Source organism: Ruegeria sp. YKSF070, assembly GCF_059612725.1.
In genome coordinates this window covers 1-55840 of the sequence record NZ_JBXWRD010000021.1, presented here as the reverse complement: position 1 = coordinate 55840, position 55840 = coordinate 1, and the positions used below count along the sequence as shown (strand labels likewise).

Genomic DNA, 55840 nt, shown 5'->3' with positions numbered 1-55840 from the left:
CCGTTGCGCGGGCGAGACATAGGCGGACTTGCGGCGGATGAAATCGGTGGTGACCTCGGCCTCGCCCGGCTCCAGCGGATGCAGGGCCAGACCTGCCTCGCCCCAGACACGGGTAACCAGCCGGCGCGGCATCAGGGTGATGCCGACCCCCGCCGCAACACCTGCGCGGATCGCATCGAGCGTGCCGAATTCCAGCGTCCGCACCCCCACCACACCGCGCCGCGCCAGCACATCCTCCAGCCGCTGACGATAGGAACAGCCCAGCCGCAGCACCAACTGGCGCACCCCCGGCGCGCCCAGAACCTGACCCAGGCTGCGCCCGTCGCAACGGGCCACGATGCACAGATCCTCGCGAAACACCGGCATCGCCTCCAGCTCGGGATGCGCCACCGGCCCGCAGACCAGCGCCCCCTCTACACCATGGGTCAGCACCATCTCGACCAGCTCGCGGCTGGTGCCGGTCTGGATCGAGAGATCCACCGCCGGATGCGCCCCGGCGAACTCGGACAGGACCGGCGCCAGATGCAGCGCCAGCACCGTTTCCAGCGACCCCAGGTTCAGCGGCCCCTCGGGCGCGCCATCCTGGGTCACCGCCTTGCGGGCATCACCCAGCAGGGTCATGACCTGACGCGCATAGGGCAACAGCACCTCTCCCGCCGCCGTCACCGCGACCCCACGGCTGTGGCGATGAAACAGCACCACCCCCAGATCATGTTCCAGATTGCGGATGCGGGCGGTGACATTGGATTGCACCGTGTTCAGCTCGGCCGCGGCGCGGTTCATGTTCCCCACGCGCGCCACGCAGTCGAAGAAGCGGAGATCGGCAATATCCATGCGTTCACTTTTCCAGATTGATCATGGCCCTTGGCATCCAAAGGAAAGATAGCGCGCGCGCGCCGCCCTGCCAATGATATCTCGATCCCCGATAGCTCCGATCGCAGCTCTTCATTGGGTTCCGGCAGCAATCGGGCCTAGTATCAGGGCAACACCAGCAAGGCAGGGTCCGACATGTACCGAAACAGCTTGATGGAGCGTCTGGCGCTCGACCATCCGATCATCCAGGCGCCGATGGCCGGCGGCGGCGACACGCCCGAGATGGTGATGGCGGTGGGCAAGGCCGGCGGGCTGGGCAGCATGGGGGTGTCCTATCTGCAACCCGACCGGATCGGCGCCAATGCCGCCCGCGTGCGCGAGGGCAGCAATGCGGGCTTTGCCGTCAACCTGTTCGCGCCGCTCGATCCGCCACCCTTTCCCGCCGATCCAGGCCCCGCGCTCGACTTCGTGCGGCCGCATTACCAGGCGCTGGGGATCACCCCGCCCGGCACGATCAACGGGACCGAGTTCGATTTCGAGGCGCAGGTGGAGCAGGTGCTGGACAGCGGCGCCTCGGTCTTCAGCTTTGCCTTCGGCATCATGCCCGATTGGGTCATCGACCGCGCCCGGCAACGCGGCATGCTGGTGATGGGCACCGCCACCAGCGTTGCCGAGGCGCAGGCGCTCGAGGCGGCAGGGGTCGACGCGGTGATCGCGCAGGGCTCCGAGGCGGGCGGCCACCGGGCCGGGTTCGGCGCAGATCTGACCCGCGCGATGGTGGGCACCATGGCGCTGGTGCCGCAGGTGGTCTCGGCTGTCGGCGTGCCGGTGGTCGCCTCGGGCGGCATCACCGACGGGCGCGGCATCGCCGCCGCCCTTTCACTGGGCGCCAGCGCGGCACAGATCGGCACCGCCTTTCTGACCACGACCGAAGCCGGCATTCCCGAGGCGCACAAGCAGGCGATCCTGACCGCGAAAGAGACCGACACCACCCTCACCCGCGCCTTTTCCGGGCGCCCCGCACGCGGCATCCGTAACCGCGTCATCGCCGATGGCGAGGCCACGCCCGACCGGTTGCTCGACTTTCCCTATCAGAACGCGCTGACCCGCGCCTTGCGCGCCGAGGCCGCCAAACAACAGAACCCGGAGTTCCTCTCGCTCTGGGCCGGTCAGGGGCTGGGTCTGGCGCGGCGGCTGTCGACCGCAGACCTCATGCAACATCTGGTCGCGGAGATGCAGACCGCACTGGCCAGCGCGGCGCGCTACGGCTGAGGCCGGGCTCAGCCCGCGAAAGCGGCGGCCAGATCGGCGGGCAGGTCGAATTCCTCCAGTACCCGCGCGCGCGCGGGCACAGACATCTTGCGCGCGGTCTTTTCGACGATGTCCTGCACCTTTTCAGGGCTGTGCTTGGCCGCGAAGGGCGCGAAATACCAGCGCAGGAAGACGAAACAGATCACATCCTCCAGCGCCTGCACCAACGGGTCGCGCTTGATGCCTTCCTTGCGCAGCATCCGGCCCGCCGCCTCGATATCCTCGGCGCCATATCCGGCCTCGGACATCAGCCGGCCCACCACCTCGGCATGGTGCACCGCCTGCGCCCGGCGCCAGGCCAGGTATCCGGCGCGGCCCTCGGGATATGTGGCGCGCGCCAGTTTCCAACGCTCCACATGCTGGCCTCGCGCCGCAATCTGCAACACATCCGGCGCATCGGGCACCAGCCGTGCCAGTTCGGCGCTCATTCGCTCGCCGTAAAGCAGCGCCTCGGGCCGCCCCTCGTCCAGGCGCGGGTCGGCACCGTTGGCGCTGTCGATAGCGGCCAGAACCGCCTGCAACCGGGTCGTCATGACTTGCTCCAGCTATCGGCCGGATCGCTTTCGGCATAGTCGCGCAACAGCGCGATATCCTCGATCTCGGCATGGTTGCGCTGAACGGTCACCCCCGCCGACTTGAGCCGCGAGAAGGCGCGGCTCAGGCTTTCGGGTTTCATGCCCAGGCGGCCCGCGATCAGCATCTTGTCATAAGGTAGCGTCACCTCGCAGGGGCCATCCTCACAATCGCACAGTTCCAGCAGGAACTCGGCCACCCGCTGCGCCCCGGTCTGCGCCTTCAGCTGTTCCAGCTGCGCCACCAGCGAATGCAGATGGCCAAACGTGGTGGCCAGGATCGAGATACAGATCTCGGGGTCGCGCCGCATCAGCGAGACAAAGACGGGGCTGGGGATATGCATCACGTCGCAGGGCGTCACCGCCTCGGCCGAGACCGGGTAGGGCGTGTTGCGCAGCGCCACCGCCTCGCCAAAGCTCTCGCCCCGGGTGAACACGCTCACCACCGCCTCGGACCCGGTCGGCGTCATCCGGAACAGCTTGACCCAACCGTCGATCACCACATGGATCGCCTGCGCCTTTTCCTCTTGCAGGAACAGCGTCTCACCCCGGTCATAGCTGCGCCAAACCGCCTGATTCAACAAGGCGTCCACATGCTGTTCCGGCAACGACCGGATCAGCAGCGAATTGCGCGCGATGGCTTTCTGCGCCTCGTGGGCCACGGGTCTCTCCTGTCTCGGGGCGACGTGCGGCCAGACTAGACCGGTTGCGCGCGTGACGCATCTGCCTTTTGCGCCCGCACCCGTCAAGCGGCATTTGCGGCCCGATCAGCGCAGCCGGACCGACTGGTAAAGCCGCACCTTGATACCGCCGTGATCGACCACCGGGCCGGGCGCCTGAAACGGCAACCGCGTCGACCGCGCCAAGCTCATCTCTGAGGTGATCAGCCCAACACGCCAGCCGCTGAAGCGTTCCATCAGCACCTTGCCAAGGCTGCCGTAGAGCGAGCGCAGCCGCGCCTGATCGCCGATCCGGGCGCCATAGGGCGGGTTGACGATGACCAGACCGGGCCGCCCCTCGGGCGGGCGGATATCGCTGACCGGGCGTTGATGAAAGGCGCAGAAATCGCTGACGCCGGCACGTTCGGCATTGGCGCGGCTGGCCTCGATGGCGCCCGCGTTGCGGTCCGAACCGCTGTACAGGCTTTCGGGCCTGCCGCCCGCGCCCGCCGCGTTGCGCAGCGCCTGCCACTGGGCGGCGTCGAATCCTGCCAGCTGCTCAAAGGCAAAGCTGCGCGAGCGCCCCGGCATCAGCCCCGCCGCCCATTCCGCGGCCTCGATCACGAAAGAACCCGAGCCGCACATCGGGTCCAGCACCGGCTCGGCCCCGTCGAACCCGCATTGGCGCAGGAACAGCGCCGCCATGGTCTCGCGCATGGGCGCCTTGCCCACCGCCTCCTTGTGGCCGCGCTTGTGCAGCGCCTCGCCCGAGGTGTCGATTGAAAAGGTGCAGAAATCGCGCTCGATCCGCAGCATCAGACGGATATCGGCCTCATCCGAGATGGGGGCGCCCAGCTCTTCACTGATGGCACGTTCGACGCGCTGCTTGGCGGCACCCGCGTGATAGATCTTGGACTTGCGGCTGACCGCCTCGACCCGGATCGGCACATCCGCGCGCAGGAAATCGCCCCAGCCAAACTTGCGCGCCCGCTTGTCGAGCTGCGCCAGATGCACCGCCGGAAAGCCACCGATCCGCACCAGCACCCGGCCCGCGCCGCGCAGCACCAGATTGGCGCGCATCACTTCGGACCAGGGCCCGCGCGTCTCGACCCCGCCCGGCACCACGCGCGGTTCATCAAAACCGCAGGCGGTGGCCTCGTCAGCCAGCACCTGTTCCAGCCCCGGCGGGGCGATCAGGAAAATGTCATAGCTTTGCGTCTTGTCCATCCCCGGCAATTACAGCGGATCGCGCAGGGGGGCTAGGGCAATCTCTGGACCGGATTCAGAGATGATCGCGGATCGAGCCGGTCTTGGGCGACAGGTCCGGGTCGATGTCGCGCATTTCCAGCGACAGGGCCAGCGAGCGCTGCGCCATCACCGGGGTGACAAAGGCGCGGACCGCTTCGAAAACTTCGGTAGCGGCGGCCCGTTTCACCTCGGGCGCGCGGCCCGCGCGCAGGCGGATCGAGATGTCGATGAACCCATGTTTGGGATTGCCATCGGCAATCGCCCAGTGATCGGCGCGAAAGGCGCGCACCCGGATGCCGGGCATGGGAAAGGTGTCGATCCCCTCGGCGGTGGCGCGGATCACTTCGCAAAGCGCGCCGATATCCAGCGCGTCCTCGAGATTGCCGGAGTATTCGACGATGAAATGCGGCATGGCCTCCTCCTCGCACCACGGTCAGGCGGCGCGGTGGCACAGGATTTCAAGTGAAATCCTGTGAGCAGGGATTTCCTTAAATCCCTGCCCCCTTGACCCGCGCCTGAGCACATAACAGGTTAACCACTCTCCGGCAGCCGGGGGCAAGCCCTATCCGACCAGCCGCGCCGGTTGCCCCGGGCGACCGGCGGTCAGCCCCTCGACCCGTTCGACAATCGCGCCCGCGTCGATGCCGAAATGGCGGTAGAGATCGCCGATGGTGCCGGTCTGGCCGAAATGCTCGACCCCCAGCGGGATCGTCCGGTGCCCGGCCACCGAGCCCAGCCAGCCCAGCGTCGCCGGATGCCCGTCGATCACCGTCACCAGCCGGCAATGCGGCGACAATTCCCCCATCAGCCGTTCGATATGCGACAGCGCCGCCGGGTTGCCGCGCACCCGCGCCCGCTGCGCGGCGCTCCAGCCCGCGTTCAGCCGGTCGGCCGAGGTCACCGCCAGCACGCCGACATCGCGGCGCGCCTCACCCAGCAGGCCGGCGGCGCGGATCGCCTCGGGCGCCACCGCGCCCTGATAGGCGATCACCACCTCGGCATTGGGCCCCGGCTTGCGCAGCCAATAGGCGCCGTCAATGGCCCCCTGGCGGAACGCGTCGTCCACCCGCTTGCCCGGTTGTTCGATCGGATTGGTCGAGAGCCTGAGATAGACGCTGCCCCCGGTCTCGTCGCGCAGCCATGTGCGCTCGTCCGGATCACCCTCGCCATCGCGTTGCAGATAGTCGAAGGCCCATTCCATGATCACTGCCAGCTCGTCGGCAAAGGCGGGTTCGAACGCGGCCAGCCCGTCCTGGCTCATCCCGATCAGCGGCGAACCGATGGATTGATGCGCCCCGCCTTCAGGTGCCAGCGTCACGCCCGAGGGCGTGCCCACCAGCAGGAACCGCGCATCCTGGTAACAGGCATAGTTCAGCGCATCGAGACCGCGCGCCACAAACGGGTCATAGACCGTGCCGACCGGGATCAGCCGCTTGCCGAACAGCGAATGGCTCAGCCCCGCCGCGCCCAACAGCAGCATCAGGTTCATCTCGGCGATGCCCAGCTCGATATGCTGGCCCTTGGGGGTGAACTCCCATTTCGCGGTCGAGGGAATCTTGTGCTCGATAAAGGCGTCCGCCTGATCCTTGCGGGCAAACAGCTTGCGCCGGTTCACCCAGGGACCAAGGTTGGTGGTGCCGGTCACATCGGGCGAGGTGGTGACGATGCGCGCCGCCAGCTCGCTGTCGCCCTTGCTGAGATCGTCCAGCGCCTTGCCAAAGGCCGCCTGGGTCGAGATCTCGCGGTCGCTCGCAATCTCGATCCCCGGCACGGCAAGGCGGGCATCGGAAAACCGCCGCCGCCCCTTGGCGAAAAACGGCACCCCGTCCAGAAACGCGCGCAGCGCGGCGGGGTCGGCAACGGTGGCCAACGGCTCCCATTCCTGCCCCTCGGGCACACCCATATGTGTCTGCCAGGCGGCGAACTGGGTCTTGTTCATCAGCCCACCATGATTGTCCTTGTGCCCCGCGATGGGCGTGCCCCAGCCCTTGACCGTATAGGCCAGGAAACAGGTGGGCCGGTCATGGTCGATAGCGGCGAATGTCTCGGCCATGGTGGCCACGCAATTGCCGCCAAGGTTCTCCATCAACTCGGCCAGCTCGTCGTCGCTGCGTCGGTCGAGCAAGGCGGACACGTCCCCCTGATCGCCCAGATCCTCCATCAGGCGCTTGCGCCAGACCGCACCGCCCATGAAGGTCAGCGCCGAATATTGCTGGTTCGGGCAGGCGTCGATCCAGGCGCGCAGCTTGTCGCCGCCCGGCTCCTGAAACGCGGCCCTTTGCAGGGCGCCATACTTGATCCGCACCACGTCCCAGCCAAAGGCGTCGAAAATCTTCTCGACCCGCTCGAAAAGACCCTCGCGTACGATCCCGTCCAGCGACTGGCGGTTATAGTCGATGATCCACCAGCAATTGCGCAGGTCGTTCTTCCACCCCTCTTGCAGGGTCTCGTAAACATTGCCCTCGTCCAGTTCGGCATCGCCCACCAGCGCCACCATCCGGCCCATGGGCGCGCCCTGCCCCCAATCCTTGGCCGCGATATAGTCCTGCACCAGCGCGGCAAAGGCGGTGACAGCCACGCCCAGCCCGACAGAGCCGGTGGAGAAATCGACGTCATCCACATCCTTGGTGCGGCTGGGATAGGATTGCACCCCGCCATAGCCACGGAAATTCTCCATCCGCGCGCGGTCCAGGTTGCCCATCAGATACTGGATGGCATGGAACACCGGGCTGGCATGGGGTTTCACCGCCACCCGGTCCTCGGGGCGCAGCGCGCTGAAATAGAGCGCCGTCATGATCGACACCATCGAGGCCGAGCTGGCCTGATGCCCGCCGATCTTGATCCCGTCCACCTTGGGGCGGATGTGATTGGCGTGGTGGATCATCCAGTGCGACAGCCACAGGATGCGCTGCTCGATGGTCTTGAGATGGCTAAGGTCCTGCGGCGTGCTCATCGGCGCTCTCCTTGCAATGCGGGATCAGACCCGCCCGGCGAAGTCTATCATCTCCCTGCTCCGGTCGCGCAGATTTTCAACGCCGGGTTTGCCCCGCGCATCGGTCCGGACAGAGGGTATTCGGCGGCCGCGCGCCACTCCCCGAGGCGCGCGGCTGCCACCGCCCTCAGGCGGCAGCCTGAACCTGGGGTGCGTCCAGCGACTGCGCCAAATCGGCAAGGATGTCCTCGACCTCTTCCAGACCGACCGACAGGCGGACCAACCCGTCGCTGATGCCGTGTTCGGCCCGTTCCTCGGGCGTATAGGTGGAATGGGTCATCGAGGCGGGATGCTGGATCAGCGTCTCGGCATCGCCCAGCGATACCGCGCGGGCGATCATCGACAGCCGGTTCATCATCGCCCGGCCCGCATCCATGCCGCCCTTGAGCTCGAACGCGATCATCGCGCCGGGCTGGGCCATCTGCCGGTTCGCCAGCTCGTGCTGCGAGAAAGACGCCAGACCGGGGAAATACACCTCGCCCACCGCCGGATGCGCGGCCAGCCATTCGGCCACCACCTGGGCCGAGGCGCAATGCCGATCCATCCGCAGCGCCAGCGTTTTCAGCCCGCGCAGGATCAGCATCGCGTTGAACGGGGCCATGACGGCGCCGGTCATATCCTTCATGCCATACAGGCGGATCTCGGCGATCTGCTCGGCACCGCCCACCACAAGGCCCGCCACCACATCGCCATGACCGCCCAGATATTTGGTGGCCGAATGCAGCACGATATCGGCGCCCATCTCGATGGGCCGGGTCAGGTAAGGGGTGGCATAGGTATTGTCGACCACGACCGAGGCACCAGCGCCGTGCGCGATCTCGCTCACCGCCGCGATATCGACCAGCCGCATGTTCGGGTTGGCCGGCGTCTCGAAATAGACCACGCGGGTCTTGTCGCTGATCGCGGTTTTCAGGTTCTCGGGGTCGGTCAGGTCCATATGGGTGATGGTCACCCCCCATTTCGCCAGCCCGTGCCGCATATAGGAAAAGGTGCAGCCATAAAGCGTCTTGTCCACGATCACCTCGTCGCCGGGCGACAACAGTGTCCACAGAACGGCGGTGATCGCGCCCATGCCCGAGGACAGCGCCAGCCCGGCCTCGGCCCCTTCGAGCGTGGCGATGCGCTGTTCCAGCAGGTCGAGCGTCGGGTTCGAGATACGCGAATAGATATGCCCCTGACGTTCGCCCGCGAACATCTCGCCCCCGGCCTCGGCGGTCTCGAACGCAAAGGTCGAGGTCAGATGGAGCGGCGGCGTTAGCGCGCCCTCGTGATCCAGCGGATCATAGGCGTGGTGAATGGCGCGGCTGGCAAAGCCCTTGGCATGGGTCATGGCGGGTTCTCCTGATCTGATGTTGCGGACAGGATAGCCAAGTCAAACTGCGACTAGATTGCAAATACTGCCAATAGATGCTCTAGTATTAGCAGTTTCTGCCAAAGAAGATGAAAATGGATAGCAAAGATCGTCAGATCATCCGCGCCCTGCAACAGGACGGGCGCATGACCAACCAGGATCTGGCCGAAAAGGTGAGTCTCTCGCCCTCGCCCTGCCTGCGCCGCCTGCGCAATCTTGAAAAGAGCGGCGCCATCCGAGGCTTCTCGGTCGATGTGGATCCGGCCGCCTATGGGCTGCCGATCACCGTCTTTGTGCGCATCCGGCTGGAACGCCACAATCAGGAGGACGTGCAGCGGTTCGAAACCCGCGTGCGCCAGATCGACGAGGTGCTGGAATGTCACATCATGACCGGCGCGATGGATTACCAGCTGCGGGTGGTGGTGTCGGGGCTCGATGCTTACGAACAGTTCATCCGCACCCGCATCCACCCCATCGGCGGCATCGCCTCGATCGACACCAGTTTTGTCTACAGTACGGTCAAGAAAACCGCCGTGTTCCCGCGTTTGGGCTGACACGAAAAAGGGCGCGAGGGTTATCCCCCGCGCCCCTGAACTTTCAAACCATCAGGCTCAGCCGATGATCGCGTTCAGCGTCGCAGACGGCCGCATGATCGCGGCCTTCTTCTCGGCCGAGGGCTTGTAATAGCCGCCGATATCGGCGGATTTGCCCTGGGCTGCGGCCAGTTCGGTCAGGATCGCCTGTTCGCCATCAGCCAGCGCCTTGGCCAGCGGGGCGAATTCGGCGGCCAGATCGGCATCGTCGGATTGCGCCGCCAGCGCCTCGGCCCAGTAGCGGGCGAACCAGTAATGGCTGTCGCGGTTGTCGGGCTGACCCACCTTGCGGCTGGGACTGCGGTTGAAATCCAGAATACCCTGGGTCGCCGCCTCGGCGGCGCGGCCCAGCACCCCGGCCTTGGCATTGCCGCGGCTGTCGGCGAGGAAGTTCAGGCTTTCCCCCAGCGCGCAGAATTCACCCATCGAATCCCAGCGCAGGTGGTTTTCCTCGACCAGCTGCTGCACATGTTTCGGGGCCGAACCACCGGCGCCGGTCTCGAACAGCCCGCCGCCCTGCATCAGCTTGACGATCGACAGCATCTTGGCGCTGGTGCCCAACTCCAGGATCGGGAACAGGTCGGTCAGGTAATCGCGCAGCACGTTGCCGGTGATGGCGATGCTGTCCTTGCCTGCGGTGATGGTCTTCAGCGATTGCGCCGTCGCCTCGCGCGGTGCCAGGATCTGGAACTTGTCGGCCACGCCCGCCGCTTCGAGCACCGGTTTGACATAGGCGATCAGCTGCGCGTCATGGGCGCGGTTGGCATCCAGCCAGAAGATCGCCTCGGACCCGGTCAGGCGCTGACGGTCCATCGCCAGCTGGATCCAGTTCTCGATGGGCGCCTTCTTGACGGTGCAGGCACGCCAGATATCGCCCGCCTCGACCGCATGCGAATGCAGCACGTCGCCATTGGCCAGCACGATACGGATGGTGCCATCGGCGGGTGCCTCGAACGTGGTCGGGTGCGACCCGTATTCCTCGGCCTTCTGCGCCATCAGGCCGACATTGGCGACCGAACCGGCGGTGGTCACGTCCAGCGCGCCGTTGGCCTTGAAGAAGTTGATGGTCTCATCATAGACGGTCGCATAGCAGCGGTCGGGGATAACGCAGTTGGTGTCGCCCTTGGCGCCGGTCTCGTCCCAGCCCTTGCCGCCCGCGCGGATCACGGCGGGCATCGAGGCGTCGATGATCACGTCAGACGGCACGTGCAGGTTGGTGATGCCCTTGTCGCTGTCGACCATGTACATGGCCGGACGATCCGCCTTCACCGCGTCGATGGCGGCCAGGATCTCGGCGTCACCCTTCACCCGCTCCAGCAGGTCGCCCAGACCGGAGTTCGGGTTCACCCCCAGCGCCGCCATGCGGTCGCCGAATTTCTCGAACACCGGCGCCAGCCAGGCCTTGACCGCATGGCCAAAAATGATCGGGTCCGAAACCTTCATCATCGTGGCCTTCATGTGCAGCGAGAACATGGTGCCGTCGGCCTTGGTGTCCTCGATGGCATCGTCCAGGAAGGCACCCAGCGCCTTGACCGACATGAACGTCGCATCGGCAACGGTGCCTTCGTCCAGCTGCCAGTTCTTCTTCAGCTCCGTCACGCTGCCATCGGCGCCGATGAACTCGATCCGGGCCTTGCCCGCCTGCGCGGCGGTGATGGTGGCCGATTTCTCGTTGGCATAGAAATCGTTGCCCGGCATCGAGCTGACCTTGGTTTTCGAGGTCGAGACCCATTCCCCCATCGAATGCGGGTTCTTCTGGGCATAGCTCTTGACCGCCTTGGCCGAACGACGGTCCGAGTTGCCTTCGCGCAGGACCGGATTCACCGCCGAGCCCTTGATCGCGTCATAGCGCGCGCGGATCTCCTTTTCCGCATCCGTGGCGGGCGCCTCGGGATAGGACGGGATGTCGTAACCCTGGTTCTGCAATTCCTCGATCGCGGCCACCAGCTGCGGCACCGAAGCCGAGATGTTGGGCAGCTTGATCACATTGGCGGTGGGCGTCTTCACCAGTTCGCCCAGGGCGGCCAGATCGTCGGACTGGCGCTGATCTGCGGTCAGGTTCTCGGGGAAGGTCGCGATGATGCGGCCCGCCAGCGAGATATCGGGGGTTCCAACGGTGATATCCGCCGCCGAAACGAACTTGCGGATGATCGGCAGGAACGAGGCGCTGGCCAGCTCCGGCGCTTCGTCTACAATGGTATACAATATGTCGGAGTTCATTTTATCAGCCATATTCTCTTACCTTTTTTAGCCTTTCCTGGGGCGTGCGATCCGAGAGTGTGTTGCCACATCCATTGCGGCGCGGGGGAATCGGGCCATGGGTCCGACACCGGTTACTCTGATTTGACAGGCTCCCCTTACATGGGCGCGCGCCGCGTTTCAATCGAGGGAGACTGCGCATTTTGCCCCAGTCTGCGCAAATCCGCGTGCGCGGGCAGCACGGGCGCCAGATCAGCCCGGATTCAAATGCGCAAAATCAGAGCGTTTTGCGCATATGTGAGGCATCAAGTTGCACGATGGCGCGTCGGGTCACATCACGCCGGATTGCGGCTGCGCCGGGTGATACAGCGCTTGAACCAACTTCAACAATGCGAGGCTTTGGCAAGACTCTGCTCTGCTGTATAGCTTGAGCCCAATGTCTAATTCGCACTCCAGATGGGCTAGACCGGCTATGGTGGAAGATTCAGAACGGGACAATCTGCTGGTCGAACTGCATCGCGGACGTCAGCGTGAAGAAGCGACTCGGGGTATTCTCGAGGTCATTCAAAGGTCGCGTGATGACGAAGGGCCTGTATTCGAGGCTATTCTCACCCATGCGGCAGAGCTGTGCGAGGCAAGCCAAGCCTCCCTGCAACTTGCGAATGCATCAAGGACGCACTTTGAGATTGCCTCTTACTGGGGGTTTGAGAAAACGGCCTTCAGCGCAGGCGGTTCAGCGCCCCTGGACAGTGGTCGACCGATTCCAGAGGTCATTCGCACCGGTCACACGATCAATATCGCCGATCTGCGCGATACCGATTTCTATCGTGATCAAGACCCGGTTATCAAACACGTGGTAGACCTCGAAGGTGTGCGCTCTTGGCTGATCGTGCCACTGATGAACGGACCGCTGGCGATTGGCGCGATTGCTCTGAGCCGCAAGGAGGTCAAACCTTTCGTCGAAGCCGAACTGCGTTTGGTCGAAAGCTTCGCCGCGCAGGCGGTGATTGCCATCGAGAATTCACGCCAATTCCGCGAGGTGCAGGACAGGCTGGAGCGAGAGAAGGCCAGCAGTGAGATACTCGGCCTCATTTCCCGAAACCGCGATGATGAAAAGCCGGTTTTCGATGTGATCCTTGCCAATGCAAGTCAGCTTTGCAACGCCTCTGTTGCTGCGCTTGTGCTTCTCGATGAGGCTCGAACCGAACTGACTATTGCTGCTTTGCAGGGAAGTTTCAGGAATTTCGCTGTCGGAACGTCCAAATTCACCCTCGATGGTGATTTCGGCGCCTGCCTCGCCGTCCGTGAAACCCGGATTGTCCATCGGCGTTCGACACGGGACATCCAAAACGTCGAAGCGCGCCGGGACCTGGAGGATGATGGCGTTCGCGCTGTCCTTTGGGTTCCCCTCATGAGAGCAACCGAAGCAATTGGGGTGCTGGGCCTTTTCCGGCCTGTTGAAAGTGCTTTCTCTGAAAGCGAGATCGGTCTTGTGGAAACCTTCGCTGCCCAGGCGGTGATCGCGATCGAGAATGTGCGACAATTCCGTGCGCTCGCCGACCGCACTGCCGAAGTCGAAGCACTCAACGCCTCGCTCGAATCTCGGGTAAGCGAACAGGTGGACGAGATCGAGCGGATGGGCCGCCTCAAGCGCTTCCTGCCAGCGGCAGTGGCCGATACTGTCGTCTCCTCCGGTTCGGAAGAGTTGCTGTCGAGCCACCGAGCGCTTCTGGGCGTGCTCTTCTGTGACATCCGCGGCTTCACCGCCTTCTGCGAAACGGCCGAACCCGAGGAGACCATCGAGGTCCTGCAGACCTATCACGAGGAGATGGGCAAACTGATCAGCGCCCATGGCGCTGGCGTCGATCACAGGATGGGCGACGGGATCATGGTTCTCTTCAACGATCCGCTGCCTTGCGAGGATCCGGCTGGTGATGCCGTGCGGCTTGCCATCGCAATGCAGGCACGCATGACCGAACTCTGCCGCACATGGAAGCGCATGGGGTACCGGCTGGGCTTCGGGGTCGGCGTATCGCTTGGATATGCAACCGTCGGCATGGTCGGCTTCGAGGGACGGTTCGACTACACCGCCTCGGGTACAGCGATCAACCTCGCCTCGCGGCTCTGCGACGAAGCCGAAGACGGCGAAATCCTTCTCAGCCCGAGAGCCGCGATTGCAGTCGAGGACACGTTCCAGGTCGGGTCTCGCGGTGAATTGAGCCTCAAGGGGCTTCGGGAACCGATCGAGGTTTTCAGATTGGCAATCGGCTCTACGACTTGAGCGCAGAAGTCGACCGGGCTTCCAAGGGTCTTCTTCGGGCCGGTTTCCAATAGTCTTGACGTGCGCCGGAACAGGTCAGCTGCTACTCCAGCCAACGACCGTTGACAGCGCCCGGCGCTCACCCCCTTCCCCTCCCCTGCCCCGCTGGCTAGATAGGATCTCCAACCTATCTGGGAGAAGTTTTCTTGGACCGTATCGCCCGCACCATCGCCGCCGAAATCAATGCCCGCCCCGAACAGGTGGATGCCGCGGTCAAGCTGCTGGACGAAGGCGCCACCGTGCCCTTTGTTGCCCGCTACCGCAAAGAGGCGACCGGGGGGCTGGACGACACCCAATTGCGTACACTGGCCGACCGGCTGACCTATCTGCGCGAGCTTGAGGCGCGGCGCGAGACGATCCTGGGCTCGATCCGCGATCAGGGCAAGCTGACCGACGAGTTGTCGCTCTCCATCGCGCGGGCCGAGACCAAGGCGCAGCTCGAAGACATCTACCTGCCCTACAAGCCCAAGCGCCGCACCAAGGCGATGATCGCCCGCGAGAACGGGCTGGAACCGCTGGCCGAGGCCATTCTGGCCGACCGCCGCGCCGAGCCCGAGGCGCTGGCCCAGGCCTATCTCTGCGAGGCGGTGCCCACGACCAAGGACGCGCTGAACGGGGCCCGCGATATCGTGGCCGAACGCCTGACCGAGGATGCCACCCTGCTGGGCGAGCTGCGTGCCTTTCTGCACCGCGAGGCGATGCTGAGCGCCAAGGTGATCGAGGGGCAGGAACAGGCGGGCGCCAAGTTCTCGGACTATTTCGCCCATTCCGAGAAATGGGCCACCACACCGTCACACCGGGCGCTGGCCATGCTGCGCGCCCAGAAAGAGGGCGTTGTGACGCTGGATATCGCCCCCGATGCCGAGGGTGCGGCGCGGGCCGAAACCATGGTGGCCTCGCGGCTGGAAACCCGAGGCTCCGGCCCCGGTGACGAATGGCTGCGCAAGGTCGCGGGCTGGACCTGGCGGGTGAAACTGTCGCTGTCGATGATGGTCGACCTGATGGGCGATCTGCGCGCGCGCGCGCAGGAAGAGGCGATCCAGGTCTTTGCCCGCAATCTCAAGGACTTGCTCTTTGCCGCCCCGGCCGGGGCGCGACCCACTCTGGGGCTTGATCCCGGCATCCGCACCGGGGTCAAGGCGGCGGTGGTCGATGCCACGGGCAAGCTGGTGGCGACCGACACGCTCTATCCGTTCCAACCCAAGAACGACCTGCGCGGCGCGCAGGCCAGCATCGCCCGGATGATCGCCCAGCACGGCATCGAACTGATCGCCATCGGCAACGGAACCGCCAGCCGCGAGACCGAACGGATGGTGGCTGACACGCTGAAGCTGCTGCCGAGTTCGGTGAAGGCCCCCACCAAAGTGGTGGTGAGCGAGGCCGGCGCTTCGGTCTATTCCGCCTCGGAACTTGCGGCGCGCGAATTCCCCGATCTCGACGTTTCGTTGCGCGGCGCGGTGTCCATCGCCCGGCGGCTGCAGGACCCGCTGGCCGAACTGGTCAAGATCGAACCCAAAAGCATTGGCGTCGGCCAGTACCAGCACGATGTCGACCAGCACCGGCTGGGCCAGATGCTCGAGGCGGTGATCGAGGATGTGGTGAACGCGGTCGGTGTCGACCTCAACACCGCCTCGGCGCCGCTGCTGGCGCATGTCTCGGGGCTGGGGCCGGGCCTGGCCGACGCCATCGTAGCCCATCGCGACGTGAACGGCGCCTTTGCCGCGCGGCGAGACCTGCTCAAGGTGGCCCGCCTTGGTCCCCGCGCGTTCGAGCAATGCGCAGGCTTCCTGCGCATCCGCGACGGCAAGGAGCCGCTCGACGCCAGCGCCGTGCACCCCGAGGCCTATGAGGTCGCCCGCCGCATCGTCGGCGCCTGTGGCCGCGATATCCGTCAGATCATGGGGCATGAGGGCGCTTTGAAAGGTCTGCGGGCGGAACAGTTCGTGACCGATGCATTCGGCCTGCCCACCGTGCGCGACATCCTGGCCGAACTGGAAAAGCCCGGCCGCGATCCGCGCCCCAGTTTCGTGACCGCCTCTTTTGCCGACGGGGTCGAGGACATCACCGACCTGCGCCCCGGAATGGTGCTGGAAGGCACCGTAACCAACGTCGCGGCCTTTGGCGCCTTTGTCGATATCGGGGTGCATCAGGACGGGCTGGTGCATGTCAGCCAGCTGGCCGACCGGTTCGTCAAGGACCCGCATGAGGTGGTCAAGACCGGCCAGGTGGTCAAGGTCACGGTCACCGAGATTGATGTACCCCGCAAGCGGATCGGCCTGACCATGCGCAAGGATGGCGGCGCCTCGGCCCGGCAGGAGAAACCGGCACGCTCGGGCGGCCCCAGGGATCGGAACCCGCGCGGACCGATGCAATCAGGGCCCAAGGGCGGTGGTAACACCGGCGCGTTGGGGGCGGCCCTTCAGGACGCGTTCCGCAAACGCTAAGGCCCCTACCCTGCCGCCTCGATCCGGATTGACCGGATCGAGGGGTCGAGGCGTGAATAGACGGCCAGCAGACGCCCGCTCCATTTTGCGGCGATGTAATCGGCCATGAACCGGCTGGGCGCCATCAGCACCGCCCGCCCGTCGCCGCGCTCAACCTCGGTCAGATGCTGGAACCAGCTCGACCATAACTCCGGGTCGCGCCCATGGAGCGCCGCCTGTACCTGCGCCCAAACCGGATCGTCGCTGGCCTCTGCCCGCGGGGGCGGTACATGCAGGGGCACCACATTGCCTGCGGTTTCGGCTTGCGGTGTCTCGTCCAGTCGCGCCTCGAAATCCGGCCCGATCACGGCCCAGCTGTCGCGTGTGTCCAGCAGCATCTGTTTCAGGTCCAGCTCATAGACACTGACCCGGCCCCGCACGCCCGGACGTTTCACCGTGACCCAGCCCAGCGTGCGTAGCCGCGCCATCTCGCGTTTCACGGTACGTTCGTCCACCGACCACAGCCGCGCTATCTCGTCCCGGCCCATGGACAGCTCGTTGCGTTGCCAGTTGTACCGGGTGGTGATCAGCGCCAAAAGCCGCAGGATCAGCCGCTGGCGATGCTTGTCACCGGCCAGCGCATGCACTGCCAGCGCAGACAGGATATCGTATTTGAGGGCCGACGCATTGCGTCCGACCGGTTTTGCGATCTGCATCATCCAACTCTCTGCCCGTCTGCCTCGACGTTGGGATCTGCTGTCCCTTGCTGCCGGTCCGGCGTCTTCTCAACGCTTTTCCCGATCTTGGAGTAATTAGCGTCCAAAGCTTCGATTCTGTCAAGCGGCTTGGACCAAGGCCCCCTCCCCCTCCCCTTTTCAAAGAAAGAAAAAGGGTGAAGTACTGGTGAGGGGGGACACGCTGTCTGTCCCCGTATCTTCCCCATTTGTCCCCCTATCAGGGGTATTCCGGCGCCTAAGTGACCCCATATCTTGCGGAGCGTAACCGGAGACACTCGGTCGAATCGCGGCGCTCTGTCAGCCCTGGTCCCGAATCGGAAGCGTCCTGTTTTCAAGGGCTTTCTTACCCGTGGGTAAGGTCGCATTCTCATGATATTTCCTTTTGCCATAAATGCAAATACAGCGTAAATGGGTAACCACAGATAATTAGCGTCCTGAGAAAAGGAAGCCCGAGGCATGTATACGCACGAAGACCTGAGCCACCTGCGCAACCAGTCGCTCAAGCTACAAGGCTGGATCCGGCAGCAGACCTTCAGCCCCGAGATGGAGAAGACGCTGCGCCGCTTTTCCAGCTGGGAGGTGAGCGAGTTGATCTTCAACGTCAACCAGTCGACCTTTCGCGGCAAGCTGGTCGCCGACCCCACCCTGCCCGGCGGCGAGGTCGAACCCGATGGCCGTCAGCGCTGGTTCAGTCTGGAAGAGGTGAACGAGCTGCGCCGCCGGCTCAAGATCAACCGCAAGTCGCTGATGCCGCCGCGCCCGGCGGGCAAACGTGCGATCCGCGCGGCGGTGGCCAATTTCAAGGGTGGCGCGGGCAAGTCGACCGTTGCCCTGCATCTGGCCCATGCCGCCGCACTGGATGGCTATCGGGTGCTGGTGGTCGATTTCGACCCGCAGGCGACGCTGAGCCATTCCATGGGTCTGACCGACGTGGCCGAGGATTACACCGTCTGGGGCATCATGGCGCGCGACCTGATCCGCGAGACCGAGCGGATGAACAACCGCGCCGCCGCCGCCGAAAGCGGCACCACCCTGCCCCGCCGCCAGTTGCCCGCCTCGATCACCGGTATGGGGCTGGGTGATCTGCGGGTGGGCGATTTCATCAAGCCCAGCTCCTGGTCGACGATCGACGCGATCCCCTCCTGCGCCAACGCCGCCTTTGTCGAATTCGCCAGCGCGCAATACCGGCACCTGAACCCGGAATGGTCCTTCTTCGCCGCCGTGTCGCGCTATCTCGATCAGATCCCCGATGACGCCTATGACCTGATCCTGTTCGATTGCCCGCCCGCCATCGGCTATCAGTCGATGAACGCGGTGTTTGCCGCCGACATGCTTTATATCCCCTCGGGGCCGGGATATTGGGAATACGACTCGACCACCTCTTTCATCGGGCAATTGGCCGAGGCGCTGGAGGATCTGTCGCACGGGTTCGATGGCGTCTTACCCACGGGTAAGATCGGCCTGCCCAAGACCTTTGCCGAGATCCGCTTTATCCTGACCCGCTACGAGCCGGGCAATGCCTTGCACCAGGCGATGTACGAGGCCTTCCGCAAGGTGTTCGGCCATCACGTCACCGACCACCCTGTCGAGATGACGCGCGCGGTGGAACAATCGGGCCGCTTCCTCAATTCGGTCTATGAAATGGATTACCGCGAGATGACGCGGGAAACCTGGCGCCGCGCGCGCGGCACATTTGACAACGCCTATCGCGAGTTCCGCGAGGTGATGTTGTCGGCCTGGTCCAAGCTGGAGGATGACGCATGACCCGCAAGCGCAGAATCTTCGATATCGACATGCCGGCGATGGAGGACATCCCCGTTGGCAAGGTCCCCGACAAGGTGCTGGACAAACACCGGCGCGGCCCGATGGCGACCGCGATCTCGGAAAACGCCGACGCGCTGCGCGACCGGCAAGAGACCGAAGACCGCATTCGCGCCGAAAACGACCAGCTGGCGCATGAGCTGGTGCGGTTGAAGAAAGAGGGTCTGATCACCGATCTGGTGCCGCTTGACGCGGTCCATGCCGAGCGGCTGACCCGCGACCGCGCCGCCGGGCCGGACCCGGAGCTGGACGAGCTGAAAACCTCGATCCGCGAGATCGGGCTGTCGAACCCGATCCGGGTCGAGAAGCGCGCCGAGGGCGGCTACGAACTGGTGCAGGGCATGCGGCGCCTGTCGGCCTATCGTGCGCTGTACGAAGAAACCGGGGATGGACGGTTCGCCCGCATTCCGGCGGGCATCCTGGCCAATGCGCCGACGGATGATCAATACCGGCGTATGGTGGACGAGAACCTGATCCGCAAGGATATCTCGTTTGCCGAAATGGGCGCGCTGGCACGCGCCTATGCCGAGGACCCGACCAATGATTGCGCCGATGTCGACAAGGCGGTGTCGGTCCTGTTCAAATCCGCCAGCTATACCAAGCGCAGCTATATTCGCGCCTTTGCCAGCCTGCTGATGATGCTGGGCAAGTCGCTGGAACACCCCAACGAGATTCCGCGCAATGTGGGTGTCGATCTTAAACGCAAGCTGGATGGCGATCCGGGGTTGGTCCGGGCGGTCAGCTCTGCCTTGATGGCGCAGCCTGGGCGGAGTGCGGCGGACGAGGTGGCGATCCTGCGCGGCTTTACCGAAGGGGCAGGGGCGCCGGAACCGCAGGCGCGCACGCCTGCGCCCAGTGGCGACAAGACCCGCCGGGCCAAGACCACTTTTCAGATCAGCCGCCCGAGCGGGATCGCGAAATGCTCGGCCTCGAACGGGCGGATCGACCTTCGTTACAATCTGGATTTCACCCGCATCGACCGGCAGAAGCTGGAACAGGCGGTGGCGAAACTGATCGACAGTCTGCAAGAGGACTGACGATATGCGGTCTTACCCACGGGTAAGACCGCCTTACCCCAGCAGATCGGTTGCGGGGTTTTCGACAATCTCAACATCGTCGTAATAGCGCTGCGCCTGCGCCACCGAGCGATGCAGGCTAAGCCGCATCGCTGCCTGGATCGGTGCGCCGTCCAGCGCCGCCTGGGTCAGAAAGCCCGAGCGCAACCCGTGCGGCGTGGCGAAATTCTGCGGCAGCCCAGCAAGCTGCAACCGGTGGCGCAGGATCTGATAGACGGCGTCCGGGGTCAGGCGGCGGGTCAGCACGCGGTCGGATTTCGACACCGGGCGGAACAGCGCGCCATCGGTGATGCCGGACACCTCCAGCCAATGCACCAACGCTTGCGCAGCGCGGCCCTTGAGCACCAGCCGGGGCGTTGCACCGCGCCGGGTGGTTTTGGTTTCGATCAGTGACAACCAGATGATGCCCTCGATTGCGAAATCCTTGAGCGAAACATCCTCGACCCGGATCGCGGTAATCTCGGACCGACGGCGGCCGCCGCTTGCCCAGCCCAGCATCAACAGCGCCCGGTCACGGCAATCGCGGCGCGAGCCGCGGCAGGTGGCGAGCAGCTGTTCCAGAACCGGCCGGGTGATCGGGTTGCGCGACTTGGGCGCGGTGGTTCGCGCCGCCGCGCGCCGGGCCTTGGCACGGGCCTGTTTCAGCAGTGGGCTGTCAAACGGGCTGTCGAGGTTCTTCATCCGGTGAAAGGCCTGCCACGAGGCGATGCGCCGGTTCAGGGTTGCGGGGGCCGGGCAGGTCAGCGAGCGGCGCAGGCCACGCGCGATCAGCGCCTCGGCCACTTCTCGGGTGGGGCCGGTCGCGTCGCTCAGGTCGCGGCTGTGATCGAGGATGAAGCGCAGCGCGCATTCATGGTGTTCTGGCCAGACAAGAGGCGCATCAAAGCTGAGCTGTTTCCAGGCGGTGAGATAGAGCAGGTCCCGCTCGTAAGCGCGCAGCGTGTTTTCCGGCGTGCCGCGTACATAGAGATCGTTGAGCGCCTGACGGTCGCTGTCGGCGAGGGAAGGGGGCGTCAAAGGCTGCGGGATAGAGGGTTTCATGGGGGCGAGGGTGGCAGATTCCGGCGCGCCTGCCAAGAGACATGATAATAGAAAGTTATCACGAGTAACGAATCAGATTCGCACTTCTCCAAGTAGTGTGCAAAAAGTAACAATTTTGAGCGCAAGAAGCAGAGGTATCATGTATCGAAAGAAGAAACCGGGTTGCGTCATAACCAACGGTATGGCGATGCGGTCGGGGATACGGCAGGTTTTGCCAATCCGGTGCTGTTGCCGAGAATGGCGCCGATTTGCTGTAATCTTGACGCCGTTTCTTGTGGATTTTGTCAGGGTTTCGTAGGCTGAGGCGGATGTTTTCAAGCCGATTGGACCCTGACCTTGAGCCAGAAATCCCAGCCCTCCGGCCCCGCAAAGCCGACCTCGACCCCCATCGTCTCGTCCGATCACCTGGCGGGGACCGATCAAGGCTGGCAGTTCAGCGAACTCGAATACGCGATGACGATGACCTATAACGCGTTCTCGCGCTGGATGACCCATTGCATGAAGGCGGTGGGCTACAAGGATTTCAACCCGCTCGACATTCTGGTGCTGCACAATGTGAACCACCGCGGCAAGGAGAAGCGGCTGTCCGATATCGCCTTCATGCTGAACGTCGAGGACAATCACACCGTCAATTACGCGCTCAAGAAACTGGCCAAGGCGGATCTGGTGACGGGCCGCAAGGTGGGCAAGGAGATGTTCTATTCCACCACCGATCAGGGGCGGCAGGTCTGCGAGGCTTACCGCGACGTGCGCAAGGCCTGTCTGCTGGACGCGGCCGAGGCGACCGACCGCGACTATGACGAAATCAGCCATGTCGCACGGGTGCTGCGCAGCGTCTCGGGGCTCTATGATCAGGCGTCGCGCTCGGCGGCGTCACTGTGATCTTGTCCCCTGGCGTCGGGCGAGGGGTGGCGTCGCATGACCCTTAAGGCCTATGCTTGGGCATAGGCTCGACGATGGAAATCCGAAGGGGGGACCGATCCATGCGCATGTTCCTAGTCGCTTTGCTGCTTGCCCTGACGGGACTGCCCGCCGCTGCTCAGGAAGCCGTCTATCTGATTAGACATGCGGAAAAGGAATTTTCCGGGGCCGATCCCGCGCTGACACCAGAGGGACGGCAGCGCGCCTCGGATTGGGCTGAGATGCTGCGCCATGTCGGCCTGGACGCGATCATAACCTCGGACGCGCTGCGGACCCGGCAGACTGGCGGGATCGTCGCGGATGCACTCGGGCTTGAGGCGACCGCATTGCCCAGAGAGGATATTGCCGGCCTGCTGGACGTTCTGGAATTCGATCACGACGCAAACACGGTTTTGATCGTCGGCCATGCCGAGACCATTCCACGCATTCTGGCGAAGCTTGGCCTGTCTGACGACGTGAGCATTGATCAGAGCGCGTTTGCCAACCTGTTTGTCGTTCTGAGGCCCGCGTCAGATGATCCGGTGCATCTCCACCTTCAGATGCCGTGACCGCGCGGCCCAGATCGCTTTGGGTGTTCCTGCCGGTGCATCATCGGCCTGAGGGCAACTGACGCTTTCCAACGATGCGCGCTGCGCCTAGGGTCGGGGCCGGATACAGCAGTCAGGACCATCAGATGACGACCCCCCAACCAGACACGGCCGCCCGCACCACCCATGATGCCGAGGCCGACGCACGCAACAGCGATATCCTGATCTATGTGGATGGCGAACTGGTGCATCGAGACGAGGCCAAGGTCTCGGTCTATGACAGCGGCTTCATGCTGGGCGACGGCATGTGGGAGGGGATGCGGCTCTATGACGGGGAATGGGCGTTTTTCGACGCGCATATGGATCGCCTCTTCAACTCGTGCAAGGCGGTGGCGCTGGAGATCGGCAAGACGCCCGAGGAGATCCGCGCCATCCTGGACCGCACGGCGGCGGCAAATGGCATGACCGGTGATGCCCATTGCCGGCTGATGATCACGCGGGGGCGCAAGGCCAAGCCGTTCCAGCATCCGGGCCTGTCGAAATGGGGGCCGACCATCGTGGCGATCGTCGAACATTCGGTGCCCTCCGAGCGGGTGCAGGGAACGGGGGTCCGGCTTGCCTCGGTGCCGCAGGTGCGCGGGCTGCCGCACAGCCAGGACCCAAAGTTCAACAGCCATTCCAAGCTGAACTGCGTGATCGCCTGTTTGCAGGCCGAGCAGGCGGGCGCCGACGAGGCGCTGATGCTGGACCCGCATGGGTTCGTGAACACCACCAATGCCTGCAACTTCTTCATCGTGCGGCGGGGCGAGGTTTGGACCTCGACCGGGGATTACTGCATGAACGGGGTGACGCGGGCAAATGTGATCACTCTGTGCCGCGAGGCGGGGATCCCGGTGTTCGAAAAGAACTTCTCGCTCTACGAGGCCTATGGCGCGGACGAGGCGTTTCTGACCGGCACTTTTGGCGCCCAGACCCCGGTGGCCGAGATCGACGGGCGGTTGATCGGCGCGGGCGGTGGAGCCGGGCCGGTGACCCAGCGGCTGCGCGCGCTTTACAAGGCGATGGTGGCGCAGAACGTGGCCGAGCAGAAGGCCCGGCGCGGATGAGCACCGCTTTGCGGGCGTATCGCGCGGCGCTATAATCTGGGCATGACACGCAAGCCCGATCCATATGACGAGGCCGAGGGGATCCCCGGCCCCTATGACAGCGACCCGGTCGAGGAGGACGACCTGTGGTTCCTGCCCGCGCAAGAGCCGGGCGAGGACGAGGTCGATCCGCTGTTTCCCACGCCGCGCGCGGCGCAGCCTTTGTTGTTCGATCCGCTCGAATGGCGCGCGGCGCAGGATGCGCTGTCGGCTGATCTGGCCGATCTGGCGCTGGCTTTCGGGGCGCTGGACGAACGGCTGCGGGCCGGGCCGGGCCAATGGGTGCAGCGGCTGGCACTTTTGGAGGTGGCCGATCTGGGCTGGTGGGCCGGAGACCGCATCGGGGCCGAGCGGCTGGCGCTGTGGACCGGGCTCCGGCTGGGCGCCACCAGCGAGGATGTGCAGGCGCTGGCCCGGGCCGGTTGGGCGGTGCGCCGGCTGAGCGGTGGTCCGGCGCCCGATACCGGCGGCTGGGCCGAGGGGCTGGCCGGGTTTCTGGACCGCTCCGGTGCCGAGGGCGATACGGTGCCCGAGACGGTGGCCGATCTGGGCGATGTGATGGCGGCGGCGGTGGCTCTGCACCCTGCGACGCGGGCGGCGATGCTGTTTCACTGCTGGACCATGCTGGGGCAGGGGCCCTCGGTCGGGCTCGAGGCGGCGGTGATGGCGGCGCGCCACGGCGCCGCGATGGGTCGCGGCGGTGCGCTGTTCCTGCCGCTGGCGCTGTCGGGGCCGGGCGCGTTGCGCGGTGCGGGCACGGCGGAGCAAAAGCTGACCGCCTGGTTGCGCGGTGCGGCGCAGGCGGTGACGGCGGCGCTGTTGCATCTGGACCGGGTGGCGGCCTGGAGCGTGCGGGCAATCGAGAAGACAGGCGATCTGAGCGGGCGGACGCCGCCCGCGCTGATCGAGGTGCTGACCGCCTGGCCGATGGTGACCGCGCCGCTGGCCGAGGCCCAGACCGGCGCCTCGCGCGCGGCGGTTCAACGCAACCTCGACCTGTTCGCCCGCCGGGGATTGGTGCGCGAGGTCACGGGACAAGGCCGTTACCGGGTCTGGACGGCCGCGGTGTGAGCCGTTTTCCGATCCGGAAAACGGCCCGGAAAACGTGTCGTTTTCCGGCCCCGCCTCAGCCGTTTGCGCGCAAACCTCTGGGGGGTTGGCCGAAGCGGGCGCGAAAGGCGCGGGTCAGGGCGCTGGCATTGTCATAGCCGCAGCGGGTCGCGATCTCGGACACGGGCAGGTCGGTCTCGGTCACCAGCTTGCGCGCCAGGTTCAGGCGCAGCCGTCGATAGACCGTTTGCGGCGTCGCATCGAAGGCCGCCCGCATCCGGGTTTCCAGCGTCTTTTGCGTGCAGCCCGCGCGCCGGGCGATCTCGGCGATGGGCAGGGGCTGTTCCAGCGTGTCCTGCATCACCATCACCGCCCGGTTCACCTGCCGGGTGCCGCCCCCGGCGGGGGCGGCATGGGAACGCGCCGAATCCCGCGTCATGAACAGCTGCGCCACCTCCAGCGCCAGCAATTGTCCGTGGTCGCGCCCGATCAGGTGCAGGATCAGGTCAAAGGCCGCCATCGCCCCGGAACAGGTGATGCGCGCCCCGTCCAGCACGAAACGCTCGCGCAGGGTTTCGACCTGGGGAAAGGTTTCGGCAAAGCGGGTAAGCTCCTCCCAGTGGATGGTGGCCCGATGTCCGTCCAGCAGCCCCGCCCGCGCCAGCAACCAGCTGCCGGTATCGAGCCCGGCCAGCACCGGATAGCGCCGCGCCGCCGCCCGTAATGCGCGTTGGGTGGCCCAGCCCTCGAGGTCGCGAAACCCATAAGAGGGCATCACCAGCAGCATCACGCCCCGGCCCGCATCCAGCCGGTCATGCGGCGCCACCTGCAAGCCCGAGGAGCTGTGCACCGCTGCCCCGTCCGGGGTCAGGAACCGCCAGGCATAGAGCGGCTGGCGCGATAGCATGTTGGCGGCGCGCATCGGTTCGACCGTGTTGGCCAGGCAGTGGTTCGAGAAATTGTCGAACAACAGCACATCGTAAACCTGAGTCTGTACCGAAGTATTTGTCCGATCCTGCATGATGAATGACTAACTCTGCACGATAGTGGCGCGCAAGCCGGGATTTTCTGTTTCAAACCGCAACAGGAGCCCGTGCCATGCATTTCGGATTGAGCGAAGAGCAGGAGATGATCGTCTCTACCGTTCGCAGCTTTGTGGAGAAGGAGATTTATCCCCACGAGACCGAGGTGGAGCGCACCGGCGAGGTGCCCAAGGAGATCGCCGACGAGATCAAGCGCAAGACGATCGAGCTGGGCTTTTATGCCTGCAACTTTCCCGAAGAGGTCGGTGGTGCGGGCCTGTCCCACCTGGAGTTTGCATTGGTCGAGCGGGAACTGGGGCGCGGGTCGATGGCGCTCAACCATTTCTTCGGGCGGCCTCAGAACATTCTGATGGCCTGCGAGGGTGAGCAGCGCGACCGCTACTTGCTGCCGGCCGTTCGCGGCGAGCGGATGGATGCGCTGGCGATGACCGAACCCGGTGCGGGGTCGGATGTGCGGGGGATGAAATGTTCGGCCGTGCGCGATGGCGGCGACTGGGTGGTGAACGGGACCAAGCATTTCATCTCGGGCGCCGATCATGCGGATTTCATCATCGTCTTTATTGCGACGGGTGAGGACATGACGCCGAAAGGCCCAAAGAAACGCATCACGGCGTTTCTTGTCGACCGGGGCACGCCCGGTTTCACCATCCGCGATGGATACCGCTCGGTCAGCCACCGGGGCTACAAGAACATGGTGCTGGAATTCGACGATTGCCGCCTGCCGGATGCGCAGGTACTGGGCGAGGTCGATGGGGGCTTTGCGGTTATGAACGAATGGCTCTATGCCACCCGGATCACCGTTGCCACCATGAGCGTGGGCCGCGCGCGGCGGGTTTTCGACTATGCGCTGAACTATGCGGCAGAGCGGGAACAGTTCGGGCAGGCCATCGGCAAGTTCCAGGGCGTCAGCTTTCAGATCGCCGACATGATCACCGAGATCGACGCCGCCGACTGGCTGACCCTGGCCGCCGCCTGGCGTCTGGATCAGGGTCTGCCGGCCAATCGCGAGATCGCCAGCGCCAAGGTCTATGCCAGCGAGATGCTGGCGCGGGTGACCGACACCACGCTGCAGATTTTCGGCGGCATGGGGCTGATGGACGATTTCCCGATCGAGCGGTTTTGGCGTGATGCACGGGTCGAGCGGATCTGGGACGGCACCAGCGAGATCCAGCGCCATATCATCAGCCGCGACCTGCTGCGCCCCTTGGGGGCGTGATGGCGCGCGGTCGGGTTCGCGCCGAAGCGCGACGCCTATCGCGGGAGTATTTTCGGCAACGTGAAAGGGCAGGGGGCCTGTCATGAGCAAGGGCTTGTCGCGCATGTTCCAGCCGCGCTCGATCGCGGTGATCGGGGGCGGCGCCTGGTGTCGTCAGGTGATCGTGCAATGCCGGCGCATGGGTTACGGCGGCGCCATCTGGCCGGTGCATCCCAAGGCGGCGGAGGTCGAGGGATTTCCGGCCTTTGCCCGGCTGGAGGATCTGCCGGGCGCGCCCGATGCAGCCTTTGTCGGCATCAACCGGCATGCCACCATCGAGGCGGTGGCGCTACTCTCGGCCATGGGGGCGGGCGGGGCGGTCTGTTTTGCCAGCGGTTTCTCCGAGGCACTGGCCGAGGATGAGACGGGGGGCGATCTGCAGGCCGCGCTGGTGGCGGCAGCGGGTGACATGCCGATCCTGGGGCCCAATTGCTATGGCTTCGTCAATGCGTTGGACGGGGCGCTCCTCTGGCCCGATCAGCATGGGTGCAGCCGGGTTGAACGCGGTGTGGCCATTCTGACGCAAAGCTCGAACATCGCGATCAACCTGACCATGCAGCGGCGCGGCCTGCCCATCGCCTATGTGGTGACCTGCGGGAACATGGCGCAGACCGGCCAGGCGCGGATCGCCATGGCGCTGTTGGACGATCCGCGGGTGACGGCCATCGGCCTGCATATCGAGGGGTTCGGCGATCTGCGCGACTGGGAGGCGCTGGCGGCCAAGGCGCATGCCCGGGGCGTGCCGCTGGTGGCGCTCAAGGTCGGGGCCTCGGAACAGGCGCAGCAGGCGACGGTGTCGCACACCGCCTCCTTGGCGGGCAGCGACGCGGGCGCGCAGGCGCTGCTGGACCGGCTGGGCATTGCCCGGCTGCGGGCGCTGCCCGACCTGCTGGAGACGCTGAAGCTGTTGCATTGCAACGGCCCCTTGGCGGGGGTCGATATCGCCTCGATCAGCTGTTCGGGGGGCGAGGCGAGCCTGATCGCGGACATGTCCGTTGGGTCGGCCTTGCGGTTTCCGGCGCTGACGGAGCGGCAGCGGCAGGCCCTGCGCGCGGCGCTGGGGCCGATGGTGGCGCTGAGCAATCCGCTGGATTACCACACTTATATCTGGCGCGATGCGCAGGCGATGGCGGCGGCCTGGTCCGGCATGACGGGCGACGGGATCGCGCTGACCTTTTCGATTGTCGATTACCCGGTGACCGACCGGGCCGACTGGACCTGCGCGACGCAGGCGGCGCTGCGGGTACGGGCCGAGACCGGGGCGCCCTTTGCGGTGGTGGCGACCCTGCCCGAGCTGATGCCGGCGGATGTGGCGGCCGAGTTGATGGCCGGTGGCGTGGTGCCCCTGATGGGCCTGCGTGAGGCGCTCGCCGCAGCCGAGGCCGCCGCCAGCCTGCACGCGCCCGACCCGGTGCCCGTGTGCCTGCCGGGGCAGGAGGACGCAACGCGACTGCTGGACGAGGGCGCGGCCAAGGCGGCGCTGGCGGCGCATGGGCTGGAGGTGCCGCGCAACCGGACGGCGCGCGCCGATGAGGCTGCGCAGGCGGTGGAGGGGCTGCGCGGTCCCTTTGCCGTCAAGGGCGTGGGGCTGGCGCATAAATCGGACCATGGCGCGGTGCGTCTGGGCGTGGCGGCGGCGGCTCTCGCGCGGGTCGCGTCCGAGATCGGCACACCCGAGGTGCTGGTCGAGGAGATGGTGAGCGACACGGTGGCCGAGTTGCTGGTGGGCGTCGTCCGCGACCCGGCACACGGGTTTGTTTTGACGTTGGGGGCGGGCGGGGTGCTGACCGAGTTGATGCGGGATACCGTGTCGCTGCTGGTGCCCGCCGCGCCCGAAGATGTTCGCGTCGGACTGGAGCGGCTGCGCATCGCGCCCCTGCTGGCGGGCTATCGCGGCAAGCCGGGGGCCAATATGGATGCGATCCTGGAGGCTGTTGCGGCGGTGCAGGACTATGTGCTTGCCCATGCCGAAACACTGGGCGAGGTTGAGATCAACCCGCTCCTTGCCACGCCGGACCGGGCGGTGGCGGTAGATGCACTGATCAGAAAGGGCTGACCGATGACCCCCATCAAGACGCGCCGTGACGGCGCCATTTTCGAGGTGACGCTGGACCGGCCCAAGGCCAATGCGATCGACTTGGCCACCAGCCGGATCATGGGTGAGGTGTTCCGCGAGTTTCGCGACGACCCCGAATTGCGGGTGGCGATCCTGACCGGGGGCGGCGAAAAGTTCTTTTGTCCCGGCTGGGACCTGAAGGCGGCGGCCGATGGCGATGCGGTGGATGGCGATTATGGCGTCGGCGGTTTCGGCGGTTTGCAGGAGTTGCGCGACATGAACAAGCCGGTGATTGCCGCCGTCAACGGCATCGCTTGCGGCGGCGGGCTGGAACTGGCGCTATCGGCGGACATGATCATCGCTGCCGATCACGCCACGTTCGCGCTGCCCGAGATTCGCTCGGGCACGGTGGCCGACGCGGCCAGCGTGAAGCTGCCCAAGCGCATCCCCTATCACATCGCGATGGAGCTTTTGCTGACCGGGCGCTGGTTCGACGCCGAGGAGGCGCATCGCTGGGGGTTGGTGAACGAGATCGTGCCGGGCGCGCAATTGATGGACCGCGCGTGGGAACTGGCGCGCCTGCTGGCCAGTGGCCCACCGCTGGTCTATGCCGCGATCAAGGAGATCGTGCGCGAGGCCGAGGATGCCAAGTTTCAGGACACGATGAACAAGATCACCAAGAGGCAGTTTCGCACGGTGGATGTGCTCTATTCGTCGGAGGATCAGCTGGAGGGCGCCCGCGCCTTTGCCGAGAAGCGCGACCCGGTCTGGAAAGGGCGTTGAGGCGTCCGACCTTCGCCACACAAGAGAGGGGTCCGCAGGTCCCCTTTGCGTGGTGCCTGTGTAGGGTAGCGGGGTGGTCTGGCAAGCCAATAGGCGGCAGGTCCTGACACGGGCCTGCGTGGTGGTCCGCGGGCGGGTGAAGATTGAGATTGCTGTCGGGCTGTGGCAGCCTGAACCGGCCTGACTTTACAGGCAGTCTGTGTGACTTTGCAAAAGGAGGCGCCGCGCCGCCGGCCGATGACATGACCGTCGTGATCCCGGATCTTCGGGTCTATCCGAACCTGACCGGAAAGACGCTGCTGATCTGTGTCGGCGCGGCAAAATGCGCGACCAGCTGGCTGCACAATTACCTGGGGTCGCGCAGCGAAGTGGCGGTTTCGCCTCTGAAAGAACTGCATTTCTTTGACAGCAAGTTTCCCGAACATGCCCTGGGGGATGCCGACGGCCTTGCCCTGGCGCGCCTGTCCTTTCAGTTGGGTCAGGCTGGCGATGCGGTCGTGAATCTCAGGCGCCGCGCCATTTTTCAGGCCAGCCTCGACCGCGGCCAGATGATTTATGACGACAATGCCTATTTCGGGCATTTTGCCCGGTTATGTGGGCCGCAAACGCGCTGTTTCTGTGATCTGACGCCCTCCTACAGCGCTATTGGGGCCGAAGGGTTCTCCTATATGAAACGGTTCTGCGCAAGTCAGGACATCGAGGTGAAGATACTCTTTCTCATGCGTGACCCGGTCCGGCGCTTCTGGTCGCAGCTGCGCCACCTGCAGCAGATGAACCCGGTCAACGATGTTGCCAGCAAATGGCGGCGCGCGCTGACGGCGCCCGCGCTGCTGGCGAGGGCCGATTATCGCGGCATCGTTCTGGCGCTGGAGCAGGTGTTCCCTTCGGCGAACTTGCTATGCCTTTTCTATGAGTCCCTGTTCGAGGGCGACGACGTGATCAGGCGCCTGTGTGGCTTCATCGGGATACCCTTTGCCCCTGCGGCGACCATTCAGCGGCATAACGAGACCACCGTCAGGTTGCCGCTTTCAGACGATGCCCGAGACGAATTTCGCCGCCTTCTGGCCCCGCAATACGATTTCTGCCGTGAACGGTTTGGGCGCTCCGTACCGCGGTCGTGGCTGGCCTGACGCCTGTGGGTTCAATGCTCGACTCTGCGGGGCGTTTTTGCTATCATGCAGCTACTTTTCTGAACTTTTGTGACCTGTTTCGGTGTCATCGAAGATCATCCGGGTGTTTCGAGCCCGGAACCGTTGTTGTTTTGCAGAAGGAATTTCACAATGCCGGAAGACTCTATCGGTTTTGAATTCTTCAGTGATGATCAAAACCCCCGCCTGACCATCGTCAACGAGGCGGCCTTGCAGAATGCCAGCAACCAGCTGTTCAATGAAATCGCCCATCTGAGGGCATTCGATCACCTTGGGAACGCGGTCGAAGCGGTTCAGAAAGCGGCGCAGCACAAGGCGCGCCTGGACCCGCCGGAATGGGAAGACAATGTGCCGCCCGACGCAACGGATTTCGGCGACTTTTTCCTGTTGGGATAAGCTGCGCCAGGGTCGTGAAGTGGCGTCAGCTTTCGCTGAGCGCGACCTTCATGTCCTTGACCTGATAGATGACCTCGCCATCGGCCTCGACGATGCCATCGGCGACGCCCATGGTCAGGCGGCGGGTCTGGATCGCCTTGGTGAAATCCACCTTGTAGGTCAGCATCTTGCGGTCGGGGCGCACCATGCCGGTCAGCTTGACTTCGCCCACACCCAGCGCATAGCCGCGCCCCTGCCAGCCGCGCCAGCCAAGGTTGAAGCCGGTCAGCTGCCACAGCCCGTCCAGACCCAGACAGCCGGGCATGATCGGGTTGCCGGGGAAATGACACTCAAAGAACCACAGGTCCGGGGTGATGTCGAACTCGGCCCGAATGTGACCCTTGCCATGGGCGCCGCCATCGGCGGACACCTCGGTGATCCGGTCCATCATCAGCATCGGCGGCGCTGGCAGCTGTGCATTGCCGGGACCGAACAGTTCGCCACGAGCGCATTTCAGCAGTTCGTCCTTGTCAAAGCTGCTCGGGTATTGGGCCATCTGCCTGTCTCTCCTGCCTGTGGGTCTGTCTAGCATAGCTGGACCCCTCTAGCATCGCCAAAGCTTGTCCCGCAAGGGCGGCAAAGGGATCTGTGGTCGCAGATCCACAGCCAGATGCGAATGAATTTCATTTGAGTTTTACGTTCCGCGCACTTTATATATACCGTTAGCCGCAACGGAACGGGACCGATGACGCCAAATTCTCAGGAAATCGCCACCGACTGGCTGGTAGATGCCGGGCTGCGCCCGACCCGTCAGCGCGTGGCGCTGGCCGAGCTGTTGGTGGGCGATGGCCGCCACCGCCATGTGACCGCCGAAAGCCTGTTTGATGCCGCCCGGACCAAGGGCGCCGCCGTGTCGCTGGCGACCGTCTACAACACGCTGCGCGCCTTTTGCGAGGCCGGTGTGTTGCAGGAGATCACGGTGGATGGCTCGAAAAGCTATTTCGACACCAACACTCACGATCACCCGCATTTCTTTTGGGAGGACGAGGGGCGGCTGTCGGATGCGCCCTCGGACCAGCTGGTGATCCAGCGCCTGCCCGAAGCGCCCGAAGGCGTCGAGATCGCCTCGGTCGATGTGGTGATCCGGCTGCGCCGCAAGGGCTGATCAGCCCGCGCCGAATAACTCTGTCAAGACCTGTGCCGCCCGCGCGGTGGTCGCGTCCGCCGCGCCGGTGCCGTGCCGGACAAGGATCACGGATTCTGTCAAATCCGCCCCGAGGATCGGGCGACTGAGCAGCGGTCTGCCGTCATAACTGGTGGCGTGAGCGGGCGCCGCATAGCTGATCCCGACGCCCTCGCCATGGGCGGCGAGGCTGCGCAACAGTTCCAGCGTGGCGGCCCGGTGCGCCACCAGAGGCGACAATCCATGCCGTCGAAAGAGGCCCAGCATGTGCTGCGCCGACAGGCCCTCGTCCGACAGGATCAGCGGATGCGCTGTCAGCGCCTTCAGATCGGGATCGGCACCCCGGGCCAAAGGATGGTCGGGAGACATCAGGGCCTGCGGGTGGCTGCGGTAGAGCGGCTGGCGGTGAAACCCGGCATCCAGCCCCAGATCATAGGTCAGCGCCAGATCGATCTGGCCTTTGAGCAGCGCCGAGATCAGCGCCTCGAACCCGTCGGCGCGGGTGCTGATCGTTACATCCGGCAGCGCCCGGCGCAGCGCGTGCAGGGCAGGGGCCAGCAGGAAGGGCGCCAGATCGGTGAAACAGCCCAGAAGCAGCTGTCGTTTGGCCGGGCGCGGATGGGCCGGATCCTCGATCCGGGCCGCGTCGGACAAAAGCGCCTCGGCGGCGGCGATGAAATCGCGCCCCGCCGGGGTCACAGCCATGGCCGAGCCTCGCCTGCGGATGAAGAGGGGCTGACCCAGATGCGTCTCGATCTTGGCCAGTGCGGCAGACAGTGCCGGCTGGGATACGTTCAACGCGGCGGCCGCGGCCGACAGGCTGCCATGCCGGCCCACGGCACAGACATATTCGTATTGGCGCAGGGTCAGATATAACATCAAACTATTTATTAGTTCGAAAGATATGATTTGAACAGAAGTTCCCGTCATGCGCAAAAAGAGGCAGGACATCAGCCCCGGAGAGATCGCCATGCCGCACCCGCTTGTCACGCCCGAGATGATCGAGACCTTTCAGCGCGACGGTGTCGTGCTGGTCAGAGGCCTGTTCGCCGATCATGTAGAGGCGCTGCGCGCCGGGGTCGCCGCCAACATGGCGGCACCTGGTCCCTATGCCTCGGAAAACCGCAAGGAGGGGCATACGGGCCTGTTCTTTGACGATTATTGCAACTGGGAACGTATCCCCGAGTTTCGCGAGGTGATCGAGACCTCGCCCGCCGCCGAGGTTGCCGCCGACCTGATGCGGTCGCAAACCGTGCAGATGTTCCACGACCACGTGCTGGTCAAGGAGCCGGGCACCTCTATGGCGACGCCCTGGCACCAGGACGGGCCCTATTACTTTGTCGAGGGGCGGCAGACCGTCAGTTTCTGGTCGCCGCTGGACCCGGTGACCGAGGCGACGCTGCGCTGTGTGGCCGGGTCGCATCGCTGGGAGAAAGAGGTTCTGCCGACCCGTTGGGTGTCCGAAGAGGGGTTCTTTGCCGACGAAGGCCAATACATGCCGGTGCCCGACCCCGAGGCCGAGGGGATGCAGATCGTCGAGTTTGAGATGGCGCCGGGTGATGCGGTGGCGTTTGACTATCGCACCCTGCACGGCGCGCGCGGCAATACCAGCAATTCGCGGCGCCGCGCCTTCTCGCTCCGGCTGGTTGGGGATGACGCGCGCTATGTGGAGCGTCCCGGTCGTACCTCGCCGCCCTATCCGGGGCATGACATGGTGCCCGGTCAGCGCTTGCGCGAGGATTGGTTTCCGGTGCTGCTGAGGCGCTAGAGGGGGCGCTGCCCCCGGCGCTGGCGCGCCTTCCCCGGAGTATTTATGGCGAAATGAAGGAGCGGGCCGGGATCAGAACCATTGTCCCGGTTCCATCAGCCCCAGATCGAGCAACTGGCGCGAATGCCATTCGAAGGGGGTGGAGTTGTGCCAGCGGAAGCTTTGGATCTCGAAGGTTGATCCGGGGTTCTTTTTCAGTGCCTTGGCAGTGCGGAAGGAACAGATCGCCGCCGTCAGGTTGTGATGCCAGGGACAGGCATAGGTGTTGTATTCCTGGTCGTCGAAAGTGTGATCGGGTCTCAGACACAGGCCGGGTGCCGATTTGAACAGCGAGATCCGGTCGATCTTGCGGCTGTCCTTGGGAATATGTTCCTCGTATCGCCAGCGCACGCCGCCGAAGAAATCGAGCTGCCGTTCGCGCGGATGGCCGGTTTCCGGGTCCTTGCGGGCCTGGGCATAATAGCCGGACTTGTCCAGAAAGGCGCGGTCAAGCGAAACCCCGATGGGAAAGGCGCTGAGGTCATCGGCATAGAGGTCGATGACATAGGTCAGCATGGCATCGCGCCGCTCTTCGCCGTGAAAGGCCAGCATCTCGCCGATGCTGCGCGTCTCGCAGAACGGGTAGAACAGGTATTCGGCGTTGAAACAGTAATACATCCAGATGCCGGGCGCCGCCGCGATGATGCGGTTGATGGCATTGGTCACCGCCAGGCGCGGGCCGCAGTCGAAGGGGATCCGGTGCACCCGGTTTTCCACGTCGGGAGGCAGGGTAAAGGCGTCTGGCATAAGGGCCAACACGGATTTGAACCCGCATTGGATGTGGTGGCGCATCGTGGTGGCCAGCTCGACATCGTCTTCGACAAAGATCATCGCCAGCGGCCCCTTGGCCAGGGCCTCGGCCCCGGTTTTCAGGAAATGATCGAGTGAGGCGTATTCCATGCCTGTCCAGCCTGCTTTGCGTCTTTGCCTGTCTGGCATTCTGGGCCAACTTCGGTTAATTGCGCGTGCATTGCAAGCGGCGCCCGAACCCTGTAGAGGCCGCCGCTGATCCCGCGAAAACAAAGGTCCGTCCGATGTCCGACCCCAAGAAGCTGTTTATCAAGACCTATGGTTGCCAGATGAACGTCTATGACAGCGAGCGCATGGCCGAGGCGCTTGGCGGGCAGGGCTATGTCGAGACGCAAAGCGTCGAAGACGCCGACATGATCCTGCTCAATACCTGCCATATCCGGGAGAAGGCAGCCGAGAAGGTCTATTCCGAACTGGGTCGCTTCAAGGGGCTGAAGGCCGCGAAACCGGATCTGAAGATCGGGGTTGCGGGCTGTGTCGCCCAGGCCGAAGGTGAAGAGATCATGCGCCGCCAGCCGCTGGTCGATCTGGTGGTTGGCCCGCAAAGCTATCACCGCCTCCCCGAGCTGGAGGCCAAGACGCGCGCCGGGGAAAAGGCGCTGGACACCGATTTCCCCGAAGAGGACAAGTTCGAGAAGCTGAAAGGCCGCCCCAAGGCAAAGCGCGGCCCGACCGCGTTCCTGACGGTGCAGGAGGGCTGTGACAAGTTCTGCGCCTTTTGCGTGGTGCCCTATACCCGCGGGGCTGAGGTCAGCCGCCCGGCCGACCGCATCCTGCGCGAGGCCAACGAACTGGTCGAACGCGGGGTGCGCGAGATCACGCTGCTGGGCCAGAACGTCAACGCCTATCACGGGGCGGGGCCTAACGGCGACATGACGCTGGCGGGGCTGATCTGGGAACTGGACAAGATCGACGGGCTGGAGCGTATCCGGTTCACCACCAGCCATCCCAATGACATGAGCGACGACCTGATCGAGGCGCATGGCACCTGCGCCAAGCTGATGCCCTATCTGCACCTGCCGGTGCAGGCGGGGTCGGACAAGATCCTGAAGCGGATGAACCGCAGCCATACCGCCGAGAGCTATCTACGGCTGGTTGAGCGCATCCGCAAAGCGCGTCCCGATATCCTGATGTCGGGCGATTTCATCGTCGGTTTCCCAGAAGAGACCGAGGCCGATTTCCAGGCCACACTCGATCTGGTCGAGGAGGTCCGGTACGGCTATGCATATTCGTTCAAGTATTCCACCCGACCCGGCACTCCGGCGGCCGAGCGGGCTCAGGTCGACCCGGCCGAGGCTGACGACCGGTTGCAACGGCTGCAAGCGGTGATCACCCGCCACCAGCGCGAGATTCAGGACAGCATGGTCGGGCGCGAAGTCAGCGTGCTGTTCGAAAAGCCGGGCCGCCAGCCTGGTCAGATGGTTGGCAAGAGCGAATACCTGCACGCGGTCCACGTCCAGGATCCGGGTCTCGAGGTCGGGCAGATCGCCCGCGTTCGGATCGTCGCCTCGGGCGCCAACTCGCTGGCGGGCGAGCTGGCCTGAGCCAATATCGGATCAGTGCGACGGCGGCGTCTTGGCCACGATCTGGAGCAGCGACGAGCGCATGTAGTCGTGCTGGCCCACGCCCCATTCATCGCGGCAAATGCGTTCGCCGATGGCATGGGCCTCGGGATAAGTATAGCCCATCCGCACCAGATCCTCGACAAACACCGCGTTGGGGCGATCCCAGATCACGCTGCTGGTCGGTCCGCGAAAGCAGCTGATGGTGATGTTCTGGACATCCGACCCCGGTTTGGTCGGGCGCTGTTGCGCCTCGGGTGACGTCGCCATGACAGCGGTAAGCGCCAGGGCAGCCCCGGCGCGCAGATAGGCTTTCATGTCAATACCCCCACGTCTGACAAGAAAATGTAGCGCCGCCACACAGCCCGTGACAGCGCACCGGTCCCGGAGGGGAACCCGGCACTGACGATGCTAGCCGATCCGGAGGAGTCGCGGAAGCCACCGCTTCAGGGAGTTGATCGATGGTGATTGTCAACTGGAGCGAGAGTAATGCGTGGCAAGAAACGCTTCTGTTTCCAATCGCTCCGCAATCGCCTTGCGGGGCCGATGAGCATGTCACGAGCGGTGACGAGAATCGGGCCGGAACGAACCGGCAAAACCGGGCCAAGAGCCACCGATTCGTTACAATTCCGGGGAAACATTGGTGAGTGTCGACAAAAACGCCACAATATCTGGTGGATTTCGCTTCACAGAAATGTCGAATTTTCCTAAGCTTGCACCAGTTTCGCGTCCGGCGAGCGGCCCTGATCCGCCGCATGTCGGCAGTGGGGGAACCAGGTGAGGAATTTTCGGTGACTGATTTCAAACTCAAGAGCGTGGCTGCCGCGCTTGCAACCGTCCTTGCGCTGACCGGGATTGCGACGACCCCGGCTGTCGCACAATCCAGCAGCGGGGGCACCACCCGGACCATTATCGGCGAGCGCTATGTGCCGACCATCTGGGTCGATCCCGATGGCTGCGAGCATTGGGTGATGGATGACGGCGCCGAGGGTTTCATGACCCCCCATGTCCGCCGCGACGGAACCCCGGTCTGCCGCCGGGGCGCGCTGTGCGGCACGATGCCGACGGACCAGTTCTTTGCGACCGACAGCTATCGCATCTCGTCCGAGGGACAGGCGCGGCTGCGTCAGTTCTTTCAGGAGACGGGCGCCAACGGTTACATCATCACCGGCCATACCGACAGCCGGGCCTCGGATGCCTACAACCTGCGGCTTTCGGTCAACCGGGCCAATTCGGTCGCGCGGGTGGGCCGTGCTTCGGGTGCCCGCATCGTCGATGTGCGCGGTTACGGCGAGCGTGATCCGCGCGTGCCAAATACCAGCGCCGCGAACATGGCGCAGAACCGCCGCGTCGAAATCATCTGTGTGAACTGAGGAGAGCGACATGAAACTGATCAAGGGGATCGCCCTTCTCGCGGCTCTGGGTGGGCTTGCCGCCTGTGAGGCCACCGACAAGACCCGTGACCGCGGCATCGACGCCAAGGACCTGTCGCAGCTCAAGGCCGGTATCTGGGTCGACCCGACCGGCTGCCAGCACTGGATCATCGACGACGGTCTGGAGGGCTATCTGTCGCAGCGGATGGATCGCCATGGAAAGCCAGTCTGCGACGACTCGTTGCCCAAGGGCGTGGCCACCGGCCCGTTCAAGGAAGGTTCGAATATCGTCGACGCGATCTGAGTGCCGAACATCTCATCAAGGCCGCCCCACGGGGCGGTCTTTTTGTTTCAAAAGGATGAAAATTTTGCGGTCCCGCTTGCACCGACCGCAATATCTTGGCTACGCTTGTCCCAGGACTGCGACTACAGGAGAGCGGATGGCCATCAGCGCCCTCACACCACCGCAAGACAGCAGCACCTCTGCGGAGCTGCAACTCGAATTCCCCGATAACCGGCTGTTGATAGATTTGTGCGGCGAGCATGACCGTCACCTTGTGCTGATCGAACAGGTGCTGGGTGTGCAGATCGTGCGGCGCGGCAATCTGCTGTCGGTGCTGGGCGAAGCCGCCGCGCGCGACCGCGCCGCCGAGGTGCTGGAGGCGCTGTACGAGCGCCTGCAATCGGGCCGCCCGGTCGAGGGTGCCGATGTGGACCGCGAATTGCGCATGGGCCGGGGTGAAGAGGCCAAGGATGCTCCGGCGGGCGACCAGCTGGAGATGTTCCTGGGCGGCCGGATCGAGATCAAGACGCGCAAGAAACCGGTCGAACCGCGCACCGATGCGCAAAAGGCCTATGTCAAATCGCTGTTCGAGAACGAGCTGGCCTTTGGCATCGGGCCGGCGGGCACCGGCAAGACCTATCTGGCGGTCGCGGTGGGCGTGTCGATGTTCATCAACGGTCTTGTCGACCGCATCATCCTCAGCCGTCCGGCGGTCGAGGCGGGGGAGAAGCTGGGCTATCTGCCGGGCGACATGAAGGACAAGGTCGACCCCTATATGCAGCCGCTTTATGACGCGCTGAACGATTTCCTGCCGGGCAAGCAGGTGGCCAAGCTGATCGAGGAAAAGAAGATCGAGATCGCACCGCTGGCCTTCATGCGCGGCCGCACGCTGGCCAATGCCTTTGTGGTGCTGGACGAGGCGCAGAACGCCACCACCATGCAGATGAAGATGTTCCTGACCCGTCTGGGCGAGGGTAGCCGGATGGTGATCACCGGCGACCGCAGCCAGGTCGACCTGCCGCGCGGGGTGACCTCGGGGCTGTCCGATGCCGAGCGGCTGCTGAAACCGGTGCCGGGCATCAGCTTCAACTACTTCACCTCGAAGGATGTGGTGCGACACCCGCTTGTCGCCGCCATCATCGAAGCGTATGAGGCCGACACGGGCTGAACGGAGTTGGGTTTGTGGGTAGGATCGTTGGGTATTTGGCGGCGCGGAGCGTGGAAGCATGACGCTGGATCTGACGCTGGAGGATTCGCGCTGGACCATCCTGCCGCCACTGGCTGACCGGGCGATTTCGGCGACGCTGGCGCAGATGGGGCTGGACCCCGAGATTTGCGAAATCAGCTTGCTTGGCTGCGACGACGATCGCATCGCAGCGCTGAATGCCGAATTCCGAGACAAGCCCGCCCCCACCAATGTCCTGAGCTGGCCCGCCGAGGATCTGGCCGCCGAGGAGCCGGGCGGCGAACCTCTGGCGCCCGAGGCAGATTTCACAGGAGCGATTCCCTTGGGGGACATCGCCATCGCCTTTGACACCTGCCAGCGCGAGGCCGAGGCTGCGGGCAAGCCAATGGACGACCATGTGACACATCTGATCGTTCATGGTCTGTTACATCTGCTGGGTTACGATCACATCCGTGACGAAGACGCCACGCTGATGGAAAGTTTGGAACGCCGGATACTTGGCAATCTGGGCCTTGATGACCCATATAATATTGAGTGAGGGGCCAAGGGGCCTCGATTTGGAACAGGATTGATGGGCGAAATAGAAGGCAGTTCTAGCGCAGCGCAAAGCGCGCAGCCGGAGGAAACCGGCGAAACGAACGCAGACAAGACAGGGTTTTTCACCCGTATCATGGATGCATTCTCATCCGGTGAAAGCCATCAGGAACAGGCGCCGAACGGGGCCACGACGGCACCCACCCCGGTTCCGGGGATACTCAACCTGCGTCGGATGCGGGTCGAGGATGTGGCGATCCCCACCGCCGAGATCGTGTCGGTTCCGCTATCCATTTCGAAGGAAGAGCTGGTCCAGATCTTCCGCGACAGCGGCATGACCCGGATTCCGGTCTACGAGAATACGCTCGATACCCCGCTGGGCTTCGTGCATCTCAAGGATTTCGCGCTCACCCACGGCTTCAACGGCAACTCGACGGTGTTCGATCTGGGGTCGATGCTGCGGCCATTGCTGTTCGTGCCGCCGTCGATGCCGATCGGGGTGCTGCTGACCAAGATGCAGACCGAGCGCCGCCATATGGCGCTGGTGATCGACGAATATGGCGGGGTCGATGGCTTGCTGACGATCGAGGACCTGATCGAACAGGTCGTGGGCGAGATCGAGGATGAGCATGACACCGACGAGGCGCAGACCTGGATAAAGGAACGTCCCGGCTGCTATATCGCGCAGGCGCGGACGCCGCTTGACGAGTTCGAGACCGAGATCGGGCGTTCGCTGACCAGCCACGAGGATGTGGACGAGGAAGAGATCGACACGCTGGGCGGCCTCGTCTTCATGCTGTCGGGCCGGGTGCCCGCGCGGGGCGAGGTGGTGCCGCATCCCGATGGCGTGGAATTCGAGGTGATGGACGCCGACCCGCGCCGGATCAAGCGCTTGCGGGTGATGATCCCCGACGCCGCCGAATGAGCTTTGTTGCAGCTTGGCCGCTGAGACAGCGTATGGCGCTGGCGGCGCTGCTGGGGGCCGTGGCCGCGCTTGGCTTGGCGCCGTTATCGCTGTGGGGCGCGACCGTCGCTGCATTGCTGGCGGTGCCCGCACTGTTTCTCGCGGCGCCGGGCTGGCGTCAGGCGGCCTGGACCGGCTGGGCCTTTGCCACCGGCTATTTCGGTCATGCGCTCATCTGGATCGTCGAGCCGTTTCTGGTGGATGTGGCACGGCATGGCTGGATGGCGCCGTTTGCGCTGGTGCTGATGGCGGGGGGGCTGGCGCTGTTATGGGCCGTGGCCTTTGCGCTGGCGGCGCGGCCCAGGCTGGGGCCTTTCCGGCGGGTGATCCTTTTGACCCTGACACTCGGCCTTATGGAACTGGCCCGTGGATATGTGTTCACTGGCTTTCCCTGGGCGGGTCTGGCGCAAATCTGGGTCGAGACCGATATGGCCCTGCTGCTGGCGTGGATCGGACCCAACGGTCTGGCAGTGATGACGCTTGCGGCGACCATGATCCCCGGTGCCGCGCTTACGCGAGGTTTGAGGGCGCGCGCGCTGCTCTCCTGTGCTCTGCCAATGCTGGCGCTGGCTCTGGCCGTGCTGGCTGCGGATGCGGCGCGCGCGCCGGTTGAAAGTAGCGGCAAGGTGGTGCGTCTGGTGCAACCCAACGCGCCGCAGCATCAGAAATGGGATCCCGACTGGTATCCGATCTTTCTGGAGCGCCAGATCCGCTATACCGCTGCCGACACGCCACCCGATCTGGTGGTCTGGTCGGAATCGGCGCTGCCCTATTGGCTGGACGAGGCCGGACCGGTGCTGGAGCAGATCGCCGCCGCCGCGCGCGGCGCGCCGGTGCTGCTGGGCGCGAACCGGGCCGAGGGGCCGCGCATCTACAACGCGCTTGCGATGATCGGTTCGGGCGGGCGGGTCGAGGCCACATATGACAAGCATCATCTGGTTCCGTTCGGCGAATACGTTCCGTTGGGCGATGTGCTAGAGCAATTCGGCATCGCGGGTTTTGCCGCTCGCAGCGGGCGGGGCTTCAGCGCCGGTCCCGGGCCGGAAACCTTGCCGATACCGGGTATTGGCGCGGCGCTGCCGCTGATCTGTTACGAAGCGGTGTTCCCTCGATATGCGCGCGGCCCGGACGGGCGGCCCCGGCTGTTGGTGCAGGTCACGAACGACGCCTGGTTCGGCACCTGGGCCGGCCCGTATCAGCATCTGGCTCAGGCGCGGATGCGGGCCATCGAACAGGGTCTGCCGATGGTGCGCGTGGCCAATACCGGCATCTCGGCGATGATCGACCCGCAAGGGCGTATCACCGCCGCGCTGCCACTGGGGCAGGACGGCTATGTGGATGCGGATTTGCCACGGGCCTTGCCGCCGACACTCTATAGCAGAACCGGCGATCTGCCTTGGCTGCTGGTGATGCTGGTTCTGCTGGCTGGTGCAGTGCGGATACAGGGCCGGGCGCTGCGTCCAAATAGCGATTGACCTTGCCAATGGCCCCGCGTATCCCGGCTTCGACCTGCCACAACGGCTTCCTGGCGTGGCGAGGGAAACCTTTAATGGAGCACTTTTCATGTCCCGACAGAACTACATCTTCACTTCGGAATCCGTCTCCGAAGGGCACCCGGACAAGGTGTGCGACCGTATCTCGGATGCGGTGCTTGACGCCTTTCTGACCGAAGAACCCGAGGCGCGCGTCGCCTGTGAAACCTTTGCGACCACCAACCGTGTGGTGATCGGTGGCGAGGTGGGCCTGTCGGATCAGGCTAAGCTGCGCGAGTACATGGGCCGGATCGACCGGATCGCCCGAGACTGTATCAAGGATATCGGCTACGAGCAGGACAAGTTCCACCACGAGACGGTGGAGATCACCAATCTGCTGCACGAACAGTCGGCCCATATCGCCCAGGGCGTCGACGCCGCCGAAGGCAAGGACGAGGGGGCCGGTGATCAGGGCATCATGTTCGGCTATGCCACGACCGAAACACCGGCGCTGATGCCGGCGCCGATCCAATACAGCCACGCGATCCTGCGCCGCCTGGCCGAGGTGCGCAAGAACGGCACCGAACCGGCACTGGGGCCGGACGCCAAATCGCAGCTGTCGGTCATCTATCGCGACGGGCAGCCGGTCGGCATCTCGTCGCTGGTGCTGTCGACCCAGCACCTGGACCCCGACCTGACCAGCGCCGATATCCGTGCCATCGTCGAACCCTATATCCGTGAGGTCCTGCCCGAGGGCTGGCTGACCGCCGAGACCGTATGGCACGTCAATCCGACCGGCAAGTTCGTGATCGGCGGACCCGATGGCGATGCCGGCCTGACCGGGCGCAAGATCATCGTCGACACCTATGGCGGTGCCGCGCCGCATGGCGGCGGCGCCTTCTCGGGCAAGGATCCGACCAAGGTGGACCGCTCGGCCGCCTATGCCGCGCGCTATCTGGCCAAGAACGTGGTCGCCGCCGGCATGGCCGAGAAATGCACCATCCAGCTGAGCTATGCCATCGGCGTGTCGGCGCCGCTGTCGATCTATGCCGATACCCATGGCACTGGCACGGTCGCCGATGCCGAGATCGAGGCGGCAATCCCCAAGGTCATGAACCTGACCCCGCGCGGCATCCGCACCCATCTGGGCCTGAACAAGCCGATTTACGAGCGCACCGCCGCTTATGGTCATTTCGGCCGCGAGCCCGAGGCCGATGGCGGCTTCAGCTGGGAGCGCACCGATCTCTCCGAGGCGCTGAAAAAGGCGGTCTGAACCGGCGGATCGTGATCGACAACAGGGCGGCCAGGTGGCCGCCCTTTTTCGTTGAGCAGGGTGTTTCTGCTTGACCCGCGCGGCGCGGTTTTTCACCCTTGCGGAAACCATGAAGGAGACCCCGCATGCGCCAATTTGCAAGGCTTTCGCTTGTCGCGGGGCTGACACTCGGCTGGGTGATTGCGGCGGGTGCAGAAGCGGACGACCCGGTGTTCCGCGTCGCGGGCGATACGCTGATCTATGACACCACGCAGGAGCACGAAGCGGGCGGTTCGACCGATATCGAGGTGGCCCATATCGAACGGCTGCTGGCGCTGCTGCGGCAGAACCCCGAGATCCGGGTGCTGGACCTCAACAGCACCGGAGGAAGCCTCTATGCCGGGCGCGAGATGGCACGGATCGTGCTGGATTTCGACCTCGATACCCTGGTTTCGGGCGAATGTTTCAGCTCTTGCGTGCGTATCTTTCTGGCCGGTGCCGGGCGGCGGATGCTGCTGGGCGCCAAGATCGGCTTTCATCAGACCACCTGGTCACCCCGTTCGGTCGAGGAGTATTACACCGCAAATCGCGAGGCCGATGGCTGGGAGACTCCGTTCGATTTCGTCTCGTGGGTCTATGAGGATACCCAGAGCGAGGTGCATGACGATCTGGTCTATATGATCGACCGGGGTGTGGATGCGGGGTTTGCGGTGCGTACCAAGGGCGTGCGCGCGGATGACAGCTGGTACCCCTCGCGGCTGGAACTGACCCGCGCCGGGGTGCTGCGTGAACGCGCCCGCGCCGCCGAATGAGGCACCGGGCCGCGCGGCAGACCCTTGCACCGGGCGCGCGGGCGCAGTAACCCCGCGGCCATGAGCAAGACGACACCCGCCCGCCCGCGCCGCAACTTCTATGGTCGCATCAAGGGCAAGACCCTGAAACCGAACCAGCGGACCTATCTGGACGAGGACCTGACGCCCCTGTCGCCGGGCCCGGTAAACTGGCAGGACAATCCCGCGCGCACGCCGCTGGATCTGGACGCGCTGTTCGGCGGGCGCGAGACCTGGCTGGAGATCGGGTTTGGCGGCGGCGAGCACCTGGTGCACCAGGCGGCTTCGAATCCCGGCATCGGCATCATCGGCGCCGAACCCTATATCAACGGGGTGGCGATGCTGTTGGGCAAGATCCGGGCGGCGGGGGCCGACAATGTGCGGGTGCATCCGGGTGATGTGCGCGACCTGTTCGACGTGCTGCCGGCTCAGAGCATCGCGCGCGCTTTCCTGCTCTATCCCGATCCCTGGCCCAAGAAACGGCACCACCGGCGCCGGTTCGTGACCCCCGAACATCTGGAGCCGCTGGCGCGCGTGCTGAAACCGGGTGCCATCTTTCGCGTGGCCACCGACATCCCCGACTATGTCCGCCAGACGCTGGAAGAAGTGCCGCGCGCTGGTTTCGAATGGCTGGCCGAGGCACCCGCCGACTGGCGCCAGCCCTGGGGTGACTGGATCTCGACTCGGTATGAGCAGAAGGCGCTGCGAGAGGGCCGGGTGCCGCATTACCTGACCTTTCGTCGGCTGGACGGGTAAGGCAAGGGGGCGCTGCCCCCCGCGCCTGCGGCGCTCCCCCCGGAGTATTTCGAACCAGAAAGAAGCGGATGGTCTGCGTGCCTGTTCCCGCTGGACCCTGACGGGGCAATTGGGTAATCGCAGGAGGAGTTTTCCAAAGGAGCGCGCATGTCCGGACACGGCACCCCCATCCCGATGACCTCGCATCCCTGTGGCCCGCTGAGCGGCGTGGCCGAGGTGCCGGGCGACAAGTCGATCTCGCACCGGGCCCTGATCCTGGGCGCGATGGCGGTGGGCGAGACGCGCATCAGCGGCCTCTTGGAGGGCGAGGATGTGCTGGACACCGCCAAGGCGATGCGTGCCTTTGGCGCCGAGGTGACGCGGCACGCGGACGGATCGTGGTCGGTACATGGGGTTGGCGTGGGCGGTTTTGCCGAGCCGGACCAGGTGATCGATTGCGGCAATTCCGGCACCGGCGTGCGGCTGATCATGGGGGCGATGGCAACCTCACCCATCACAGCGACCTTTACCGGCGATGCCAGCCTGAACAAGCGCCCGATGGCGCGGGTCACCGATCCGCTGACGCTGTTTGGCGCACAGGCGGTGGGCCGCAAGGGTGGCCGGCTGCCGATGACCATCGTGGGCGCCGCTGATCCAGTACCGGTGCGTTACGAGGTGCCGGTGCCGTCGGCCCAGGTGAAATCGGCGGTACTGCTGGCCGGGCTCAACGCACCGGGTCAGACCGTGGTGATCGAGAAGGAGGCCACCCGCGACCATTCCGAGCGGATGCTGGCGGGTTTTGGCGCCGTGGTCACCGTTGAAGATACCGAAGAGGGACGGGTCATCACCCTGACCGGGCGGCCCGAGCTGCAACCGCAGGTGATCGCGGTGCCGCGCGACCCGTCGAGCGCGGCATTCCCGGTCTGCGCCGCGCTGATTACCCCCGGTTCAGACGTGCTGGTGCCCGGCATCGGGCTGAACCCGACGCGCGCGGGCCTGTTTACCACACTGCGCGAGATGGGCGCTGACCTGACCTATGAGAACGAGCGTACCGAGGGGGGCGAGCCGGTGGCCGACCTGCGCGCGCGCTATTCCCCCGACATGAAGGGCATTACCGTGCCGCCCGCGCGCGCGGCGAGTATGATCGACGAATACCCGGTGCTATCGGTGGTGGCCGCCAACGCGCAAGGCGTGACCATGATGGGTGGCGTCAAGGAGCTGCGCGTCAAGGAAAGCGACCGGATCGACGCGATGGCGCGCGGGCTGCGTGCCAATGGCGTGACAGTAGAAGAGGGCGCCGACTGGTGGGCGGTGCATGGCCTTGGTATCGGTAAGGTGCCGGGCGGTGGCACTTGCGAGAGCTTCCTGGATCACCGCATCGCCATGTCCTTCATGGTGATGGGCATGGGGGCAGAGGCGCCGGTTTCGGTCGACGACGGTAGCCCGATCGCCACGTCCTTCCCGATCTTTGAGCCGCTGATGGGCGGTCTGGGCGCAAAGCTGGAGCGGACATGACATTTACGGTTGCAATCGACGGACCCGCGGCAGCGGGCAAGGGTACGATTTCCAAAGCTGTTGCGGCGCATTTCGGGTTCGCCCATCTGGATACCGGGCTGCTTTATCGCGCGGTTGGGCGCCGCACGCTGGGGGGCGAGGCGGCTGAAACCGCCGCGTGTGCCTTGCGGCCCGAGGATCTGGAGCGTGACGACCTGCGCACCGCCGAGGTGGCTCAGGCCGCAAGCAAGGTGGCGGTGATCCCCGAGGTGCGCGCGGCGCTGGTCGATTTCCAGCGCGCCTTTGCCCGCCGGGCTGGGGGTGCTGTGCTGGACGGGCGCGATATCGGCACAGTGATCTGCCCCGAGGCCGAGGTAAAACTGTTCGTCACCGCAAGCGCCGAGGTGCGCGCCGAACGCCGTTACCTGGAGTTGACCGGCAAGGGCCAGGAGACCACGCGCGAGGCGGTGCTGGCCGATGTACGCGAACGGGACGCGCGCGATGCGGACCGTGCCACCGCGCCGATGAAACCGGCCGAGGATGCGGTGCTGCTGGATACCAGCACGATGGACATTCCCACCGCGCTGTCCGCCGCGATTGCCGAGATCGAGCGGAAGATGCCCGCGAAGGGCTAATTCCTTCGCGGGCGGGTCGGGGCGCCGGGAAGCGCGCCCCTGAGGCCGGGATCAGAGGTCGCCCACCGCGACATGCTTGATCTTGGCCCAGTTGCCATCGGCGGTGGCGGTGGTGCCGGCCACGTCCTCAAGGAACTTGTCGCGGGTGGCGGCGTTCAGGAAAAGGAACAGTTTGCCATCCGCCAGGACGTATTTGTCCGGGTCGCCGTCGAACTTCTTGCCCACGGCCACGCCGTAAGAGCAGAAACCGCCGTGCTGGGGCAGGTAGCGGGCCGGTTCCGATTGGAATTCCTTGAGGTTCTCTTCGGAGGTGAAATAGTAGGACGCCCCGTCGATGGTTGCCGAGTAGTTGGCAAAGCCCTCGACCGGGTTGCCGTCGCGCACCAGGGTCACCAGGTCGACGCCATGCACGGCCAGCGGCGCGCCGCCGGCCGAGATGCCGTTCGAGACGTTGACTTCGTCCGCGGCAAAGGCGGGGGCGGCCAGCATCGGCAGCGCAGCAATCAGGGCAGTGAGTGCGAAAGTCTTCATGTTGAGATCCTTCCAGTGTGGTTTCAACCGGGCGGATCGGCCCGGTGACCAACAGATAGAGGCCGCAACGTGAACCTGTTATGGCAGATGGTCCCGAAAGATTTGCAGATCGTACAGAGATTAGAATGATCGGTATGATGCGAGGGTAGGTTTACATAGCCGCCGCCAGGCCTGCCACGGCAACGCCCAGATAGTTGCCCACTGCATAGCCCAGGATCGCAATGGCGATGCCAGGCACAAGCAGAGCCCGGTTGCGCAGGGCTCCGCAGATCACCGGGATGAAGGGCACCGACATGATCGCGGCGCCCGAGGCCACCAGATAGGTATCGCGGTCGATCCCGAACAGGCGGCAGAGCAGCGCGTGCAGCCCCATCGCTCCCAGCAGGATAAAGGCGAAATAGCCGCCAAGCGCCCGGTTCATCCCGGTCAGCACCGACAGATCCAGCAGGGTGGCCGAGCTGAGGCAGAAAATCAGGATCAGGTACATGCCTAGGTGAAAGCTGGTCGGGCTGGCATGCAGCCGGGGAACAAAGGCGCCCAGCAGGCCGAATGTGGTGATCAACAGGATGGTCGCTGTGCCCGACCACGTCTCGGGCAGCAGACCGGAGAGTGCCACCGCCACACCGACACACAGACCCGCCGCGCCAAAGGCAAGCGCAGACCCTGCCAGCCCGGAACGCCGGATCAGGCGGGCATATCCGCGCGCGCTGTCATCGGCGATATGTGATGTGTCGGCCTCATGATCGCCTTGGGAATGGGGCACAAAGGGTGGCAGGATAAACCCTGCCAGCCGCTGGCCCACCAGCACGATGATCAGCATGTAGCCGATGGAAAACACGATGTCATAGGTGACCATGGTCAGGAACAGCCCATCGCTGGCGCCAGTGGCGCTCTTGATTGCGCCCATGTTGACGCCGCTGCCGGTATAAGCCCCCACCGCCATGCCCGCGACCTGTGGCAGGTCAGCGACCCGGCTTTGGAACAGCAGCACGCCCAGCAGGCTGGCCACACAGACCGATACCAGCGACAGCGCCATGGCCAACCCGGCGCCGCGCGCCTCGGTCAGGGCGCGGCGCAGGTTGGCGGCAAACAGGATCAGGGGCAGGGCCAGCGCCACGCTCACCTCTTGCAGTGTGGTCTGCATATCGGCAAAGGCGCTCAGGTCGAGGCTCAGCGCCAGGGCAAATCCGGTTGCAAAGGTCAGCGGCACAACGCCGATCCGGTCCAGCGCGGGGATTCGCGCCGCCAGCCAGATGACCAGCGCGGGCAGGGTCAGCAGGATCAGGGCAAACAGTATCGCGGCCTCCTAATGTGTTTCGTGCCAGACCGGCCACCACTCGGTGATCGCGGTGCCATCGAACAGGGCGATATCGCCGAATTGCAGCAACAGCGCCTCGCTCTGACGCGGGCGGAAGAACAGGAAATCACCGGGTTTCAAGGTACTGTCCGCAGGCAGATCATACATTTCCTGATTGCTGGAATGCCCGAACAGGGCCGAGCGCCGCGCGCCCGCCGGGTGGCAGGGATCGGCCAGCCAATTGCCGCCATAGATGAAACAGGCCCTTTGCGGCGAGCGTCCAAACAGGCGCAAAACTCGGCTCAGCCCCGGCGCCATTGGTATTTCGGGCTGTTCCACGGTTTTCAGCACCGGAGTGGCGATAAAAGCCGCCGGTTGCAGCGCCTCCAGCGCGGGCAGGTCGAAATCGGTCGGTTTGACCAGGGCCGAGGCCAGCGCCACCTCGGTCTCGGGCCCGCTCCCGTCATAGAGCATGAAGGTCGTGCTGCCGCCGGTGTTATAGATCAGTTTGGCTGTGGCCTCCGCCCCCAGCACCTCGACCGTCAGCGCATGGAACCGGGCATAGGCCGCCCGCGCCGCGTCCAACGCCCGCGCCCGGCTGGCGATCAGGCGGGGCAGGCGGGCGATATGCGGCTCGTATCCCATCAGCCCGGTCAGGTGCAGGTGCGGATCGTCGCGCAGGCGGGTCAGGGCGGCGGTGAACTCCCCGGCCCGCGCCAGTGAGAAGCCGCCCCGATGCAGCCCGATATCGACCTCCAGACAGATGCGCAGGGCGCGGCCCGACTGGGCGGCGAGCGCGGCATATTCCGCCAGCCGGTCGGGGCTGTCGATCAGCCAATGTACCTGAGTGTCCAGCGCGGGCGATACGCCTGCCACCGCGCCCACCGGCATCGGTTTGCCCAGCAGGATATCAGCGTCAGGAAACACCGCTGCGGCCTGCTCAACAAAGGGCAGGTGAAAGCTCATCAGCCGGTTCGTATCCAGCCCTGCCATCACCAGCCGCAGCAGGTCCGGCGCGGGCAGCGATTTTTCGACCACCCGCAGCGCAAGGCCGGGCGCCGTCAACCGGCGCACCGCCGCGATATTGGCTGCCAACTGCTCGGCATCCACCACCAGCGTCGGCAGGTGTCGCCCCGCAGCGATCAGTGCCGCCTGCAACTTCTGGAAATAGACTTCAGACATCCCCGGCCCCGAACAGCGCGGCGGTATGGGGGTTCAGGAACTTGCCCTGCGGGTCAAGCCGCGCCCGCAGCGCGGCGAACCGGTCGAAATCGGGATAAAGCGCCGCCAGATCGGGGGCCGTCAGCGCATGCAGCTTGCCCCAATGCGGCCGCCCGCCATATGCGCGCAGGATCGGCTCAATCGTGTCAAACAGCATGTCCAGCGGTTCCGAGGCCAGCTTGTGCACCGCGACCGAGATCCGCGTGCCGTCGTTGAAGGGCGACAGCCACGCGTCGTCCTGTCCGGTGAACCGCACCTCCATCGGGAAGAAGCTCTCGTTGCGCGACTCCTGCGCCGCCACCACCGCGCGTACCGCCTCTTGCGCGCGGTCTTCGGGCAGGTGGTATTCCATCTCGTTCATCCGGGTGGCGCGGGCGGTCGAGAGGAGTTTCCAGTACTTGTCGGTGGTATCCTCCAGCACCCCGTCGGCGGGCACGTCAAGCGCCACATATGCGTCAAAGGCGCGCCGCCGCAGCCAGGGCCACCAGCCCAGAATATCGCGCAGATCCTTGAGCGTCGCGATCCAGTCCTCGTCCTCGCTGGGCACCCGACCGGCAATCTCTCCCTGATACAGGTCATGGGTGATCACCGCCGCATAGCCCAGATTGGGAAGCACATAGAATTCGAAGTTGCGATGCGCGGCGGCCAGATCGTGCATGCGCGCGATCGCCTCTGCGGTCGGCAGGATGAACAGCTTGCGGTTCAGCGCATAGCTGGGCACCAGCTTCAGCGTATAGCGGGTGATCACCCCCAGCGTACCGAGCGATACCCGGCCCGCATCGAACAGATCGGGATCGCTGTCGCGGGTCACGTCGCGGGCGGTGCCATCGGCGGTGATCAGACGGAACCCTGTGATACAGCCATGCATGGCCTGCAAGCCGCGCCCGGTGCCATGGGTGGCGGTGCTGAATGACCCGGCCAGGGTCTGCACGTCGATATCGGGCAGGTTGGCAAAGCCCAGCTCGTGTTCAGCCGCCAGCATCGCTGCCTGACGCAACCGGGTCCCGGCGCCAAAGGTCGCCATCCCCGCCGCGGCATCGACCGAGATCAACCCCGACAGCCGCCCGGTATCCAGGATCATATCCTCGCTGGGTACCAGAGCGGAAAAGGAATGCCCCGATCCCACCGGGCGGATCCGCCCCGGCCAATCGGCGATCCGGGTGGCCAGTTCCTCCTCCGAGGCGGCGGAATAGATTTGCTCCGGTGTAGCCACCTGATATCCCGACCAGTTGCGCCAGATCTGGCGGCCCGGCGGGGCAGGGGGGATGTCGGGGCTGTAACCGGGCCGGGTGAAATCGCGGCTCAGCCAATGGGCCTGCATTGCCGCTGGCACCGCCAGCCCGGCCAGCGCGCCATAGCCCAGCAGTTTGCGCCGTGTCAGTGTCATTGCTGCCCCTCCCCGGACATGAAGGCGATCAGCGCCGCCAGTTGCTCGTCCGAACAATCGAGGCAGAGGCCCATCGCGGGCATGTTCCCGAACCCGTTGCGCGCCGATAACAACAGGCCATGGCTCCCGCGCTCCTTTTCCCGCGCCGCCCAGGCAGGGGCAAATCCGGTCAAAGGCGCCTGCGCCTCGACCAATGCGTGGCAGGCCATGCAAGAGCGCTCGTAGATCGCCGCCAGCTCCGGGTCGGTCGGACGCAGGGTCTCGGCCCGGGCGATGCCGCCCGCCTCCGGTTCCGGAGGTGCCCCGTCACCAGAGAGCCACCACCAGAGTGCCGCCAGAACCAGTGCCGAGACCGACAGGATCAGGGCGCGCATCAGGTCTCCTCCGCAGGAGAGCGCCGCAGGTAGAGCGACAGATAGGCATCCAGCGCGCGGACCATCTCGTCGTGATACTGCGCCTCCAGCGCGGGGGTGGCCTGCCGGGCCATCCGGTCTTCCAGTGTCAGGGCAATCTGCACGGCGGTGGTCGCCACCACATGCGGGTCGCCGCCGGTAAACCCGTCCAGCCCCCGCGCCCAGCGGTCGGCCAGAAAGCCCACCAGTTCCGCATTGTCGTCATCCTCAACGCTTTGGACTCCGCGCAGCGAGGCCAGCAGCAACAGGAGGCCCCGGTAATAGGGATGTTCGGCCATGAACACGCGGATACCCTCCAGCGTGCGGCGGATGCGCATCACCAGATCCGGCTCACCTTCGGTCGCGGCGATCGTCTCCATGAAATGTTGGCGCAGGTCGCCCGCGGCGCGGGCCGACAGCTCGTCCAGCAGATCGCGCAGGGTGGGAAAGTAGCGATAGATCGAGCTGACGGGCACGCCCGCCCGCTCGGCAATCAGCGAGGTGTTCAGATCGCCCGGCGGCCGCTCGGCCAACAGTGCGGCGGCGGCGTCCAGGATATCGACAACTCTCTGGCGCGCGCGCGCCTGTTTCGGCGTCGCGCGGGTATGCATCGGGGTGTCGGTCTCAGTTGGACCCATGGCTCCGCTCTCCTCTCACCAGAAAGCGGAAACTTTTTCCGAAAAATTTTCAACTTCTTTCGCGCCTGACGTTGTGGCAGTCGCGCGTCAGTCGAAATTGACCGAGACTGCGCCAAAGGGGCCGAAATCTGCCTCGATCCGGGTGCCGGGCGGGCATTCGACCGGGCGGATGAAACTGCCCGACAGCACGATATGCCCCGGTTCGATGCTTTGCCCGTATTGCGCCATGCGACGGGCCAGCCAGACCACGCTTTCAACCGGGTCGTTCAGCACACCGGCGCCCAGCCCGGTTTCCTCGATCTCACCATTGCGAAAGGTCAGCGCCCCGACCCAGCGCAGATCGAACGCGTCGGGCGCATGGCGCTGCTTGCCCAACACCACACCCGCATTGGCGGCATTGTCGCTGATCGTGTCACAGACATTGCGCGCGCGCCCTGTTTCGGGATCGACCCGCAGGATGCGGGTGTCAAGGATTTCGAGCGACGGGGCGACATAGTCGGTGGCCGCCAGCACATCGTCGCGCGTCACATCTGCCCCGCCCAGCGGCGCCTTCATCACAAAGGCGATCTCGGCCTCGACGCGGGGCTGGATGAACCGCCCCTTGGGCACCGTGGCGCCATCGTCAAAGACCATGTCGTCGAACAGGATGCCGCTGTCGGGAATGTCGATGTTCAGCGCATATTGCATCGCCTTCGAGGTCAGCCCGATCTTCCACCCGATCACCCGCCGCCCGGCGGCTTGCTTATGCGCGGCCAGCGCCTGCTGGATGGCATAGGCATCGTCCATGTCCATGCCCGGATAGGCCAGCGACAGCAGGCCGATCTGGCGGCCGGTTTCCTCGGCCTCGATCAACCGCGCGGCGGCATCGGCGTGCTGTTCGGGTGTCATGCCTCGTCCTCCACCCCGTTGACCAGCGTGCCGACGCCCGTCACCTCGACCTCGACCACGTCGCCGGGTTTCAGGTAGCGCGGCGGATCGAACCGCGCGCCCGCGCCAGTGGGGGTGCCGGTGACGATGATGTCGCCGGGGTTCAACGTGGTGAAGGTCGAGATATAGGCGATCTCTTCGCGCACGGAAAAGATCATGTTGGCCAGCGCATCGTCCTGTCGCAGCTCGCCATTGACCCGGGTGGTAATCCGCGCCGCGTCGATCTGGGCGGGATGGGTGAAGGGCACCATCCAGGGCCCGATCGCGCCTGAGCGGTCCCAGTTCTTTCCTTGTGTCACGTTGAACTTGGCATGCCGCACCCAGTCGCGAATGGTGCCCTCGTTGCAGACGCTCAGCCCCGCGATATGGTCATAGGCATCCTCGGCCCGGATGCGCCGGCCGCCCTTGCCGATGACAACCGCCATCTCACCCTCGTAATCCAGCGTGTGGTTCTCCGGCGGGCGGATCAGCGGCTGGCCATGTCCGACAAAGCTCGACGCGAAACGCGGAAACAGCGACATGTATTTCGGCGCTGCGCTGCCATCCTTGTATTCGGCATTGCGGTCGGGAAAGTTGACGCCGACGCAGATGATCTTGCCGGGGTTTGGGATCGGCGGCAGATAGGTGAAATCGCTATGCGTCACCGCCCGACCCATCGCCGCCTTGGCAAGGTCACGCAGACCGCCCGCCGCGATCACCGCGCGCAGGTCGGGCCAGTGCGGGAAATCGGGCGACAGCGCCACGAACCCCTCGTCGCGGATGATGCCGTAAAGCTCCTGCTCCTCGGCGGCAATGGTGGCGAACTTCATGCTGTTCCTCGCAATTGGTTTATGTGTGAGATGGTCACCGGGTGACCGAACCGCTGCCCATCAGGTCAGGATCGCTGGCACCGGCATAGACCCGATTGGAGCGGACCACACCCAGCCTTGAACACATGGCCTGAGACGACGGGTTGTCAGCCTTGACACCACTGGAAAAGCCGCGTGCCCCGAACCGGTCGGCCAGCGCAAGGATTGCCGCCGCGCCGACCCAGCAGGCCAGCCGCTTGCCGCGCCAATCCTGCGCCGTCGCCAGCATGCCCCAAAAGGCTTCGTTGGGCCAAGCGCTGTCCGGGTGATAGGCCATGAAACCACCCCCAACCGAGGCGATGTCTCCAGCCTCTGTTTCAGCATAGAGGATGATGCCGCGCGGGCCATATCCCCGCAGGGCAGAGCCAGGTGCGGGCAAGACACCTGCCGCCTGCGACATGCGACAGATCGCGTGAATGCGGTCGTCCGGCGTGTCTGGTGTAACCTCGCACAGGGTCAAGCCCCTGGGAATCTGGAACTCCTTCATGAACGCGGCACTTGCCGTCAGGGCCGTGTCATGTCCCCAGTACTGTTCCCATTCGACCGGTGACAGGCCCGCCCGCTTGTAGGCTTCCAGAAAGAAACCTGCCTGATCGCGTGGCACGAATTGCGCGCTGGAATAGCCCTGCAACCGGCACAGGTCGATCACCAGGTCCGCCGCATCGAGGCTGTCTCCCAAGCACGAGACCGTCCGCCCCTGAAAGGTAAAGCGCGGGTCATGCCCGACCAGACGATAAAGCGCGTTCGCCCGGCGCACGACCGCGACCTGCTGCGGGCTGCCATAGATGATGTCGTCAGTTCCTGGACGTACTGCCATGTTCTGTGCTCCGGTTACGGGTTCATCCCCAGTTCTCTTTGAGGATGTCCGTCCTGGCAACTCCGTTTGATCACACCGGGAAAATCACGTTGGTCTGACCGGTGCCCGAGGATGGAAAATACTCGGTCACCACCTCACACGGCTTGTCATAACTGTCCCAGCCAAGCGCACCGTAGAGCATCGCGGTATCGTGCATCGACCCC

At 64.8% G+C, this 55840-nt stretch carries 53 protein-coding genes, 1 pseudogene and 1 riboswitch (1 of these 55 cut by a window edge); of the genes and pseudogenes, 29 read left to right on the top strand and 25 right to left on the bottom strand.

Features of this window, described 5'->3' with window-relative positions:
• Positions 1–834, bottom strand: partial view of a LysR family transcriptional regulator gene (locus tag AC2FL1_RS12250; protein WP_496877119.1) — the 5' portion only. The gene continues 51 nt to the left of window position 1, outside the view; only the first 834 of its 885 coding nucleotides appear in the window; it begins with the start codon at positions 832–834; its stop codon lies beyond the left edge, outside the window.
• 174 nt (positions 835–1008) lie between these two features.
• Between AC2FL1_RS12250 and AC2FL1_RS12245 the strand changes: the two genes are divergently transcribed.
• The gene (locus tag AC2FL1_RS12245; RefSeq protein ID WP_496877118.1) at positions 1009–2085 is read left to right on the top strand and encodes an NAD(P)H-dependent flavin oxidoreductase; all 1077 of its coding nucleotides are present in this window, start codon (positions 1009–1011) and stop codon (positions 2083–2085) included.
• A gap of 8 nt (positions 2086–2093) precedes the next feature.
• Here the strand turns inward: AC2FL1_RS12245 and AC2FL1_RS12240 are convergent, their stop codons facing one another.
• The 6 genes from AC2FL1_RS12240 to AC2FL1_RS12215 all read right to left on the bottom strand — a co-directional run bounded on the left by AC2FL1_RS12240 (position 2094) and on the right by AC2FL1_RS12215 (position 8925).
• On the bottom strand, positions 2094–2657 hold the full coding sequence (locus AC2FL1_RS12240) for a DUF4202 domain-containing protein (protein WP_496877117.1): 564 nt from the start codon (positions 2655–2657) through the stop codon (positions 2094–2096).
• Positions 2654–3358 carry a Crp/Fnr family transcriptional regulator gene (locus AC2FL1_RS12235; RefSeq protein ID WP_496877116.1) on the bottom strand — a complete coding sequence of 235 codons (705 nt, stop codon included), beginning with the start codon at positions 3356–3358 and terminating at the stop codon, positions 2654–2656. Before AC2FL1_RS12235 ends, AC2FL1_RS12240 begins: the two co-directional genes overlap by 4 nt.
• Before the next feature lie 105 nt (positions 3359–3463).
• Positions 3464–4582 carry a THUMP domain-containing class I SAM-dependent RNA methyltransferase gene (locus AC2FL1_RS12230; RefSeq protein WP_496877115.1) on the bottom strand — a complete coding sequence of 373 codons (1119 nt, stop codon included), beginning with the start codon at positions 4580–4582 and terminating at the stop codon, positions 3464–3466.
• A gap of 55 nt (positions 4583–4637) precedes the next feature.
• Positions 4638–5015, bottom strand: a complete 378-nt coding sequence (locus AC2FL1_RS12225; protein WP_496877114.1) for a 5-carboxymethyl-2-hydroxymuconate Delta-isomerase — start codon at positions 5013–5015, stop codon at positions 4638–4640.
• A gap of 150 nt (positions 5016–5165) precedes the next feature.
• The gene (locus tag AC2FL1_RS12220; RefSeq protein ID WP_496877113.1) at positions 5166–7556 is read right to left on the bottom strand and encodes a thiamine pyrophosphate-binding protein; all 2391 of its coding nucleotides are present in this window, start codon (positions 7554–7556) and stop codon (positions 5166–5168) included.
• A gap of 166 nt (positions 7557–7722) precedes the next feature.
• A complete protein-coding gene (locus tag AC2FL1_RS12215) occupies positions 7723–8925 on the bottom strand; it encodes a methionine gamma-lyase (RefSeq protein WP_496877112.1) in 1203 nt (400 codons plus the stop codon).
• A gap of 116 nt (positions 8926–9041) precedes the next feature.
• Here AC2FL1_RS12215 and AC2FL1_RS12210 point away from each other — a divergent pair, with 116 nt between their 5' ends.
• Positions 9042–9500, top strand: coding sequence for an Lrp/AsnC family transcriptional regulator (locus AC2FL1_RS12210; protein WP_496877111.1), 459 nt, complete (start codon positions 9042–9044; stop codon positions 9498–9500).
• Between the two features lie 57 nt (positions 9501–9557).
• Here AC2FL1_RS12210 and AC2FL1_RS12205 read toward each other — a convergent pair whose 3' ends face one another.
• The gene (locus AC2FL1_RS12205; RefSeq protein ID WP_496877110.1) at positions 9558–11771 is read right to left on the bottom strand and encodes an NADP-dependent isocitrate dehydrogenase; all 2214 of its coding nucleotides are present in this window, start codon (positions 11769–11771) and stop codon (positions 9558–9560) included.
• Between the two features lie 439 nt (positions 11772–12210).
• Here AC2FL1_RS12205 and AC2FL1_RS12200 point away from each other — a divergent pair, with 439 nt between their 5' ends.
• Both AC2FL1_RS12200 and AC2FL1_RS12195 read left to right on the top strand, forming a co-directional pair.
• The gene (locus AC2FL1_RS12200) at positions 12211–14019 is read left to right on the top strand and encodes a GAF domain-containing protein (RefSeq protein ID WP_496877109.1); all 1809 of its coding nucleotides are present in this window, start codon (positions 12211–12213) and stop codon (positions 14017–14019) included.
• A gap of 185 nt (positions 14020–14204) precedes the next feature.
• Positions 14205–16502: a Tex family protein gene (locus tag AC2FL1_RS12195; RefSeq protein WP_496877108.1), complete on the top strand. Its 2298-nt coding sequence runs from the start codon at positions 14205–14207 to the stop codon at positions 16500–16502.
• Between the two features lie 5 nt (positions 16503–16507).
• Here AC2FL1_RS12195 and AC2FL1_RS12190 read toward each other — a convergent pair whose 3' ends face one another.
• Positions 16508–17200, bottom strand: a complete 693-nt coding sequence (locus AC2FL1_RS12190) for a DnaA N-terminal domain-containing protein (RefSeq protein ID WP_496877107.1) — start codon at positions 17198–17200, stop codon at positions 16508–16510.
• 474 nt (positions 17201–17674) lie between these two features.
• Here AC2FL1_RS12190 and AC2FL1_RS12185 point away from each other — a divergent pair, with 474 nt between their 5' ends.
• A complete protein-coding gene (locus AC2FL1_RS12185; RefSeq protein ID WP_011242083.1) occupies positions 17675–18982 on the top strand; it encodes an AAA family ATPase in 1308 nt (435 codons plus the stop codon).
• Positions 18979–20076, top strand: a complete 1098-nt coding sequence (locus AC2FL1_RS12180) for a ParB/RepB/Spo0J family partition protein (protein ID WP_496826942.1) — start codon at positions 18979–18981, stop codon at positions 20074–20076. Before AC2FL1_RS12185 ends, AC2FL1_RS12180 begins: the two co-directional genes overlap by 4 nt.
• A 33-nt stretch (positions 20077–20109) precedes the next feature.
• Here AC2FL1_RS12180 and AC2FL1_RS12175 read toward each other — a convergent pair whose 3' ends face one another.
• Positions 20110–21156: a tyrosine-type recombinase/integrase gene (locus AC2FL1_RS12175; RefSeq protein WP_496826944.1), complete on the bottom strand. Its 1047-nt coding sequence runs from the start codon at positions 21154–21156 to the stop codon at positions 20110–20112.
• Positions 21157–21492: 336 nt separating this feature from the next.
• Between AC2FL1_RS12175 and AC2FL1_RS12170 the strand changes: the two genes are divergently transcribed.
• The 4 genes from AC2FL1_RS12170 to AC2FL1_RS12155 all read left to right on the top strand — a co-directional run bounded on the left by AC2FL1_RS12170 (position 21493) and on the right by AC2FL1_RS12155 (position 24820).
• Entirely contained in the window at positions 21493–22038 is a 546-nt protein-coding gene (locus AC2FL1_RS12170) for a winged helix DNA-binding protein (RefSeq protein WP_234140599.1), read from the top strand.
• A 101-nt stretch (positions 22039–22139) separates the two neighbouring features.
• Positions 22140–22625 carry a SixA phosphatase family protein gene (locus tag AC2FL1_RS12165; protein ID WP_496826946.1) on the top strand — a complete coding sequence of 162 codons (486 nt, stop codon included), beginning with the start codon at positions 22140–22142 and terminating at the stop codon, positions 22623–22625.
• A 125-nt stretch (positions 22626–22750) separates the two neighbouring features.
• Entirely contained in the window at positions 22751–23710 is a 960-nt protein-coding gene (locus AC2FL1_RS12160; protein WP_496877106.1) for an aminotransferase class IV, read from the top strand.
• Between the two features lie 42 nt (positions 23711–23752).
• A complete protein-coding gene (locus tag AC2FL1_RS12155; protein WP_496877105.1) occupies positions 23753–24820 on the top strand; it encodes a helix-turn-helix domain-containing protein in 1068 nt (355 codons plus the stop codon).
• 55 nt (positions 24821–24875) lie between these two features.
• On the opposite strand, the gene AC2FL1_RS12150 is transcribed toward AC2FL1_RS12155, so the two are convergent.
• A complete protein-coding gene (locus AC2FL1_RS12150) occupies positions 24876–25820 on the bottom strand; it encodes a GlxA family transcriptional regulator (RefSeq protein ID WP_496877104.1) in 945 nt (314 codons plus the stop codon).
• A gap of 77 nt (positions 25821–25897) precedes the next feature.
• Here AC2FL1_RS12150 and AC2FL1_RS12145 point away from each other — a divergent pair, with 77 nt between their 5' ends.
• From AC2FL1_RS12145 to AC2FL1_RS12125, 5 genes are all read left to right on the top strand, one after another.
• Complete coding sequence (locus AC2FL1_RS12145; protein WP_496877103.1) at positions 25898–27058, top strand: acyl-CoA dehydrogenase family protein; 1161 nt, start codon at positions 25898–25900, stop codon at positions 27056–27058.
• 82 nt (positions 27059–27140) lie between these two features.
• Positions 27141–29153 (top strand): acetate--CoA ligase family protein, encoded by a 2013-nt coding sequence (locus AC2FL1_RS12140; RefSeq protein ID WP_496877102.1) that lies wholly within the window; start codon positions 27141–27143, stop codon positions 29151–29153.
• Positions 29154–29156: 3 nt separating this feature from the next.
• Entirely contained in the window at positions 29157–29936 is a 780-nt protein-coding gene (locus AC2FL1_RS12135; protein WP_496877101.1) for a carnitinyl-CoA dehydratase, read from the top strand.
• Between the two features lie 242 nt (positions 29937–30178).
• On the top strand, positions 30179–31066 hold the full coding sequence (locus tag AC2FL1_RS12130; RefSeq protein ID WP_496877100.1) for a sulfotransferase: 888 nt from the start codon (positions 30179–30181) through the stop codon (positions 31064–31066).
• A gap of 69 nt (positions 31067–31135) precedes the next feature.
• Positions 31136–31480: a hypothetical protein gene (locus tag AC2FL1_RS12125; RefSeq protein WP_496877099.1), complete on the top strand. Its 345-nt coding sequence runs from the start codon at positions 31136–31138 to the stop codon at positions 31478–31480.
• A gap of 25 nt (positions 31481–31505) precedes the next feature.
• On the opposite strand, the gene fabA is transcribed toward AC2FL1_RS12125, so the two are convergent.
• Entirely contained in the window at positions 31506–32015 is a 510-nt protein-coding gene (gene fabA / locus AC2FL1_RS12120) for a bifunctional 3-hydroxydecanoyl-ACP dehydratase/trans-2-decenoyl-ACP isomerase (RefSeq protein ID WP_496877098.1), read from the bottom strand.
• 189 nt (positions 32016–32204) lie between these two features.
• Between fabA and irrA the strand changes: the two genes are divergently transcribed.
• Positions 32205–32624 carry an iron response transcriptional regulator IrrA gene (gene irrA / locus AC2FL1_RS12115; protein ID WP_234140267.1) on the top strand — a complete coding sequence of 140 codons (420 nt, stop codon included), beginning with the start codon at positions 32205–32207 and terminating at the stop codon, positions 32622–32624.
• Here irrA and AC2FL1_RS12110 read toward each other — a convergent pair whose 3' ends face one another.
• A complete protein-coding gene (locus AC2FL1_RS12110) occupies positions 32625–33521 on the bottom strand; it encodes a LysR family transcriptional regulator (protein WP_496877097.1) in 897 nt (298 codons plus the stop codon).
• A 91-nt stretch (positions 33522–33612) separates the two neighbouring features.
• On the opposite strand from AC2FL1_RS12110, the gene AC2FL1_RS12105 reads away from it, so the two are divergent.
• Positions 33613–34410 (top strand): phytanoyl-CoA dioxygenase family protein, encoded by a 798-nt coding sequence (locus tag AC2FL1_RS12105; RefSeq protein ID WP_496827129.1) that lies wholly within the window; start codon positions 33613–33615, stop codon positions 34408–34410.
• 72 nt (positions 34411–34482) lie between these two features.
• Here the strand turns inward: AC2FL1_RS12105 and AC2FL1_RS12100 are convergent, their stop codons facing one another.
• The gene (locus AC2FL1_RS12100) at positions 34483–35349 is read right to left on the bottom strand and encodes a hypothetical protein (protein ID WP_496826965.1); all 867 of its coding nucleotides are present in this window, start codon (positions 35347–35349) and stop codon (positions 34483–34485) included.
• 134 nt (positions 35350–35483) lie between these two features.
• On the opposite strand from AC2FL1_RS12100, the gene miaB reads away from it, so the two are divergent.
• Entirely contained in the window at positions 35484–36803 is a 1320-nt protein-coding gene (gene miaB / locus AC2FL1_RS12095) for a tRNA (N6-isopentenyl adenosine(37)-C2)-methylthiotransferase MiaB (protein WP_496826967.1), read from the top strand.
• A gap of 12 nt (positions 36804–36815) precedes the next feature.
• Here the strand turns inward: miaB and AC2FL1_RS12090 are convergent, their stop codons facing one another.
• Positions 36816–37139, bottom strand: coding sequence for a hypothetical protein (locus tag AC2FL1_RS12090; protein ID WP_496877096.1), 324 nt, complete (start codon positions 37137–37139; stop codon positions 36816–36818).
• Between the two features lie 437 nt (positions 37140–37576).
• On the opposite strand from AC2FL1_RS12090, the gene AC2FL1_RS12085 reads away from it, so the two are divergent.
• The 11 genes from AC2FL1_RS12085 (at position 37577) to AC2FL1_RS12035 (ending at position 47579) form a co-directional block, all read left to right on the top strand.
• The gene (locus AC2FL1_RS12085; protein ID WP_235789805.1) at positions 37577–38194 is read left to right on the top strand and encodes an OmpA family protein; all 618 of its coding nucleotides are present in this window, start codon (positions 37577–37579) and stop codon (positions 38192–38194) included.
• A gap of 10 nt (positions 38195–38204) precedes the next feature.
• Complete coding sequence (locus AC2FL1_RS12080) at positions 38205–38498, top strand: hypothetical protein (protein ID WP_234140264.1); 294 nt, start codon at positions 38205–38207, stop codon at positions 38496–38498.
• A 136-nt stretch (positions 38499–38634) separates the two neighbouring features.
• Positions 38635–39645, top strand: a complete 1011-nt coding sequence (locus tag AC2FL1_RS12075; RefSeq protein WP_496877095.1) for a PhoH family protein — start codon at positions 38635–38637, stop codon at positions 39643–39645.
• Positions 39646–39703: 58 nt separating this feature from the next.
• Positions 39704–40201 (top strand): rRNA maturation RNase YbeY, encoded by a 498-nt coding sequence (ybeY, locus tag AC2FL1_RS12070; protein ID WP_496826972.1) that lies wholly within the window; start codon positions 39704–39706, stop codon positions 40199–40201.
• 33 nt (positions 40202–40234) lie between these two features.
• The gene (locus AC2FL1_RS12065; protein WP_496877094.1) at positions 40235–41122 is read left to right on the top strand and encodes a hemolysin family protein; all 888 of its coding nucleotides are present in this window, start codon (positions 40235–40237) and stop codon (positions 41120–41122) included.
• Entirely contained in the window at positions 41119–42636 is a 1518-nt protein-coding gene (gene lnt / locus AC2FL1_RS12060) for an apolipoprotein N-acyltransferase (protein WP_496877093.1), read from the top strand. Before AC2FL1_RS12065 ends, lnt begins: the two co-directional genes overlap by 4 nt.
• Positions 42637–42667: 31 nt before the next feature.
• Positions 42668–42718, top strand: a riboswitch (SAM-SAH riboswitch).
• Between the two features lie 6 nt (positions 42719–42724).
• Entirely contained in the window at positions 42725–43906 is a 1182-nt protein-coding gene (gene metK / locus AC2FL1_RS12055; protein WP_496826976.1) for a methionine adenosyltransferase, read from the top strand.
• A gap of 125 nt (positions 43907–44031) precedes the next feature.
• On the top strand, positions 44032–44697 hold the full coding sequence (locus AC2FL1_RS12050) for a COG3904 family protein (RefSeq protein WP_496877092.1): 666 nt from the start codon (positions 44032–44034) through the stop codon (positions 44695–44697).
• A 60-nt stretch (positions 44698–44757) separates the two neighbouring features.
• Entirely contained in the window at positions 44758–45471 is a 714-nt protein-coding gene (gene trmB / locus AC2FL1_RS12045) for a tRNA (guanine(46)-N(7))-methyltransferase TrmB (RefSeq protein WP_496877091.1), read from the top strand.
• A 147-nt stretch (positions 45472–45618) separates the two neighbouring features.
• A complete protein-coding gene (aroA, locus tag AC2FL1_RS12040; protein ID WP_496877090.1) occupies positions 45619–46965 on the top strand; it encodes a 3-phosphoshikimate 1-carboxyvinyltransferase in 1347 nt (448 codons plus the stop codon).
• Complete coding sequence (locus AC2FL1_RS12035) at positions 46962–47579, top strand: (d)CMP kinase (protein ID WP_496826984.1); 618 nt, start codon at positions 46962–46964, stop codon at positions 47577–47579. The genes aroA and AC2FL1_RS12035 overlap by 4 nt, the downstream gene beginning before the upstream one ends.
• A 51-nt stretch (positions 47580–47630) precedes the next feature.
• On the opposite strand, the gene AC2FL1_RS12030 is transcribed toward AC2FL1_RS12035, so the two are convergent.
• From AC2FL1_RS12030 to AC2FL1_RS11985, 10 genes and pseudogenes are all read right to left on the bottom strand, one after another.
• Positions 47631–48110 carry a YHS domain-containing (seleno)protein gene (locus tag AC2FL1_RS12030; protein WP_496826986.1) on the bottom strand — a complete coding sequence of 160 codons (480 nt, stop codon included), beginning with the start codon at positions 48108–48110 and terminating at the stop codon, positions 47631–47633.
• 151 nt (positions 48111–48261) lie between these two features.
• Positions 48262–49320, bottom strand: coding sequence for a DUF819 family protein (locus tag AC2FL1_RS12025; RefSeq protein ID WP_496877089.1), 1059 nt, complete (start codon positions 49318–49320; stop codon positions 48262–48264).
• Positions 49321–49416: 96 nt separating this feature from the next.
• Positions 49417–50589: a DSD1 family PLP-dependent enzyme gene (locus AC2FL1_RS12020; protein ID WP_496877088.1), complete on the bottom strand. Its 1173-nt coding sequence runs from the start codon at positions 50587–50589 to the stop codon at positions 49417–49419.
• Entirely contained in the window at positions 50582–52015 is a 1434-nt protein-coding gene (locus tag AC2FL1_RS12015; RefSeq protein ID WP_496877087.1) for a D-arabinono-1,4-lactone oxidase, read from the bottom strand. The genes AC2FL1_RS12020 and AC2FL1_RS12015 overlap by 8 nt, the downstream gene beginning before the upstream one ends.
• On the bottom strand, positions 52012–52389 hold the full coding sequence (locus AC2FL1_RS12010) for a c-type cytochrome (protein ID WP_496877086.1): 378 nt from the start codon (positions 52387–52389) through the stop codon (positions 52012–52014). The genes AC2FL1_RS12015 and AC2FL1_RS12010 overlap by 4 nt, the downstream gene beginning before the upstream one ends.
• On the bottom strand, positions 52389–53045 hold the full coding sequence (locus AC2FL1_RS12005; protein ID WP_496877085.1) for a TetR/AcrR family transcriptional regulator: 657 nt from the start codon (positions 53043–53045) through the stop codon (positions 52389–52391). Before AC2FL1_RS12005 ends, AC2FL1_RS12010 begins: the two co-directional genes overlap by 1 nt.
• 87 nt (positions 53046–53132) lie before the next feature.
• Positions 53133–53933, bottom strand: a complete 801-nt coding sequence (hpaH, locus tag AC2FL1_RS12000) for a 2-oxo-hept-4-ene-1,7-dioate hydratase (RefSeq protein WP_496877084.1) — start codon at positions 53931–53933, stop codon at positions 53133–53135.
• The gene (locus tag AC2FL1_RS11995) at positions 53930–54781 is read right to left on the bottom strand and encodes a fumarylacetoacetate hydrolase family protein (protein ID WP_496877083.1); all 852 of its coding nucleotides are present in this window, start codon (positions 54779–54781) and stop codon (positions 53930–53932) included. The genes hpaH and AC2FL1_RS11995 overlap by 4 nt, the downstream gene beginning before the upstream one ends.
• 34 nt (positions 54782–54815) lie before the next feature.
• Positions 54816–55637, bottom strand: a complete 822-nt coding sequence (locus tag AC2FL1_RS11990) for a GNAT family protein (protein WP_496877082.1) — start codon at positions 55635–55637, stop codon at positions 54816–54818.
• 70 nt (positions 55638–55707) lie between these two features.
• Positions 55708–55840: pseudogene (locus AC2FL1_RS11985) on the bottom strand (3,4-dihydroxyphenylacetate 2,3-dioxygenase); the annotation flags it as partial.

What these genes read in the sequence shown, in the direction of transcription:
- AC2FL1_RS12245 (WP_496877118.1), top strand. Translation starts at nt 1,009, where the DNA reads ATGTACCGAAACAGCTTGATGGAGCGTCTGGCGCTCGACCATCCGATC.
- AC2FL1_RS12240 (WP_496877117.1), bottom strand. Translation starts at nt 2,657, where the DNA reads ATGACGACCCGGTTGCAGGCGGTTCTGGCCGCTATCGACAGCGCCAAC.
- AC2FL1_RS12230 (WP_496877115.1), bottom strand. Translation starts at nt 4,582, where the DNA reads ATGGACAAGACGCAAAGCTATGACATTTTCCTGATCGCCCCGCCGGGG.
- AC2FL1_RS12225 (WP_496877114.1), bottom strand. Translation starts at nt 5,015, where the DNA reads ATGCCGCATTTCATCGTCGAATACTCCGGCAATCTCGAGGACGCGCTG.
- AC2FL1_RS12220 (WP_496877113.1), bottom strand. Translation starts at nt 7,556, where the DNA reads ATGAGCACGCCGCAGGACCTTAGCCATCTCAAGACCATCGAGCAGCGC.
- AC2FL1_RS12215 (WP_496877112.1), bottom strand. Translation starts at nt 8,925, where the DNA reads ATGACCCATGCCAAGGGCTTTGCCAGCCGCGCCATTCACCACGCCTAT.
- AC2FL1_RS12210 (WP_496877111.1), top strand. Translation starts at nt 9,042, where the DNA reads ATGGATAGCAAAGATCGTCAGATCATCCGCGCCCTGCAACAGGACGGG.
- AC2FL1_RS12205 (WP_496877110.1), bottom strand. Translation starts at nt 11,771, where the DNA reads ATGGCTGATAAAATGAACTCCGACATATTGTATACCATTGTAGACGAA.
- AC2FL1_RS12200 (WP_496877109.1), top strand. Translation starts at nt 12,211, where the DNA reads ATGGTGGAAGATTCAGAACGGGACAATCTGCTGGTCGAACTGCATCGC.
- AC2FL1_RS12190 (WP_496877107.1), bottom strand. Translation starts at nt 17,200, where the DNA reads ATGATGCAGATCGCAAAACCGGTCGGACGCAATGCGTCGGCCCTCAAA.
- AC2FL1_RS12185 (WP_011242083.1), top strand. Translation starts at nt 17,675, where the DNA reads ATGTATACGCACGAAGACCTGAGCCACCTGCGCAACCAGTCGCTCAAG.
- AC2FL1_RS12180 (WP_496826942.1), top strand. Translation starts at nt 18,979, where the DNA reads ATGACCCGCAAGCGCAGAATCTTCGATATCGACATGCCGGCGATGGAG.
- AC2FL1_RS12175 (WP_496826944.1), bottom strand. Translation starts at nt 21,156, where the DNA reads ATGAAACCCTCTATCCCGCAGCCTTTGACGCCCCCTTCCCTCGCCGAC.
- AC2FL1_RS12165 (WP_496826946.1), top strand. Translation starts at nt 22,140, where the DNA reads ATGCGCATGTTCCTAGTCGCTTTGCTGCTTGCCCTGACGGGACTGCCC.
- AC2FL1_RS12160 (WP_496877106.1), top strand. Translation starts at nt 22,751, where the DNA reads ATGACGACCCCCCAACCAGACACGGCCGCCCGCACCACCCATGATGCC.
- AC2FL1_RS12155 (WP_496877105.1), top strand. Translation starts at nt 23,753, where the DNA reads ATGACACGCAAGCCCGATCCATATGACGAGGCCGAGGGGATCCCCGGC.
- AC2FL1_RS12150 (WP_496877104.1), bottom strand. Translation starts at nt 25,820, where the DNA reads ATGCAGGATCGGACAAATACTTCGGTACAGACTCAGGTTTACGATGTG.
- AC2FL1_RS12145 (WP_496877103.1), top strand. Translation starts at nt 25,898, where the DNA reads ATGCATTTCGGATTGAGCGAAGAGCAGGAGATGATCGTCTCTACCGTT.
- AC2FL1_RS12140 (WP_496877102.1), top strand. Translation starts at nt 27,141, where the DNA reads ATGAGCAAGGGCTTGTCGCGCATGTTCCAGCCGCGCTCGATCGCGGTG.
- AC2FL1_RS12135 (WP_496877101.1), top strand. Translation starts at nt 29,157, where the DNA reads ATGACCCCCATCAAGACGCGCCGTGACGGCGCCATTTTCGAGGTGACG.
- AC2FL1_RS12130 (WP_496877100.1), top strand. Translation starts at nt 30,179, where the DNA reads ATGACCGTCGTGATCCCGGATCTTCGGGTCTATCCGAACCTGACCGGA.
- fabA (WP_496877098.1), bottom strand. Translation starts at nt 32,015, where the DNA reads ATGGCCCAATACCCGAGCAGCTTTGACAAGGACGAACTGCTGAAATGC.
- irrA (WP_234140267.1), top strand. Translation starts at nt 32,205, where the DNA reads ATGACGCCAAATTCTCAGGAAATCGCCACCGACTGGCTGGTAGATGCC.
- AC2FL1_RS12110 (WP_496877097.1), bottom strand. Translation starts at nt 33,521, where the DNA reads ATGTTATATCTGACCCTGCGCCAATACGAATATGTCTGTGCCGTGGGC.
- AC2FL1_RS12105 (WP_496827129.1), top strand. Translation starts at nt 33,613, where the DNA reads ATGCCGCACCCGCTTGTCACGCCCGAGATGATCGAGACCTTTCAGCGC.
- AC2FL1_RS12100 (WP_496826965.1), bottom strand. Translation starts at nt 35,349, where the DNA reads ATGGAATACGCCTCACTCGATCATTTCCTGAAAACCGGGGCCGAGGCC.
- miaB (WP_496826967.1), top strand. Translation starts at nt 35,484, where the DNA reads ATGTCCGACCCCAAGAAGCTGTTTATCAAGACCTATGGTTGCCAGATG.
- AC2FL1_RS12090 (WP_496877096.1), bottom strand. Translation starts at nt 37,139, where the DNA reads ATGAAAGCCTATCTGCGCGCCGGGGCTGCCCTGGCGCTTACCGCTGTC.
- AC2FL1_RS12085 (WP_235789805.1), top strand. Translation starts at nt 37,577, where the DNA reads ATGTCGGCAGTGGGGGAACCAGGTGAGGAATTTTCGGTGACTGATTTC.
- AC2FL1_RS12080 (WP_234140264.1), top strand. Translation starts at nt 38,205, where the DNA reads ATGAAACTGATCAAGGGGATCGCCCTTCTCGCGGCTCTGGGTGGGCTT.
- AC2FL1_RS12075 (WP_496877095.1), top strand. Translation starts at nt 38,635, where the DNA reads ATGGCCATCAGCGCCCTCACACCACCGCAAGACAGCAGCACCTCTGCG.
- ybeY (WP_496826972.1), top strand. Translation starts at nt 39,704, where the DNA reads ATGACGCTGGATCTGACGCTGGAGGATTCGCGCTGGACCATCCTGCCG.
- AC2FL1_RS12065 (WP_496877094.1), top strand. Translation starts at nt 40,235, where the DNA reads ATGGGCGAAATAGAAGGCAGTTCTAGCGCAGCGCAAAGCGCGCAGCCG.
- lnt (WP_496877093.1), top strand. Translation starts at nt 41,119, where the DNA reads ATGAGCTTTGTTGCAGCTTGGCCGCTGAGACAGCGTATGGCGCTGGCG.
- metK (WP_496826976.1), top strand. Translation starts at nt 42,725, where the DNA reads ATGTCCCGACAGAACTACATCTTCACTTCGGAATCCGTCTCCGAAGGG.
- AC2FL1_RS12050 (WP_496877092.1), top strand. Translation starts at nt 44,032, where the DNA reads ATGCGCCAATTTGCAAGGCTTTCGCTTGTCGCGGGGCTGACACTCGGC.
- trmB (WP_496877091.1), top strand. Translation starts at nt 44,758, where the DNA reads ATGAGCAAGACGACACCCGCCCGCCCGCGCCGCAACTTCTATGGTCGC.
- aroA (WP_496877090.1), top strand. Translation starts at nt 45,619, where the DNA reads ATGTCCGGACACGGCACCCCCATCCCGATGACCTCGCATCCCTGTGGC.
- AC2FL1_RS12035 (WP_496826984.1), top strand. Translation starts at nt 46,962, where the DNA reads ATGACATTTACGGTTGCAATCGACGGACCCGCGGCAGCGGGCAAGGGT.
- AC2FL1_RS12030 (WP_496826986.1), bottom strand. Translation starts at nt 48,110, where the DNA reads ATGAAGACTTTCGCACTCACTGCCCTGATTGCTGCGCTGCCGATGCTG.
- AC2FL1_RS12020 (WP_496877088.1), bottom strand. Translation starts at nt 50,589, where the DNA reads ATGTCTGAAGTCTATTTCCAGAAGTTGCAGGCGGCACTGATCGCTGCG.
- AC2FL1_RS12015 (WP_496877087.1), bottom strand. Translation starts at nt 52,015, where the DNA reads ATGACACTGACACGGCGCAAACTGCTGGGCTATGGCGCGCTGGCCGGG.
- AC2FL1_RS12010 (WP_496877086.1), bottom strand. Translation starts at nt 52,389, where the DNA reads ATGCGCGCCCTGATCCTGTCGGTCTCGGCACTGGTTCTGGCGGCACTC.
- AC2FL1_RS12005 (WP_496877085.1), bottom strand. Translation starts at nt 53,045, where the DNA reads ATGGGTCCAACTGAGACCGACACCCCGATGCATACCCGCGCGACGCCG.
- hpaH (WP_496877084.1), bottom strand. Translation starts at nt 53,933, where the DNA reads ATGACACCCGAACAGCACGCCGATGCCGCCGCGCGGTTGATCGAGGCC.
- AC2FL1_RS11995 (WP_496877083.1), bottom strand. Translation starts at nt 54,781, where the DNA reads ATGAAGTTCGCCACCATTGCCGCCGAGGAGCAGGAGCTTTACGGCATC.
- AC2FL1_RS11990 (WP_496877082.1), bottom strand. Translation starts at nt 55,637, where the DNA reads ATGGCAGTACGTCCAGGAACTGACGACATCATCTATGGCAGCCCGCAG.